At 66.4% G+C, this 53,742-nt stretch carries 64 protein-coding genes and 1 pseudogene (1 of these 65 only partly in view); 49 read left to right on the top strand and 16 right to left on the bottom strand.

Going from position 1 to position 53,742, the window contains the following annotated elements; all coding sequences use genetic code 11:
* On the bottom strand, nucleotides 1-485 hold the 5' portion of the coding sequence (locus BM175_RS15895) for a LysR substrate-binding domain-containing protein (RefSeq protein WP_090964710.1). Its footprint begins 328 nt before the window's first position; only the first 485 of its 813 coding nucleotides appear in the window; it begins with the start codon at nucleotides 483-485; the stop codon falls past the left edge of the window.
* A 308-nt stretch (nucleotides 486-793) separates the two neighbouring features.
* Here BM175_RS15895 and BM175_RS15890 point away from each other — a divergent pair, with 308 nt between their 5' ends.
* From BM175_RS15890 to BM175_RS15875, 4 genes and pseudogenes are all read left to right on the top strand, one after another.
* Nucleotides 794-2,692, top strand: a complete 1,899-nt coding sequence (locus BM175_RS15890) for a polysaccharide deacetylase family protein (RefSeq protein ID WP_139224668.1) — start codon at nucleotides 794-796, stop codon at nucleotides 2,690-2,692.
* A gap of 415 nt (nucleotides 2,693-3,107) precedes the next feature.
* Nucleotides 3,108-4,294, top strand: a pseudogene (locus tag BM175_RS15885) (IS3 family transposase).
* Nucleotides 4,295-4,659: 365 nt separating this feature from the next.
* Complete coding sequence (locus BM175_RS15880; RefSeq protein WP_139224667.1) at nucleotides 4,660-5,154, top strand: hypothetical protein; 495 nt, start codon at nucleotides 4,660-4,662, stop codon at nucleotides 5,152-5,154.
* On the top strand, nucleotides 5,151-5,924 hold the full coding sequence (locus BM175_RS15875) for a DUF1828 domain-containing protein (protein WP_090964704.1): 774 nt from the start codon (nucleotides 5,151-5,153) through the stop codon (nucleotides 5,922-5,924). The genes BM175_RS15880 and BM175_RS15875 overlap by 4 nt, the downstream gene beginning before the upstream one ends.
* On the opposite strand, the gene BM175_RS15870 is transcribed toward BM175_RS15875, so the two are convergent.
* The 14 genes from BM175_RS15870 to BM175_RS15805 all read right to left on the bottom strand — a co-directional run bounded on the left by BM175_RS15870 (nucleotide 5,921) and on the right by BM175_RS15805 (nucleotide 15,304).
* Nucleotides 5,921-7,567 (bottom strand): SNF2-related protein, encoded by a 1,647-nt coding sequence (locus BM175_RS15870; protein ID WP_175526880.1) that lies wholly within the window; start codon nucleotides 7,565-7,567, stop codon nucleotides 5,921-5,923. The two genes, BM175_RS15875 and BM175_RS15870, sit on opposite strands and share 4 nt — an antisense overlap.
* A 23-nt stretch (nucleotides 7,568-7,590) precedes the next feature.
* A complete protein-coding gene (locus BM175_RS22785; RefSeq protein WP_175526879.1) occupies nucleotides 7,591-7,959 on the bottom strand; it encodes a hypothetical protein in 369 nt (122 codons plus the stop codon).
* Complete coding sequence (locus tag BM175_RS15865; RefSeq protein ID WP_090964700.1) at nucleotides 7,959-9,071, bottom strand: phage Gp37/Gp68 family protein; 1,113 nt, start codon at nucleotides 9,069-9,071, stop codon at nucleotides 7,959-7,961. Before BM175_RS15865 ends, BM175_RS22785 begins: the two co-directional genes overlap by 1 nt.
* Nucleotides 9,071-9,433, bottom strand: a complete 363-nt coding sequence (locus tag BM175_RS15860; protein ID WP_090964698.1) for a hypothetical protein — start codon at nucleotides 9,431-9,433, stop codon at nucleotides 9,071-9,073. Before BM175_RS15860 ends, BM175_RS15865 begins: the two co-directional genes overlap by 1 nt.
* Nucleotides 9,430-9,804 carry a hypothetical protein gene (locus BM175_RS15855; protein ID WP_139224666.1) on the bottom strand — a complete coding sequence of 125 codons (375 nt, stop codon included), beginning with the start codon at nucleotides 9,802-9,804 and terminating at the stop codon, nucleotides 9,430-9,432. The genes BM175_RS15860 and BM175_RS15855 overlap by 4 nt, the downstream gene beginning before the upstream one ends.
* Before the next feature lie 29 nt (nucleotides 9,805-9,833).
* Complete coding sequence (locus tag BM175_RS15850; protein ID WP_090964694.1) at nucleotides 9,834-10,328, bottom strand: DUF1643 domain-containing protein; 495 nt, start codon at nucleotides 10,326-10,328, stop codon at nucleotides 9,834-9,836.
* A gap of 9 nt (nucleotides 10,329-10,337) precedes the next feature.
* Nucleotides 10,338-11,387, bottom strand: a complete 1,050-nt coding sequence (locus tag BM175_RS15845) for a YdbL family probable chaperone protein (RefSeq protein WP_090964692.1) — start codon at nucleotides 11,385-11,387, stop codon at nucleotides 10,338-10,340.
* A 106-nt stretch (nucleotides 11,388-11,493) separates the two neighbouring features.
* Entirely contained in the window at nucleotides 11,494-11,736 is a 243-nt protein-coding gene (locus BM175_RS15840) for a hypothetical protein (protein ID WP_090964690.1), read from the bottom strand.
* The gene (locus tag BM175_RS15835) at nucleotides 11,733-11,939 is read right to left on the bottom strand and encodes a hypothetical protein (RefSeq protein WP_139224665.1); all 207 of its coding nucleotides are present in this window, start codon (nucleotides 11,937-11,939) and stop codon (nucleotides 11,733-11,735) included. The genes BM175_RS15840 and BM175_RS15835 overlap by 4 nt, the downstream gene beginning before the upstream one ends.
* Before the next feature lie 232 nt (nucleotides 11,940-12,171).
* Entirely contained in the window at nucleotides 12,172-13,050 is an 879-nt protein-coding gene (locus tag BM175_RS15825) for a TAXI family TRAP transporter solute-binding subunit (protein WP_090964685.1), read from the bottom strand.
* Between the two features lie 41 nt (nucleotides 13,051-13,091).
* Nucleotides 13,092-13,523, bottom strand: coding sequence for a helix-turn-helix domain-containing protein (locus BM175_RS15820; RefSeq protein WP_090964683.1), 432 nt, complete (start codon nucleotides 13,521-13,523; stop codon nucleotides 13,092-13,094).
* Nucleotides 13,520-13,756 carry a hypothetical protein gene (locus tag BM175_RS15815; protein ID WP_090964681.1) on the bottom strand — a complete coding sequence of 79 codons (237 nt, stop codon included), beginning with the start codon at nucleotides 13,754-13,756 and terminating at the stop codon, nucleotides 13,520-13,522. Before BM175_RS15815 ends, BM175_RS15820 begins: the two co-directional genes overlap by 4 nt.
* A 3-nt stretch (nucleotides 13,757-13,759) precedes the next feature.
* Nucleotides 13,760-14,230, bottom strand: coding sequence for a hypothetical protein (locus tag BM175_RS15810; RefSeq protein ID WP_090964679.1), 471 nt, complete (start codon nucleotides 14,228-14,230; stop codon nucleotides 13,760-13,762).
* A 399-nt stretch (nucleotides 14,231-14,629) separates the two neighbouring features.
* Nucleotides 14,630-15,304: an XRE family transcriptional regulator gene (locus BM175_RS15805; protein WP_090964677.1), complete on the bottom strand. Its 675-nt coding sequence runs from the start codon at nucleotides 15,302-15,304 to the stop codon at nucleotides 14,630-14,632.
* Between the two features lie 84 nt (nucleotides 15,305-15,388).
* Here BM175_RS15805 and BM175_RS15800 point away from each other — a divergent pair, with 84 nt between their 5' ends.
* The 44 genes from BM175_RS15800 to BM175_RS15590 all read left to right on the top strand — a co-directional run bounded on the left by BM175_RS15800 (nucleotide 15,389) and on the right by BM175_RS15590 (nucleotide 53,025).
* Nucleotides 15,389-15,649: a transcriptional regulator gene (locus BM175_RS15800; RefSeq protein WP_342029279.1), complete on the top strand. Its 261-nt coding sequence runs from the start codon at nucleotides 15,389-15,391 to the stop codon at nucleotides 15,647-15,649.
* The gene (locus BM175_RS23360) at nucleotides 15,646-16,290 is read left to right on the top strand and encodes a helix-turn-helix transcriptional regulator (RefSeq protein WP_210185801.1); all 645 of its coding nucleotides are present in this window, start codon (nucleotides 15,646-15,648) and stop codon (nucleotides 16,288-16,290) included. The genes BM175_RS15800 and BM175_RS23360 overlap by 4 nt, the downstream gene beginning before the upstream one ends.
* Nucleotides 16,287-16,766 carry a hypothetical protein gene (locus BM175_RS15790; RefSeq protein ID WP_090964676.1) on the top strand — a complete coding sequence of 160 codons (480 nt, stop codon included), beginning with the start codon at nucleotides 16,287-16,289 and terminating at the stop codon, nucleotides 16,764-16,766. Before BM175_RS23360 ends, BM175_RS15790 begins: the two co-directional genes overlap by 4 nt.
* Nucleotides 16,763-16,978, top strand: a complete 216-nt coding sequence (locus BM175_RS15785) for a hypothetical protein (RefSeq protein ID WP_090964674.1) — start codon at nucleotides 16,763-16,765, stop codon at nucleotides 16,976-16,978. The genes BM175_RS15790 and BM175_RS15785 overlap by 4 nt, the downstream gene beginning before the upstream one ends.
* Before the next feature lie 161 nt (nucleotides 16,979-17,139).
* The gene (locus tag BM175_RS15780; RefSeq protein WP_090964672.1) at nucleotides 17,140-17,571 is read left to right on the top strand and encodes a TerB family tellurite resistance protein; all 432 of its coding nucleotides are present in this window, start codon (nucleotides 17,140-17,142) and stop codon (nucleotides 17,569-17,571) included.
* Between the two features lie 7 nt (nucleotides 17,572-17,578).
* Entirely contained in the window at nucleotides 17,579-17,731 is a 153-nt protein-coding gene (locus BM175_RS22780) for a hypothetical protein (RefSeq protein ID WP_175526878.1), read from the top strand.
* Between the two features lie 13 nt (nucleotides 17,732-17,744).
* On the top strand, nucleotides 17,745-18,086 hold the full coding sequence (locus BM175_RS15775) for a hypothetical protein (protein WP_090964670.1): 342 nt from the start codon (nucleotides 17,745-17,747) through the stop codon (nucleotides 18,084-18,086).
* A 9-nt stretch (nucleotides 18,087-18,095) separates the two neighbouring features.
* Nucleotides 18,096-18,488 (top strand): hypothetical protein, encoded by a 393-nt coding sequence (locus tag BM175_RS15770; RefSeq protein WP_090964668.1) that lies wholly within the window; start codon nucleotides 18,096-18,098, stop codon nucleotides 18,486-18,488.
* Nucleotides 18,485-21,013, top strand: a complete 2,529-nt coding sequence (locus BM175_RS15765; protein ID WP_090964666.1) for a DNA methyltransferase — start codon at nucleotides 18,485-18,487, stop codon at nucleotides 21,011-21,013. The genes BM175_RS15770 and BM175_RS15765 overlap by 4 nt, the downstream gene beginning before the upstream one ends.
* Nucleotides 21,013-21,174, top strand: coding sequence for a hypothetical protein (locus tag BM175_RS22775; protein WP_175526877.1), 162 nt, complete (start codon nucleotides 21,013-21,015; stop codon nucleotides 21,172-21,174). The genes BM175_RS15765 and BM175_RS22775 overlap by 1 nt, the downstream gene beginning before the upstream one ends.
* Entirely contained in the window at nucleotides 21,171-21,572 is a 402-nt protein-coding gene (locus tag BM175_RS15760; RefSeq protein WP_090964664.1) for a hypothetical protein, read from the top strand. Before BM175_RS22775 ends, BM175_RS15760 begins: the two co-directional genes overlap by 4 nt.
* Complete coding sequence (locus tag BM175_RS15755; RefSeq protein ID WP_090964662.1) at nucleotides 21,569-23,521, top strand: DNA cytosine methyltransferase; 1,953 nt, start codon at nucleotides 21,569-21,571, stop codon at nucleotides 23,519-23,521. Before BM175_RS15760 ends, BM175_RS15755 begins: the two co-directional genes overlap by 4 nt.
* Nucleotides 23,518-23,880 (top strand): hypothetical protein, encoded by a 363-nt coding sequence (locus BM175_RS15750; protein ID WP_090964660.1) that lies wholly within the window; start codon nucleotides 23,518-23,520, stop codon nucleotides 23,878-23,880. Before BM175_RS15755 ends, BM175_RS15750 begins: the two co-directional genes overlap by 4 nt.
* Entirely contained in the window at nucleotides 23,877-25,097 is a 1,221-nt protein-coding gene (locus tag BM175_RS15745) for a phosphoadenosine phosphosulfate reductase domain-containing protein (protein WP_090964658.1), read from the top strand. The genes BM175_RS15750 and BM175_RS15745 overlap by 4 nt, the downstream gene beginning before the upstream one ends.
* 257 nt (nucleotides 25,098-25,354) lie before the next feature.
* Entirely contained in the window at nucleotides 25,355-25,636 is a 282-nt protein-coding gene (locus BM175_RS23100; RefSeq protein WP_244546034.1) for a hypothetical protein, read from the top strand.
* On the top strand, nucleotides 25,633-26,628 hold the full coding sequence (locus BM175_RS15735; RefSeq protein WP_090964655.1) for a helix-turn-helix domain-containing protein: 996 nt from the start codon (nucleotides 25,633-25,635) through the stop codon (nucleotides 26,626-26,628). The genes BM175_RS23100 and BM175_RS15735 overlap by 4 nt, the downstream gene beginning before the upstream one ends.
* A gap of 133 nt (nucleotides 26,629-26,761) precedes the next feature.
* Entirely contained in the window at nucleotides 26,762-27,310 is a 549-nt protein-coding gene (locus BM175_RS15730; protein ID WP_139224664.1) for a hypothetical protein, read from the top strand.
* A 39-nt stretch (nucleotides 27,311-27,349) separates the two neighbouring features.
* Nucleotides 27,350-27,886: a hypothetical protein gene (locus tag BM175_RS15725; protein WP_090964651.1), complete on the top strand. Its 537-nt coding sequence runs from the start codon at nucleotides 27,350-27,352 to the stop codon at nucleotides 27,884-27,886.
* A gap of 139 nt (nucleotides 27,887-28,025) precedes the next feature.
* Entirely contained in the window at nucleotides 28,026-28,703 is a 678-nt protein-coding gene (locus BM175_RS15720; RefSeq protein WP_090964649.1) for a hypothetical protein, read from the top strand.
* Nucleotides 28,696-28,890, top strand: coding sequence for a hypothetical protein (locus BM175_RS15715; RefSeq protein WP_090964647.1), 195 nt, complete (start codon nucleotides 28,696-28,698; stop codon nucleotides 28,888-28,890). Before BM175_RS15720 ends, BM175_RS15715 begins: the two co-directional genes overlap by 8 nt.
* 530 nt (nucleotides 28,891-29,420) lie before the next feature.
* Nucleotides 29,421-29,720: a hypothetical protein gene (locus BM175_RS15710; protein ID WP_139224663.1), complete on the top strand. Its 300-nt coding sequence runs from the start codon at nucleotides 29,421-29,423 to the stop codon at nucleotides 29,718-29,720.
* On the top strand, nucleotides 29,717-30,049 hold the full coding sequence (locus BM175_RS15705; RefSeq protein WP_090964643.1) for an HNH endonuclease signature motif containing protein: 333 nt from the start codon (nucleotides 29,717-29,719) through the stop codon (nucleotides 30,047-30,049). The genes BM175_RS15710 and BM175_RS15705 overlap by 4 nt, the downstream gene beginning before the upstream one ends.
* On the top strand, nucleotides 30,046-30,303 hold the full coding sequence (locus BM175_RS15700) for a hypothetical protein (protein WP_090964815.1): 258 nt from the start codon (nucleotides 30,046-30,048) through the stop codon (nucleotides 30,301-30,303). Before BM175_RS15705 ends, BM175_RS15700 begins: the two co-directional genes overlap by 4 nt.
* A 126-nt stretch (nucleotides 30,304-30,429) precedes the next feature.
* On the top strand, nucleotides 30,430-30,861 hold the full coding sequence (locus BM175_RS15695; protein WP_090964641.1) for a P27 family phage terminase small subunit: 432 nt from the start codon (nucleotides 30,430-30,432) through the stop codon (nucleotides 30,859-30,861).
* Entirely contained in the window at nucleotides 30,833-32,659 is a 1,827-nt protein-coding gene (locus BM175_RS15690; protein WP_090964639.1) for a terminase large subunit, read from the top strand. The genes BM175_RS15695 and BM175_RS15690 overlap by 29 nt, the downstream gene beginning before the upstream one ends.
* A 101-nt stretch (nucleotides 32,660-32,760) precedes the next feature.
* Nucleotides 32,761-33,990 carry a phage portal protein gene (locus BM175_RS15685; protein ID WP_175526876.1) on the top strand — a complete coding sequence of 410 codons (1,230 nt, stop codon included), beginning with the start codon at nucleotides 32,761-32,763 and terminating at the stop codon, nucleotides 33,988-33,990.
* Nucleotides 33,987-34,694 carry an HK97 family phage prohead protease gene (locus BM175_RS15680; protein ID WP_090964635.1) on the top strand — a complete coding sequence of 236 codons (708 nt, stop codon included), beginning with the start codon at nucleotides 33,987-33,989 and terminating at the stop codon, nucleotides 34,692-34,694. The genes BM175_RS15685 and BM175_RS15680 overlap by 4 nt, the downstream gene beginning before the upstream one ends.
* A 13-nt stretch (nucleotides 34,695-34,707) precedes the next feature.
* Nucleotides 34,708-36,132, top strand: a complete 1,425-nt coding sequence (locus tag BM175_RS15675; RefSeq protein WP_244546033.1) for a phage major capsid protein — start codon at nucleotides 34,708-34,710, stop codon at nucleotides 36,130-36,132.
* A 77-nt stretch (nucleotides 36,133-36,209) separates the two neighbouring features.
* Nucleotides 36,210-36,728 (top strand): hypothetical protein, encoded by a 519-nt coding sequence (locus BM175_RS15670; RefSeq protein WP_090964633.1) that lies wholly within the window; start codon nucleotides 36,210-36,212, stop codon nucleotides 36,726-36,728.
* 12 nt (nucleotides 36,729-36,740) lie between these two features.
* Nucleotides 36,741-37,295 (top strand): hypothetical protein, encoded by a 555-nt coding sequence (locus BM175_RS15665; RefSeq protein WP_139224662.1) that lies wholly within the window; start codon nucleotides 36,741-36,743, stop codon nucleotides 37,293-37,295.
* Complete coding sequence (locus tag BM175_RS15660) at nucleotides 37,292-37,633, top strand: hypothetical protein (RefSeq protein ID WP_090964630.1); 342 nt, start codon at nucleotides 37,292-37,294, stop codon at nucleotides 37,631-37,633. Before BM175_RS15665 ends, BM175_RS15660 begins: the two co-directional genes overlap by 4 nt.
* Nucleotides 37,633-38,286: a hypothetical protein gene (locus tag BM175_RS15655; protein WP_090964628.1), complete on the top strand. Its 654-nt coding sequence runs from the start codon at nucleotides 37,633-37,635 to the stop codon at nucleotides 38,284-38,286. The genes BM175_RS15660 and BM175_RS15655 overlap by 1 nt, the downstream gene beginning before the upstream one ends.
* A complete protein-coding gene (locus tag BM175_RS15650; RefSeq protein WP_090964626.1) occupies nucleotides 38,286-38,681 on the top strand; it encodes a phage tail terminator-like protein in 396 nt (131 codons plus the stop codon). The genes BM175_RS15655 and BM175_RS15650 overlap by 1 nt, the downstream gene beginning before the upstream one ends.
* Nucleotides 38,682-38,690: 9 nt before the next feature.
* Nucleotides 38,691-38,927 (top strand): hypothetical protein, encoded by a 237-nt coding sequence (locus BM175_RS15645; RefSeq protein WP_090964624.1) that lies wholly within the window; start codon nucleotides 38,691-38,693, stop codon nucleotides 38,925-38,927.
* Between the two features lie 92 nt (nucleotides 38,928-39,019).
* Nucleotides 39,020-39,475, top strand: coding sequence for a hypothetical protein (locus BM175_RS15640; RefSeq protein ID WP_090964622.1), 456 nt, complete (start codon nucleotides 39,020-39,022; stop codon nucleotides 39,473-39,475).
* Between the two features lie 107 nt (nucleotides 39,476-39,582).
* Nucleotides 39,583-39,942, top strand: coding sequence for a hypothetical protein (locus BM175_RS15635; protein ID WP_090964620.1), 360 nt, complete (start codon nucleotides 39,583-39,585; stop codon nucleotides 39,940-39,942).
* A 723-nt stretch (nucleotides 39,943-40,665) separates the two neighbouring features.
* Nucleotides 40,666-46,824, top strand: coding sequence for a phage tail length tape measure family protein (locus BM175_RS15625; RefSeq protein WP_139224661.1), 6,159 nt, complete (start codon nucleotides 40,666-40,668; stop codon nucleotides 46,822-46,824).
* The gene (locus BM175_RS15620; protein WP_090964614.1) at nucleotides 46,821-48,359 is read left to right on the top strand and encodes a hypothetical protein; all 1,539 of its coding nucleotides are present in this window, start codon (nucleotides 46,821-46,823) and stop codon (nucleotides 48,357-48,359) included. The genes BM175_RS15625 and BM175_RS15620 overlap by 4 nt, the downstream gene beginning before the upstream one ends.
* Entirely contained in the window at nucleotides 48,356-49,246 is an 891-nt protein-coding gene (locus BM175_RS15615; RefSeq protein ID WP_090964612.1) for a hypothetical protein, read from the top strand. The genes BM175_RS15620 and BM175_RS15615 overlap by 4 nt, the downstream gene beginning before the upstream one ends.
* On the top strand, nucleotides 49,243-50,349 hold the full coding sequence (locus tag BM175_RS15610) for a hypothetical protein (RefSeq protein ID WP_090964610.1): 1,107 nt from the start codon (nucleotides 49,243-49,245) through the stop codon (nucleotides 50,347-50,349). Before BM175_RS15615 ends, BM175_RS15610 begins: the two co-directional genes overlap by 4 nt.
* Nucleotides 50,349-51,530 carry a hypothetical protein gene (locus BM175_RS15605; RefSeq protein ID WP_090964608.1) on the top strand — a complete coding sequence of 394 codons (1,182 nt, stop codon included), beginning with the start codon at nucleotides 50,349-50,351 and terminating at the stop codon, nucleotides 51,528-51,530. The genes BM175_RS15610 and BM175_RS15605 overlap by 1 nt, the downstream gene beginning before the upstream one ends.
* 2 nt (nucleotides 51,531-51,532) lie before the next feature.
* On the top strand, nucleotides 51,533-52,180 hold the full coding sequence (locus tag BM175_RS15600) for a DUF4376 domain-containing protein (protein ID WP_090964606.1): 648 nt from the start codon (nucleotides 51,533-51,535) through the stop codon (nucleotides 52,178-52,180).
* Nucleotides 52,181-52,183: 3 nt separating this feature from the next.
* The gene (locus BM175_RS15595) at nucleotides 52,184-52,675 is read left to right on the top strand and encodes a hypothetical protein (RefSeq protein ID WP_090964605.1); all 492 of its coding nucleotides are present in this window, start codon (nucleotides 52,184-52,186) and stop codon (nucleotides 52,673-52,675) included.
* On the top strand, nucleotides 52,675-53,025 hold the full coding sequence (locus BM175_RS15590) for a DUF1353 domain-containing protein (RefSeq protein ID WP_090964603.1): 351 nt from the start codon (nucleotides 52,675-52,677) through the stop codon (nucleotides 53,023-53,025). Before BM175_RS15595 ends, BM175_RS15590 begins: the two co-directional genes overlap by 1 nt.
* Before the next feature lie 3 nt (nucleotides 53,026-53,028).
* Here the strand turns inward: BM175_RS15590 and BM175_RS15585 are convergent, their stop codons facing one another.
* Entirely contained in the window at nucleotides 53,029-53,229 is a 201-nt protein-coding gene (locus tag BM175_RS15585; protein ID WP_090964601.1) for a hypothetical protein, read from the bottom strand.
* A gap of 75 nt (nucleotides 53,230-53,304) precedes the next feature.
* Here BM175_RS15585 and BM175_RS15580 point away from each other — a divergent pair.
* Nucleotides 53,305-53,742, top strand: a 438-nt coding sequence (locus tag BM175_RS15580) for a hypothetical protein (RefSeq protein WP_139224660.1), incomplete at its 3' end; no start/stop codon positions are given.

Below are 53,742 nucleotides of genomic sequence, written 5' to 3'. Positions count from 1 at the left end.
GTCTCCGTGACGTCGTCGGGCTCGTGCGCGCCGCCGCCGCGAAAGGCGCTCGACAGGATCTGCCGCATGGGCGATCCCTCCGGCAGCACGACCCAGGGCCAGCGCGAGAGCTCCACCCAACTTGCGCGTTCGCCGGTGAGGCGGAGCGGGTAATCGCGCCGGCAGCAGACCACGAGACCTTCGTCGACCGTCGCGTGGACCGCAAATGAGGACCCGGCGTCCGCATCGAGCACCCGGCCGAGGGCAAGGTCCAGCCGACCCTCGGCAAGGGCTGCCGTGAGGTGGTTGCTGGTCGCTACCTCGACGGAGATCCGCAGGCGCGGGTGGCGCCGCTTCAGGACGGCGATCGTCCGGGCGACCAGGATCGGTACGGCGCTCGGGATCGCGCCGACGCGCAGCGTGCCCGCATAGCCGGAGGCGAGGGCCGCGATCTCGCCGACGGTTCGCCCGAGTTCGGCCCGCACGGAACGGGCATGGCGGGTCATGGCTTCGCCGGACCCGCCGATCCGGCGGTGACGGCACGGGCGATGACGATCATGCGGACGGACGAGTACTGAGGTGGGTATGGATCATCGCCCCCATTTGATCACCTCGGTGCATGCAACTACAACCGCTGATAGGCCCCGTACGCTTCGATCCGAATTGCGCCGGCAAGCTGGCAGCCGCAAAGGTCGAAGACCGTGTCACACGCCCGCTGTGAGCCCACAAATCGCAGTCGATTGTCGGGCAGAGCCCCTTCGTCAAGGCCGCTGCTAGAGCGCGCCGTCCCATCACCCTTGGCGCGGGCGGCGGAGTGCTCGGCCCGCTGACGGCATCCCTCACCGCTGGTGCGACGTCCGGAACGCTGGTAGCTGCCATCATTGGCTTGGGAAGCGGCGAGACCATCGCCTCCGGGATGCCGAACGATGGGAGGCTTGCGTTGGACGTTACGCGACGCAATCTGCTGGTCGGTGCCAGCGCGGTCGCCGCCGGCACATTCGCGGCGACGCTCACGACCAGTGCCGGTCGCACTCTGGGAATGAGGCCGACCGTGAATGCGAGCGACCAGCCAGACCCCGCATCGATCCTGATCGAGAGCTTCGACAGCACCACGAACTGGTCCGCCGTCGCGGCTGGCTCCGGCTCGCAAACGATCGACACAGTTGGAAAGGATCAAGGGGCCGGACGTGCAGTCTTCACACCAGGCACCACAGGGGCTCCCCAAGTCACGAAGACGACGGGCTACCCGAACTACGACGCCTCCAAGCACAAAGTTTTCGCCTACCTCGTGGACAAGGGTAACGATCCCGAGCTCAGCAACGGCGCGGATCTGCGTCTCGGGCAGGCTGCGAACGGCGTGAACTATCCCGCCGGCGCGAATATCGGGAAATATCCCGATCTGAACGGCGCTCTCTTCGGCAATATGATTCCCGGCAAGCACGTCAGGTTCACGAGCGCAGCTGACATGGCAACTGCTGGCGTCAACCTTGTGGACGGTGCTCCGATGGGCGTGCGAGCTTTTGGTGGTTTCACCAGCCCTTTTGCCCCGAAGGTCGACGCACTGATCGCGACGGACGGCGGTCGCCCGACTGTAGTCCTCACGTTCGATGATGGGCGAGTTGGTCCGTGGACCAAGCGTCAGTATCTCGCAGACCGCCGCATTCCGGTAACGCTCTACATCCCGTGGGCTCTGGTCGGGCAGCTTAATCGACTGACGCTCTCGCAGCTTCAGGACATGAAGGCGCTTGGGCACGATATTCAGCTCGACGGCACCTGCGACGACGGGGCGATGATCGACCGGGCGAGCGCTGCTGCGGCTGTGACCGAACTTCTGGAAGGGAAGCAGTGGCTGGCCGACAACGGGCTCAATTCCGATGCTCGTCACTTTTGCTATCCCAACGGCCTGCATCGTTCGGCAGGTCCGCGCGTTGCGCTCCCGAATCCTGTCACGGACGGGTCGAACGTCATCACGGTCGGGTCGCACTCCAACTCTCAATCTGGACAGCCGATTTTTGGCGACAACGTACCCGCAGGTACGTGGATTACCGTCGTCATCAGCGCGACGCAGCTCCAGTTAAACCGGGCGGTCCCCGCAGGAGCGGCGAAGCTCTGGCGCGGCAACGTCTCGACGCTGACTGATACGAGTATGACGTCGGGTAGCCCTGTCCTCACTGTCACGTCTTCGGCTGATCTCATGGTCGGTGCGCGCGCCTTCTCGCAGGGTATTGGTATTCCTGACTACGCCACGATCCAGTCGATCGAGAATGCGACGCAGGTCACGCTGTCCGCCAGCGCCACGGCGACCAAGACGGGATCCGTCACGTTCATCGAGACCTCGCATCCGTTCCACACCGGCAAGCTGCCGGCGGCACTGAAGGCTGCGGGCTTCCTGACGGGCCGCACCACGATCGGCAACCCGATCTTCTCGAAGCACGGCATCTTCGATCAGGGCTTGGTGCTACCGTCCTACACGTTGTCGCAGGCTACCTTGTCCACCTATCAGACCGTCGTCGGGCACGCGAAGCGGACGGGCTCCACGGTGTTCATGTATGGCCATGACTTGGGCGGCGGTCTCATCAACCAGGAGACGGCCGACTTCCGTGCTGGCATGGACTTCCTCGCGGCCGAGCGTGACGCGGGCAACATCGACATCCTGACGGTCTCGCAGTGGTGGCTTCGCGATTGCGCCAACCCGCTGGCATTCCCCGCCTAATAAGCGTCGCCCGCAACTCATCTGGTAGGGGGGCGCAACCGAATAGGGGCGCTGGTCTCTATGTTCCAGCGCGCTTTCCGGCAGTCTCAACGCGTGCTCGACCGCCTCGCAGATGAACTTCGACCGACCGTGCTTGCCGACCACGGCGTCAACACGCGCAGACATATCGTTCGGCAGCTGCACGACAACGGCGCCCACATTCAGCGGAGGCCGGCCCATCGGCATGTCTCCTGGTAGCGCCCGGGTGATAGCGGAGGGTAGGGCTGTTTACTGACCGTGTAAAAGCGGCATCCATTGTTGCATCACCCTCGAAGGAGATCCTGGTCTGCCTCCTGAAAGGTGGCCCTCTTTGAAGTCGGCTCTCGAGCCGATGGAGGATGACAAGATAGGATAGAAGAAGCCGAGCCCGGAAGAGATCGTCGCCAAGTTGAGGCAGGTTGACGTTCTGCTTTCGCAGGGTCGCCCCGTGGCGGAAGCGATCCGCATGACCAACGTGACGCCGTTCACGTGACTTCGCTGGCGGAAAGAGTTCGGTGAGCTGAAGTCCGACCAAGTGAAGCGTCCGAAGGACCTCGAGAAGGAGAGCGAGCAGCTGCGCAAGGCCATGTCAGACTTGACCTTGGAGAAGCTGATCCTGAAAGAGGCCGCTATCTATTAAACTGGTGAGCCCCGCCCGGCGGCGGCGTTACATCGACCACACCCTGCGTAAGTCCGGTGTGTCGGAGCGGCTGGCATGCCGGGTTCTGGGGCAGCACCGATCGACGCAGCGCAAGGCGCCCAAGGGGCGAGCCGACGATGCGGCACTAACCGCCGACATCATCGAGCTGGCGACGCAGTATGGGCGCTACGGGTATCGCCGGATCACGGCCCTGCTGCGAGATGCCGGGTGGGTGGTCAACGTAAAGCGCGTCGAGCGCATCTGGCGCCAGGAAGGTCTGAAGGTACCGGCCAGGCAGCCCAAGCGCGGTCGGCTCTGGCTGAACGATGGGTCCTGCGTTCGGCTTCGGCTTGAGCATCCCAACCATGTCCGGTCCTATGGCTTCGTGGAGGGTCGAACCCATGACGGCCGTAAGTTCCGAATGCTCAGCGACAAACGCTACGCGTTTGCGCCGATGTGATCGACGAGTTCTCCCGCGAATGCTTGGCCATCCGGATCGATCGGGCGCTCAAATCCACCGACGTCCTGGATGTCCTCTTCATTCCGCACGGTGTGCCCGGCAACGTTCGTTGAGACAATGGCCCGGAGTCCATCGCCAAGGCGGTGCGCGATTGGATCGGAGCGGTCGGGGCCAGGACCGCGTTCATCGAACCCGGCAACCCATGGGAGAACGGCTATTGCGAGAGCTTCAACTCCAAGCTTCGGGACGAACTCCTGAACGGCGAGATCTTCTATAGCCTCGCCGAGGCCCGGATCGTGATCGAGAGCTGGCGGCAGCAATACAACAAACGGCGACTTGCTCGAGCCTTAGTTACCGTCCGCCGGCACCTGGCGCCGTGCCATGCCAAACTGCGCCACCCCGACCCACTTCGCCGGCCACCTCAGCCGTGGCCGACAAGCCCATAATGCATCGGATTCGAACCGGGCCCCCTGATGGGGGGTAGGCCACTGCCACGCAGTAAATCTGGCGGTCAATGGGAGATGAGATCTGGCGGAGGGAGGGGGATTCGGGAGGCGAGCGCTCCGAACCTTAAAATCCCTACGCCGCAGGCAATTGCGCTGACACGCCGAGCATCGCAGCCCCTCGCATTGTCGCACGGTTTGTCGCACGGAACAGGCGGTGAACTCGAACCATATGCGCACGCTTGACGCGATGACGCAATACGGTGCGAGCCCAAAGGCCCTCCGTAGTTGTTGTCGAGGCGGGCTCACCCGTCCCCGCTGTTGAGCAGAGACCACATCCACGGATTGAAATCGGCGCTCCTCTGCGAGCCGACTCATGCTAGCGTCCGGCGACAAAGAGGGCGTCATGGACCTGCGATCAATCATCTCGGCGCCCAAGGAGAGCATCAAGACTGGCGAGTGGCGTCGTGGCGAGATCCCACGTGTGCAGTGGCCGTCCAAGCGCGCTAAAGCGAAGGCCTACAAGTATGGCCCTCTCTACCAGTGGCGGATCGTCACGTTCGCCTGCTCCGGACATGACTGCCGTGTTCGCCTGCTTCTGAATGAGGACAAGCAGATATTCCGTGCGTCGCTTGGCGTGGTCGTCTCCGGCGAAACGATCTCGATCTGCGACTACGAGTGGCACGCATCAGAACCCGGCTGGCACTGTCACGCGAGATGCGACGAGTTCCGGCACCTGAGCGCGTCCTTTAATCGCTTTGGTGGGCAGAGGATCCCGAAAGCCAACTCACATCACCGACGGGTGGAGTTCCGTTTCAAACGGGACGTGCTATCTGCCGCGAATGCGTTCAATTGCGCGGTCGACATTTTCGGCCTGGATAAAGGGGGAGGCATCGTATGAAGGCCGAACTCTGCAAAGCGTTCTGTGACGACATCACCGTTACCGTTGTTCCAGCTGGCCTCGCGGTCAGCACGGCGTTCATCCGTGACGACGGGGACCGCATAGCATTCTACGTCGTCGACAGGAGCGACGGCCTCGTGCATCTCGAAGACGATGGCGCGACGATACCGATGTTGGAGCAAGCCGGCGTCGACTTTGGAACCGACACGCGTCAGCGAGCCCTAGACACGCTCCTCTCCGGTGTCGGCGCCTTCTTTGATCACGATGATGCAACCGTCAGGACGCTCCCCTTTCCGAAACTCGAACTGCCCAGCCGTGCGCTAGCCTTCATTGGCGTGATGATCAGGATGAACGACTTCCTACTCCTCACGCAGGAGAAGGCGGCATCGACGTTCCGTGAGGACGCCGCCGCCGCGATACGCGATGCGTTGGAGGGGAAAGCTGACATTCGCGAAAATGAGATCGTCGATCGGAAGCTAAAGGAGGTGAAGGCGGATATGGTCCTGGAAGCGAGGGGGCAGAAGCCTGTTGCCGTATTCTTCGGCAATACGCCCAATCGTATCCACGATGCCATCTTCCTGCATCAGGCTGCAGCCTACGAAGTGCATGTCCCGCTTTCAGTCGTCGCACTCCTTGAGCAGGACAACTCAGTTCCGGCTGACCTCCGCCGTCGAGCGAGCAATCGCCTTACAACGGTACCTGTCTTCCGCGACGACGAAGAGGCCGCAGTTGCCCGGATTGTGCGGGAAGTTACCGGCGCCGCCGCCTAATTCTGACGCTCATCCGCCTTCTCTAGGTATTGCGCCGCGAGCTTCTGCAGACGGCTGTCGTCGGTGTGAATGTGCTCGGCGCCCTTCATCGGATCGAGGATACCGCGCGACTGGCTGGATTTCAGACCGAGCGTCTCGATGATCAGCGGGTCGGAGCCGTCCTCGGACTGGAGGTAGATCGCCTCGACCGGCCGGCGTTGGCCCGGCCGGCGCACTCGGCCGACCACCTGCTTGTGGACCTGTGGTGACCAGTCGAACTCGCCGAAGACGACGGTCGCGCACCGATGCTGCAGACCGTCGAGGCCAGCGCCCGACCGCAGCGAGATAATCATCAGGTTCGTGCGCCCCTCCATGAACGTCGCCTTCGCCTTGTCCTTCTGGGACTGCGATTCCGTGCCCGTGTAGAGGACCGGCTTAAGGTCGGCGAGAACGTCCATCCAGATGTCGTAGACGTCGCGGTGCCAGCCGGCGAGGAGCACGGGCTCGCCGCTCTCGACGATCATGCGGACCATCGCAGCGACCGACCGAGCTTTCGACAGGCCGGTGATGCGGCGGGCGAACATGTCGAGCTCGCGGGCCGCCTGACCGCGCTGCATGAAATCGCCGGTGGTCACTCGCAGCGCCAGGGCGCGAGCCTCGGCGTGTGCGCTCTCGACGATCCGCTCGTCGGTGTCGACGCTGCGCAGGATCGTGCTGACCGGCGGCAGGTCCGTCTCGACGTCGTGTTCGGTGCGGCGGAGGGTCAGGCCGGTTTCTAGGAGGTAGGTCCCGAGGGCGTCAGGATTGTTGACGATCCAGTGCTTGCCGGTCCACCGGCACCACTCGCGGCAGAACTCGTCGAAGCTGCCGAGTTCGCCGGGCGCGATGAAGCGGAGGACATCGTAGATCTCCGAGCCGTAGTTGTAGATCGGGGTGGCGGTCAGCCCCATGGCCATGCCGGTGGAATCGGTGAAGACCTCGGCGGCGCGCCCCTTCTGCGTCTGGACACCCTTCCGCAGCTCCTGGACCTCGTCGTAGACGACCGAGGCGAAGGTGCCGCGCGCGGCGATATCGGTCCACCCGGCGATGTTCGAGTAGCGGAAGATGTAGATGTCGGCCGGCGGCAGGCTGTAGGGCTTGGTGCCCTTGATGATGTGCGCCGTCAGCGTCGTGAACTTCTCGACGTATTCCTTCGCCCACTGCGTCGCCAGATGCGCCTGGACGACGATCGCCGCCGGCAGGCGCCGTTTGTTGGCGACGGCCGCTAGTGCCGAGATCGTCTTGCCGAGGCCGACGTCGTCGAGGAGGAGGAGACGGCCGCGCTTGTGCGCGATCTCCGCCGCGCGCGCCTGGTAGGGATAGGGCGTGCGCCCCTCACGGAACGAGATCGGCCGCGTCGGCTGCCAGTCCGGCAGAAGGATCGCGTCGATCTGCGCCTGATCCTGAAAGAGCCGGGCGCGGCCGTGCTCCAGCGCTTCTCGGTCCTCCGGGCTGATCTGGAGCGGGTAGCGCTCCATGAACCACAGGAGGTCGGCCGCCAGATCGTCCGCGCCGTACAACGCGATCGGCGGCGTCGCCGTCGTCGCCACCTTCGGGAAGACGCGCTTCAGCTTCATGACGACGTGCGGCTCGGCGCGCTCCACGACCCACTGACGTTCGCCCAAGCGGGCGAGGGCTCCATAGGTTCTCACAGCCAGCCGGCTCCGACGGAAACATGGCGGAAGGGCTTGCCCCCGCAGGTGGAAATGCTCGACGGCACGGCGACGGTGCCGACCAGGACGAGTGCGGTGATGGACGGGAAGGCGGCGTAGCGCTCGAGCTGGCGCCAGACTGAGAGGCGGCCGCCGCCGATCTTCGCCTCGATGCCGATGCCATCGGCGAAGAAATCGATCCGGTTGCGCTGGTCGAGCCGATACTCGGCCGTGACGGGAATTCCCATATCGGCCAGGACGGCGCCGATCTCGGCTTGCAGGCGCGCTTCCGTGTCGACCGGCATGCGGCGCGAGCGCAGCGCGGCCGTGACCCGGTCGAGGTTGAGGTTGAGATCGGACGGCATCAGAACAAGATCTCTTCGGCCGGCGGATATCCGTCGTGCTGGACGCCATCCAGGAGGCGACCGGCGGCCTTCTTGCCGACGCGCTCCAAGACCGAGGCACCCCCGAAGAGGTCGATCTGACGGGGGTAATGGTCGATCTGCACGACCATCGGCGGGCAGGAGTCCGTGTAAGGGGGCGCCGTCGCGAGAGCCAAGTCGCCAGGCATGCCCGAAGGGCGCGGCGCGGCAAGACCCCACTCGCCCCACTGCTTGAACAGGAATGGCACCTCAGCCTTCGCGCACTGGTCGCGGATCGCCCGAGCCCAATCGGGATGCATTGGGCGGGCGCCGTGACCGCTCTCGCCGCCGACGACGATCCAGTCGATGCGCTCGAAGGCGCCGTCGCAGTCTTGGAGCGCGTTCCGATCGACGCGGAAAGTCTCCGGTCGATCCGGCTCGCCATCCTCACCGAGCACCACGCCCGCCTTCTCGCCGAGCGAGATGCTGGTGAAATCGATCGGCCCCAGCATCGGCTCGGCGCTGACCCAACGGACTGCCGCTGGCGTGTCGAGAAGCGCCGGGATACGCTCGTCGGCGCGGCGTTGATCTTCTGCCGAAACGCCGAGCCAGACATTCGGCAAAGGCCAGACGCGCAGGTCTAGAGCGGGAGTGTTCCAGCAGCCGGTGGCCGCCAGCGCAGCCGCAGCGTTCATGGACGGATGACGGCCGCGCTCGTCAACCCGGCGGCAGTAGTCGCGCATCCGATCCGGCCGCTTCGTCAGGACCTGGAACGTGTGCTGCGGGGCGAGCGCCATCACCGCGAAGACCTGATCGAGCATCTCATCCGTGACGCCCTCGGCGAAGAGGTCTCCGTGCGCGCAGACGAAGATCATGCGCGGCCGGTGCCAGCGCAGCGGCTGGTCGAGCCACTCGGCGTTGAAGCGAATTTCGCCGGTCCAGACCGGGCCCGCTTTCGTGTCGCGCGTCAGGCCGGTGCGCGACGGGATGTGCTTCAGTCGCGTGCCGGCGAGCTTCATCGCGTAGCAGTTCGTGCAGCCAGGCGAGACGACCGCGCAGCCTGTGATCGGGTTCCAGGTCGCGTCAGTCCATTCGATCTTCGTACCGTCGGCCATCAGAAGGGGCGCTCCTCGTCTTCGTCGCGATCGCCGATCGGGGCAGGAAGCGACATGCGGGAGGGCGCCACGTAAGGCGTATTCATCCGGAGCACCGACGCCTCGTCGGTGAAGGTGGCGGAGAAGATCGCGGCGCCGCCGTAGAAGTGCGTCGTCCAGGACGTGACGGTAACACTTGGAACCGGACGTTCATCACCTGGGAGATCGATGCGCTCGACCTTTGGGATGTCGATGCGTAGCATCTTCGCACCGAACCGCTCCTCCTCACGCACCCGGCCGGCGTGCCGACGATGACCGAATACCTCAATGATCATCCAGTCGGCGGCCGGCTCATCGCCGGCAGGGCTGGTTTGCTCGCTCATGCGGCGATCCTTTCTGAGAGTATGGGATCCTCGAGCCAGGGCCGCCACCGCGTGAGGCGGCCAACGAAATAGCGGGTGCGGTACTGCTGCTCGAACCAGTCGAGCATCTCGCGGTAGTCCGCGAACCCATCGGCGCGGGCGAACTCGTCCCGGTCCTCGAACTCGGGAGGCAGGGCGGCCAGATTGCCGAAGGTCACGTACTCGGGTCGCAGCGCGACGTACTGGACGAGTTCGCAGACGGGGTCAGGATCGACCAGCCTGCGGCATGCGGCCGTCCGCTGCCCGGTGTAGAGCTGGAGGCGGTCGCCGGGTTTGGCGCGCGCCGTCTGGCGGATCGTCTGACGCTTCGTCAGGTTCTCAATGAGGGGCACGAACCGGCCCTGAAAATTGAAGGCGACCATTAGCGTGTGAACCCCTCGCGCGGCATGGTGTAGGGGCGCGGCTGGAGGTCCTTGCGCAGGTACAGCGGGTGGCCCGGCTCGCCGCCGTTCGTTAGCCTGAGAGCGTGCGGCCGGCCGCCGGCCTCGGCGATGAGCTCGACGACACGCCGGTCGCGCTGGTGCAGACGGCCGTGCGCGCCCCAGCCGCAGACTACGATCGACGAGGCGACGGCGATCTCGGCGAGGTGCTGGTCGTTGTCGGGGCCGATCGGGTCGCAGACTTCGCGCAGCGCGAACGGACTAGTCGACCGGTAGGCGAAGATGTTGCCAAGCACGAGCGAGCCCATGCCCCAGGCCCTGGCGTAGCCGATGCAGCGGCGGATCGTCGGATCGTCGTTGGTCTCGTCGGCCGTGGACGGGTTGAGCAGGATGAAGGCGACGCGGGGCAGGGCAGCGTCCCAGACGCGCTCGAGGCGGTACCGCCACGTCCGGCAGGAGGAGAAGACGGCGGTCATCGTCGGTTGTCAGATGTGGCAATCGACGACGACGACGAACTGATCCAGCCGGACCATCGCAAGCATTTCTGTGAACTTGGCGTCCCAGTCGTCGGTCTCGCCGGACGATATGCCCCACCAGCCCATGCTGCCGCGCGCGTACCACTGGCCATCCTTGACGACGGCATAGGTGATGAGCGCGGCCGCCGCCTGGGCCCAGCTGTCAGCTGTCTGACCCTCAACCATTTTGGGAGGATCGTTCCAGGTGGCGCGGTGTACCTTCTTCAGATGCTCACCGGCTTCGCCGTAGAGCGAGACGAGCCATTCCCCATGAGCGTCCCCGCGTGGCTTCTCGCCAGGCAGTTCCATCCACGCTGCATGGGCCGCATCATTGAGGATGCAGGCCGCCACCACCTGCTCGGTCGTCAGACCGGTTTTCTGTGCGATCTCCGCGAGCTTGGCACGGCGCTGCGCCACTTCAGTCGACTTCATAGTCGACCAGTCGATGTCCTCCATGCGTCCGCCATCGAAGGTGCCGCATGGCGCGCCCGGCCGCATCAGGCCTGGTCCGCCGACCACGCCCGACGCCGCGCCGGGCTTCAAGCGGAACAAGCCTGACCAGCGCCCGCCGATCACCCACCAGTCCCATTTCCTGTTCGGGTTGGTCAGATAATAGAAGCGGTCGTCGCGTTCGATTATGCTGTCGCCATGTTCGTAGATCGCTGCATCGCGCATAGTTGCGTGGCCAAGCCCGTGCTGGCGTGCTTCGTCGGCCGCAAGCTCGACCTCCTCAGCGCCATCGGGCAACTCGAAGCCCGGCCTACTGAAGACGTCGTTGGGGTCTGTGGCGCTGGTGTAGAACTTCCGGTCGTACCGGCATGAGAACGTGCCGTCGGCCAGCTTGACCGCAGAAACACTGCTCTCAAAGGTCTCGCGCACGTCATCGGTGACGTCGACCTCGATTACATACTGATCCTTGATCCCCGTGCATTCGTATTCGTGCCAGGGCTGAAGGATCGGAGCGATCGTCTCATGGGTCGGTGGCTCGTCCATGACGACGAGAACGGTGAAATGCGACATGGCGCGCTCCAGGGTCAGACGTAGAGGGAAAGGAGGATGGCGAGACCGACGAGGATCAGGACGCTGCCGGTCGTGGCGAGCATGATCTGGGGGATGGTCAGGTCCTTCATCGAGCGGACCCTTCGGCTTCGCGCATGAGACCGGCGAGCACTTCCTCGATGGCTAGCGCGGCGCGCAGTCGGAGTTCGGCGGCATGCCGCTCCTTCCAAGCGCTGTCGGAATGCGAGGTCTTATTCGCGAGCGCCCAGGCGACGCCGTCGACTTCCTCACGCCGCTTGGCTTGAACCTTCTCGTTGTGGCGAACGCAGCTTTTCACCGCGGCGGCGTGGAGGTGCTCGAGCGTGATCACGACCTACCCTCCACAACCTCGGTGGCCACGGCGCCCTCGCGCTGATTGGCCATGGCGAGCGCGAGCTCCGCCTCAGCAGCGACCTTCCGCGCCAGATCCGGCGAGCCGTTCCCGAACTCGTAGGAGCGAAGGGCGTGCGCAGCGGACTTAAGGATCCTCCGCAGCGCCTGGTTCTCGGCGAGGATCACTTCTCGCTCACGCATGACAGGGTGTCCTTCGCGGCTCGGGTGAGGAGGGTCTGGTCGGCCGCGCGCTCGGACGGCGTGCCCCGGCTGGTGCCCCGCGCCCGATGCTGGGCGCAGTAGCTGCGTTCAAGAGGGATGGAGCGGCCACAGCAGCGCTTGTCGCCGAGCGGCACGTCCTCGCCCCAGAGAGGCCAGGCGCACTGGCCGGCGCGCCGATCGAGAAACCGGACGCCGGCCGGATCCGGCTCGCTCAATCGAGCCCGCGCGCCGCGCGCAGGTTCGCCGCGACCGGCAGGAAGGACGAGACGACGTCATCAAAGGCGTCGGGGTTCGCCGCGATCCAGGCGTCGGACACGTAGAAGAGGGCGGTCACCGACAGGGTATCGGTCGAGCCCCAGTGGCCGAAGCCCTCGTACTTCACGGCCGTCGGCTCGTAGAGCGGCTTGCCCTTGGCATCGAGCGTGTCGTTGAAGTCCTTGTCGACGACGTCCACGAAGTCGAGGACCGAACCCTTGCCGGCGACGCTTGCGATGCGCGCCACGAAGTCAGAGTTCTTCGCCGAGGTGAAGAACATGCAGCCGACATCGGAGCCGTCGACGATCTGGGTGAGTGCGAGCGCATCGCCCACCGGCTCGGTCGGGATGACTGAATACTCGTCGCCGCCCTCGACCTTGTCCGCGTGGACGAGGCCGTTCCACGAGACCCAGCTGCCCGAGCCGAACTTGCCGATCGCGACCTTCGGTTTCTTCGAGATCAGGTCGCCCAGATCGTCGATGCCGAGCGAAGCGTTGCAGACGAGGTTGAGCGTCTCCTTGAATACGGCGCCGACGCGCTGGACGGCGAGGCCGGCGCCGGCGTTGCTCGACCGATAGACCGTGTCGGCGTCGGACTGGATCACGGCTGCGTCGCAGTCGCCCTTTTTCAGAAGGTCGAGGTTCTTCCAGGAGCCTTCCGTCGCGATGGGCTCGACGACGACGGCTCCGTTGAGCGTGCGGCGCAGCTGCTCGGCGAAGGCGAAGTAGTTCCCGCTCTTGGAAGCGGTGCAGACGCGCAGAGGAGCGTCGGCGAGGGCGGGCGCCGCGGCGCCCATTAGGGTGGCCGCAGCGAAAGCGGCGAGGCGGATGGCCATGAGCCGTGTTCCTTGTGTCGGGGATGGGGGAGGCGTCGCGCTTAGTGCGCGTAGGAGAGGGCCGGGTGGCCGTCGCGGGCGACCTCGGCGAGGTCCGAGCGGTTGTTCGGGCTGTCGAGGATCGCCTCGACGATGCGGTCGATCGCGGTGCGCTGGCCGGCCGGCAGTCGATCAACGCGTTGAGCAAGCGCCAAAGCCCGAGCGGACGGCGCGCGAGGCCGGGCGTGCTCGCTCGTCTCGACCGCGGAGACGGCGGCTGCCACCAGCTCGTCGCCGTCGAAGCCGATGAACTCGGCGAGGCGCACGGCCGTCGCGAAGGCGACGCGGTTCGCGCCGCTCTCGTACTTCTGGACCTGCTGATAGGTCACGCCAACGCCCTTGCCGACATCGGCGAGGCTCAGGCGCGCGGCCAGGCGGCGCTTCCGCAGTTTCGCACCGACGGCAACGTCCATGGGATCACGTTCAGGTTTCATGCGGCATCTCCGAGGACGAGGTTGATCTCGCGATCGATGTCGTCTCCGGCGAGGAGGCGCTCGATCGCGGCGTTGCAGCGTCGCCACCAGGCGATGGCGACTTCGGTCTTGCCGTGCCGGCGGATCAGGAGGGCGCAGTCCTTCCGCGCCTGAACCCAGTGCTCCAGGGTCAGGTCCTCGTCGCGATCGGGAGTGACCGCGCGGCCGCGCCGCCTGAATGCTGGCTCGAGCATTGGTCAGGCCCGGTGGACGTGCTTCGCGGCGAGCGCGGCGCGATCCCTGGCGGAGCCGAAACGAGGATCGAGGTGGATGTTGCGGATGCGGCGGCGGGCCAGTTCCGCCGTGCCGGCGTCAGCGATCGCGCCGAAGACCTGCTCGACGATCTCCGCCGATGCGTCGTCCGGGACGACGTCCGAAATGATCTGGCCACCGGGGAAGCTGGCTTCCACGCGATACCCGCCCTCGACGGCCATGCAGCGAACCGACGAGGCGACCGGCCTCGCAACACCTACGTGGCCAGCGTTGCCATTGGTTAAGCGGGCCTGGGCGAGGAAGTCGGACGAGGTCTCGGCTTCCTCGAAGCTGCGGCGGATATCCTGATCGAAGGCGAGGTCGTCGAACTCCTCCGGCAGCGCCTGGGAGAAGTCCTCGTCCGGCTGGAAGGGCTGGGCGGTCGAGCGGTCGATGGTGCGGCGGGCGGATGCCATGGTGCTTCTCCACAACGCGAAGGCGATGCAGAAATAAAAGCACTGCTTTCATATTCGTGCAAGCGAAACTTTCATGTGAGAATCCATTGGCGATCTATCGACTCTGACGTGTGGAGAATCAACAATAGAACGAAGCATGAACGGATGGGCGTATGACGAGCGTAACGATGAAGGATGTCAGGTCTGTCGCCGTCGAGTGTGCTGATTGTGGGCGTGAGCGTTGGCTGCGCCTGATCGATCTACGCAGGCATGGGGTTCGAGATGACACTCCATTTCCCCGATTCGCTCAAAGCCTTCGCTGTCAGACCTGCAAGGCCGACGGTCAGCCAGGCGAGAACATTTCCGTTACGCCGAGGTATGTCGCAGAGGCCGGAGGTGTCGCGAATGACGTCAGGTGGCTCAGAAGCCGAGGAGCTCCTTGAAGGGGATGACGCGATGAATGGCCTTCACCTCCTTCATGGGGAAACGAAGCTCGATCGCAGGGTTGAACTGGCGAACGATCAGCTCCTTCGCCGTTCGCTGAACGAGGCGCTTCACATATCCGCGCCGGGATCCGCCAGGCTCACCCTGCAGCTCAATGACTACGTCGTCCCCCGGCACGGCATGCCGGCCACCGCAATAGGCGAGATCGCCAACTTCGAAGCGAGGAGACATGCTGTCTCCGAGAACATGGATCGCGAAGACGTTGCGGACCGCGGCTATGCCAGGCGGTCGGCGCGCATAGTCGATGACGTCGCCGATGAACTCGAAATCGGCTCCATCTCCACCGATGCCGACGCCTTCCACTGGAACATCGCGAGGGCCGAACGCGACGGGACCAGGATCGGTGACCTGTTCGACCTCGTTTAGATCCGGAGATTCCTCCAGATACCGCACCTCGCCGCGGTGGGCCGAGACCGGGTCGATCTTCAGGAAGCCGCAGACTGCCCGGAGGTTCTCCATCGTGAGAGCGTTATCGCTCCGCTCCCACTGACCGACCGCGGCAACAGAAACGCCGACGGCTTTTGCAACGTCCTTCTGGACCAGCCCGCGACGCTTCCGCGCCTCCTTGATCGCTTCACCTACAGTCGTCATCACAGAGTTGTGGGGCGAAAGCTCAACTTTCGTCCATAAAAGTCTCGCTTGTTCTGCAATGAAAGCTGTGCTTTTATCAGGTTCATGAGCGAACTCGACGACATGAGAGACGCGCTTCGACGCGCAATTCGCAAGGCCGGTGGCCCGAGCGTTATTGGTCTGGCCGCTGGCATTTCCCAGCAGGCCGTCGGCCAATGGGAAATCTGCCCGCCGCTGCGGGTCCTGATCGTCGAGCGTTGCAGCGGCGTCAGTCGCTACGAACTTCGGCCTGATCTCTACCCGCTGGAAGGCGCGCCCGGCGCTGCGGGTCACGAGATGCAGGCTCCGAACGGGGCTGCGGCATGATCGGCGCTGATCACTCTTGGCGCTCGCGCCTCATCACCATGCATGTCTCGCTCCTGCGCGGTCGGCGTGCCGCGAAGCTGACCCAGCAGCAGCTCGCGGACCGCCTCGGCGTCGATCGCCGCACCGTTCAGCGCTGGGAGGACGGCAGCTGCGATCCGTCGAGCCAGGATCTTATCCGCTGGGCCGACGCGCTTGGGTTCGCCCTGTTCGCCGCTCCTCTCTCGGAATGCGGCACATCTGCCGCTTTCGATCGAGAGGCATCCGCCGAGATCGAAGCGGTGGCCAAGCCTGAGCCGACCGCGCAGGCGGCAGCTCGCCGCCAGCTTCCATCCGCTCGCACCGCCCTCCTTCGCGGGAGCACTACCTTGTCCACGACCGAGCAGGCCCGTGCCTACCGCATGCTGGTAGTGGAAGGTCGCTCCCATGCCGCCGTCGCCGCTGCGCTGACCGCCGATCGCCCGCATGGTGCGGCCCGCGTCACCGAAGAGGACGTACGCGCGCTCTTTCGCGCCGAACGGTCCCTGCATTTTCGCGATGCGTTTCATGGTTCGCCTGACCTGCCTGTTGTTGGCGAGATTGCGGCGGGACGTCGCGGCGTTCACGTGAAATCGCCGGCCAGTCGTTCACGGGGTGCCCGATGAGCGCCGTCCGCCCGACCGAAGAGCCGCGCGAGCTGACGGCTGACGAGCGCGCGATGAAGCTGATGACGGCTGCGCTCGTCGATCAGTGCGGCGGCAACGGTGCCGCCGCGGCGGCGCTCGGCGTCTCGAAAGCCCTCGTCTCGAAATGGTGCCACCCGCGCATTCCGGACGGTGAGAAGTCGCCAGCCTTCATTCCGATGGCGGCGGTCCTCAAGCTCGAGCGGCTCTGCGGTGCGGCTGTCCTGACGCGCTGGATGACCGAGACGGCCGAGACCGATCCGACCACGGCGCTCGATCCTCTCTCCTACGAGCACGTCGCTGAAATGGCGCTTGAGCACTCTCAGGCCGCCGGCGCCCTAATCCGCGCCAAGGCGGACGGGAAGATCGACGCGGCCGACCGCGCCGAGCTGCGCAAGGAGTTCGTCGACGTCATCGCGCTGTTCACGCGGCTCGTGCGGAAGATCGACCTGTCATGAGCGCCGCGACCCCGCCCTTCGGCCGGCGCCGCTCGATGGAATCGGCCCTGCGGCGCGTGCAGCCCGCCGACCTCGTCGTCGAGCATACGAACCCGCGGCCGGCGCTGCCGAACGACCAGCCGGGCATCATCTTCACTGACCATCTCGATCGTGCGGCACAGCAGCACGTCGAGCACGCCACCCGACCGCGCGCCCGCGCGTCGCCTCGGTAGCTGCGCGCGGCGCCCTCCCGCCGCGTGACCGCCGGGCCGCCATCCTCCTCCCAGGCGGCCCGGCACCCCATCCCGGATGAAACCGGGCCTTTCGGCTCGCCCACCTCGCTCCGCACCCCGGCGCGTGAACGGCAGCCCCTTACCCGAAAACGGAGACTGCCATGCTGGCCAGTTTGAAACAGAAGCTCCTCGGCGGCGCCTCGCGCTTGTCCGGGCGTACCGATGCCCTCGAAGCCGTCTGCGCCGCTGCCGCGCTGGTGGCCGCTGCCGATGGCGACATCGCGGAGAAGGAGATCGCGGCGACGCTGAAGGCGATCAAGGCGAACGCGAGCCTCGCCGCCGCCTTCGACGCTCGCACGATCGAGACGGTCGCGCAGCGCATGCTGGATCGCGCCGAGGGCGGCCGGGTTGGGCGCATGGGTCTCTACAAGGAAATCGAGCAGGTCGCGGCCGATGCCGAGATCGCCGAGCTCGTTCTTCTCGCCGCTGTCGACGTCTCTGAAGCGGACGGCTCGATTCAGGATGCGGAGCGCAAGGTGCTCGAAGAGGTGGCCAAGCGGCTCGGCCTCAGCCTCGCGTCGGTCGGGCTCTGAGCCGCCGATGATCGGCTTTCTGAAAGCCAAGGCGCGGGCGGTGGTTCTCACCGCCGCCGGCGTCCTTCTCGCCCTCCAGATCATCCTCCCCACGACGCTCGACCTCCTGCTCGGCCTGATCCTGCTCGGCCTGGTCTGGGTCGCGACGCGGCTGACCTGAAAGGACAGGCCTCGTGACGCTGAACAATCACGCCCGCACGCCGCTGCATAAGCTGCCGACGGTCATCCTCGACCAGATCGAGACGATGAGCGCGACTGGCGAGACACCGGAGGCGGTGGCCGCCGCGCTCCTGCGCGATCACGGGATCAAGCGCCGGCCGGCGACGGTGCAGTTCTCATCGCCTTTTCAGGAGGGCCGGCGTCGGCTCGCCGAAGCGCAGGCGGTTCGCGAGGCCGCGGACGCCGCCGAGCACTCGGCGCGCACCGCCGCCTGGAAGGCGCGGCACTGGCGGCACCCGGAGCATCCGGGCGTCACCCTCCCGCGCCTCACCATCCTCGCTGGCGCACCGGCCTGAGAGCGGCGCATGACGATGATTCTCGTCCATCGCCTCGAGCTCGCCGAGCGGGTCGATCTCGCGCTCGACGGGGACATGCTCGACTGGCTGGCGGATCACGTCGGCATGGGCCGCAGCGACATTTGGCTGCGCCATGCGCGCGGCATGGTCGGCGATCTGAGCGGCGCCGAGCGTCTCGTCGATGACCTCTTTCCCGGCGCGTATTGGGCGGTCGGCAAGGCGAAGGATCGCAGCGATGCGGCCGAAGCGCACGCAGTCCTCATCCCGGTAGGCGCGGCTTCACCCATCGTTTCCAGCGCCCGCTGGCCAGCGAACGCCCTGATCGCGGCGACGGTGCGCGCCTACGCGGCCGGCGCACTCAGCGTGCCCTTCGCCGCCAACGACCGCGGGAGGGCCGCATGACTGCGCCCAGCTATGCCGACTTCCTCCGCTCGAAGACGAAGATCGCGCCTCGGCTCGGCTTCGACGTCTCGCACCGCGCCTTCCATCCCCGGCTGAAGGACCATCAGCGCGCCATCTGCCAGTGGGCGGTCCGCGGCGGCCGGCGCGCGATCTTCTCCCGATTCGGTCTCGGCAAGACGGGCATGCAGCTCGAGACCCTGCGCGAGACGCTGGAGCATCTCGACGAGACGGCCGTCGGCCTGATCGTGCTGCCCTACGGCGTCCGGCTGGAGTTCGTGAAGGAAGCGGCGCTGCTCGGCATCGAGGTCCGGTTCATCCGCTCGGCCGCAGAGATCGATCCGGCCGCCTGCCGGATCTATCTGACGAACTACGAGACCGTGCGCGACGGCCGGCTCGACCCCGCGCTGTTCCAGGTCGTCAGCCTCGACGAGGCGAGCGTCCTGCGCTCCTACGGCTCGAAGACCTATCAGACGTTCCTGCAGCTGTTCGATGCCGTGCCGCTGCGCTTCGTCGCGACCGCGACGCCCTCGCCGAACCGGCTGAAGGAGCTGATCCACTACGCCGGGTTCCTCGGGGTGATGGACACCGGTCAGGCGCTCACGCGCTTCTTCCAGCGCGACAGCGAGCGGGCCAACAACCTGACGCTCTACCCGCACAAGGAGCGGGAGTTCTGGCTGTGGGTGAACACCTGGGCGGTGTTCCTGCAGAAGCCGTCCGACCTCGGCTTCTCGGATGAGGGCTATGACCTTCCGCCGCTCGACGTGCGCTTCCACGAGATCGCGACCGAGATCTTCGACGGCAGCTTCGAACGGGACGGGCAGGGGCGCCTGCTGCGCGAGGAGGGCAACGACCTGCAAGCGGCCGCGCGCGAGAAGCGGTCGAGCCTCGCGGAGCGCATTGCGACCGCGGCCGCGATCGTCGCCGCCGCCCCGGCCGACCACTTCATCCTCTGGCACGATCTCGAGGATGAACGCCGCGCGATCGAGAAGGCGGTACCGGGCGTCCGGTCCGTGTTCGGCTCGCAGGACCTCGACGAGCGCGAAGGCATCGTCTCGGATTTCGCGGAAGGCCGGCTGCAGCACATCGCCGCCAAGCCGGTGATGCTCGGCTCGGGCGCCAACTTGCAGCACCACTGCCACCGCGCCGTGTTCACCGGCATCAGCCCGAAGTTCAACGACTGGTTCCAGGCGGTCCACCGGATCCTGCGCTTCGGCCAGACGTACGCCGTCCGCATCGACATCGTCCACACAGATCAGGAGCGCGGGACGATGCGCATCCTCATGGAGAAGTGGACCCAGCACGAGGAGATGATGGAGACAATGAGCGCGATCATCCGCGAGTTCGGCCTGGAGCAGCTGAACATGGCCAGCGAGATGCAGCGGGCCATCGGCATCGAGCGGCAGGAGGCGGCCGGCGACGGCTGGCGTGTCGCCAACAACGACTGCGTCGAGGAGACGCGGGCGATGCCAGACGCCTCGGTCGACCTGATCGTGACGTCGATCCCCTTTGCCAACCACTACGAATACACGCCGAGCTACAACGACTTCGGCCACACCGACGACAACGCGCACTTCTGGGCGCAGATGGACTTCCTGACGCCGGAGCTCTTCCGCGTCCTCGAACCGGGCCGCATCGCGGCCATCCACGTGAAGGACCGGATCCTGTTCGGCAACGTGACCGGCTACGGCCGGCCGTCGGTCTCGCCCTTCCACGCGGAAGCTCTCTTCCACTTCATCCGGCACGGTTTCGTCTTCTGCGGGATGATCACCGTCGACACCGACGTCGTGTTCGAGAACAACGGCACCTACCGGCTGTCCTACTCCGAGATGCTGAAGGACGGCTCGAAGATGGGCGTCGGCTCGCCCGAATACGTCCTCCTGTTCTTCAAGCCGCAGACGGACCGCTCGAAGGGCTACGCCGACGTGCGGATCGCCAAGGACCGTGAGGACTATCCGCTCGCCCGCTGGCAGATCGACGCGCACGCGCATTGGCGCTCCAGCGGCGACCGCTTCCTGACCGTCGAGGACCTGTCGCGCCTGCGAACCGACGTCCTGGCGCGTGTCTTCCCGAAGGAGACGCAGAAGCGGGTCTACGACTACCGCGAGCACGTCCAGGTCGCGCAAGCGCTCCAGGATCGCGACGCACTGCCGACAACCTTCATGGCGGTGGCGCCGGGCTCGACCGATCCGGACATTTGGCACGACGTCACCCGCATGCGCACGCTCAACGGCGAGCAGGCGGCCAAGGGGCGCGAGAAGCACATCTGCCCGCTGCAGTTCGATATCGTCGATCGCCTGATCGAGCGGTACTCGATGAAGGGCGAGACGGTCTTCGATCCCTTCGGCGGCCTGTTCACGGTGCCGAACCGCGCCATCCAGCTCGGCCGGCGCGGCGTCGCGGTGGAACTGAACGACGGCTACTACCGCGACGGCCTGCGTCTCCTGCGCGACCAGGAGCGGCGGCTTGCGGTGCCGACCCTGTTCCAGCTGCTGGACGCGGCCATGCCGGCCGAGGCCGCGGAGTGATGGCCGCGCTCCTGACCCTCGCGGCGGCGGCGATCCTCTTCGGCGGCGGATCGAGCCTTGCCTACGACGGCGAGCGTCTCAGCGAGCGCGGCGCCGGCGTCGCGATGATGCTGGCCGGCGCGCTCGCGTTCGCGCAGGCCTTCTGGCTGGCCGTGCAATGAGTGTCCGCGTCACCTCCCACGCGATCATCCGCTACCTGACGCGGGTCCGGCTTCTCGACGAGAGCGAGATCCGTCAGGCGGCCGGCGAGGGTGCTTCGGATCATGGCTTGGCGAAGGCCGGCTGCGCGATGCTCAACCAGACGCTCGCCGAGGTCGCTGCCGAGATCCTGCCGCGGCACCTCGAGGCGGCCGTCATCCTCGGTGCAAGCCGCATCCAGCGCGCCGGCTTCGCGCTCGCCTGCCGAGAGGGCTTCGTCACGACGGTTGTCGACGGGGCCAACCTTTGCCGGCCGGGCCACCACACCGCGCAGGGCTGGCACCCGCGCGCCCAGCGCCGCCGCGAGCGACGTCCCCGCTTCCTCCTTTCAGAACACATGGCCGAGGGCGAAACCCCATGAACGCGCATCCTTTCGACCTCACGCGCCCGATGATCGTCGACAGCTTCGCTGGCGGAGGCGGTGCTTCGACCGGCATCGAGATGGCGCTCGGCCGCTCGCCCGACGTCGCCATCAACCATTCGGCCGACGCGCTCGCCATGCACGCGGTCAACCATCCCGACACGGTCCACCTCGATTCGAACATCTGGGACGTCTCGCCCGTCGAGGTGACGAAGGGTCGCCCGCTCGGCCTGTTCTGGGCGTCGCCCGACTGCAAGCACTTCTCGAAGGCCAAGGGCGGCAAGCCCATGGACCGAAACATCCGCGACCTCGCCTGGGTCGTGGTCCGGTGGGCCGAGGAAGCGAAGCCCGACGTCATCATCCTCGAGAACGTCGAGGAGTTCCGCACCTGGGGCCCGCTCTACGAGGACGGCAAGCCGATCGTCGAGCTGCGCGGACACACCTTCGAGGAGTGGACGGGCCGGCTGAAGCGCGCGGGCTATAAGGTGCAGTGGCGCGAGCTGCGCGCCTGCGACTACGGCGCGCCGACGATCCGCAGGCGCTTCTTCATGATCGCCCGCCGCGACGGCATGCCGATCGTCTGGCCGAAGCGCACGCACGGCGATCCGAAGAAGGCCGAGGACGCGAAGCTGATCGCCAAGGGCAAGCTGAAGCCGTGGCGCACGGCCGCCGAGATCATTGACTGGTCGCTGCCGTGCCCGTCGATCTTCGACACCTCGGCCGAGATCATGGCGCGCTACGGCGTGCGCGCGGTGCGACCGCTTGCAGACGCCACCATGCGCCGGATCGCCCGCGGCGTCGTGCGCTACGTGCTCGAGGCGCCGAAGCCATTCGTCGTGAAGTATCAGACCGGATCGACCGGTCATGCGATCGACGAGCCGCTCGCGACGGTGACGGCCAACAGCTACGTGAAGCGCCCCGGCGGCGCTGCGCCGCTGGGCGTCGTCGTGCCGTCTATCGTCGGGCTGGCGCATGGCGATGGCGCTGGGGGCGTCCGACGCGAGTATCCGGTCGACGAGCCAACGCGGACGATTCATGCCGGCGGCGGCAATTTGGCCCTGCTCGCCCCGGTCATCACCGCCGCGCAGCAGGGCGGGTCCGTCCGCTCGGCCGACGCTCCGATCCACACCATCACCGCCAGCCCGAAGGATCAGAACGCCGTCATCGCTGCGACCATGGTGCAGACCGGGTACGGTGAGCGCGATGGGCAGGCGGCGCGCTGCCTCGACCTCGAGGCCCCGATCGGGACGCAGGTCGGCGGTGCGGCAAAGCATGCGGTCGTCGCCGCCAGCCTGTCGCGCTTCACTCAGAACGGCGTTGGCTCGGCGATGGACGAGCCTGTCGACACGGTCATGGCCGGCGCGCCGAAGTTCGGCGTCGTCTCGGCATTCCTCGCCCAGCACAACAACGACAGCCGCCGGATCGGCGGGGTGAACCCCGGACGCGAGGCTAGCGAGCCGCTGGCGACCGTCACCGCGACGGGCGCGCAGCAGACGGTGATTGCCGCACACATGATGCGCCAGTTCGGGACGAGCATCGGCCACGAATTGGACGAGCCGACGCACACAGACACCGCGACGGTCAACAAATCCGCCCTGATCTCGGGCTTTCTGACGAAGTACTACGGTACCGGCGACGGCGCGGCCGTGGACGTCCCGCTTCACACCGACACGACGAAGGATCGCTTCGGCCTCGTCACCGTAGACATCGACGGCGAGCCTCACGCAATCGCCGACATCGGCATGCGCATGCTGACGCCCCGCGAACGCTTCCGCGCGCAGGGCTTCCCCGACAGCTACATCATCGATCGCCGACCGGACGGCTCGCCCATCACCGCGACCGTACAGGGCTCGTGTTGCGGAAACTCCGTCTGCCCGCCGCTCGCTGCGGCGCTGGTGGCGGCGAACTGCGGGCACCTCGCCAATCAAGTGCTTGAGGCCGCGGAATGACCCTCGATCGTGCTCTCGAAATCGTCAAAGCGATCAACCAGCGTTCCTTCCTGCCGATGGGTCTCATAGAGCCGAAGGATGTCGGCTCGCTGGCCGGCGTCTCGCTCGCCGAGATGCTCGAGGCGGTGGCTTGCTGCCAGCAGGAGACCGAACGGCGGCGGGAACACGCGCGCGAGCACGGCGGTAGCTACGGGGTCATCGCCGTTCCGGCAGACCGCTTGATCGCCGCCGCCTACGCCTTGGAAAACTACGAGCCCGACGGCGATGCGATCGTCGCCAGCCCGCTCGGCGGCTGGCGGGGGGGTATCCGCGTGCTCGGTATTGTGGGCCAGAAGCTGGGCAGCGAGGCAGACGAATGAGCGCCCGCACCCAGCCCTCCCTCTTCGACGGCTCAAAGCGGCTCGTCTACGACGAAGCGGTCGAGCTGACGATCGCCTCGCTGCAGGCCTACGGACAAGCACACGATCACTGGTGCATCGCGTGGTCGGGCGGGAAGGACAGCTCCGCTCTCCTGACGCTCGTTGTCCACCTGATCGACGCGGGCAGGATCGCCGCCCCGCGCTCGCTCACTGTCTTCTACGCCGACACCCGGCAGGAGCTGCCGCCGCTCCAGGCGTCGGCCAAGGCGATCATGGCGCAGCTCGCCGCCCGCGGCATCCGCTGCGAGGTGGTGATGGCGCCGTTGGACAAACGCTTCCTCGTCTACATGCTCGGGCGCGGCGTGCCGCCGCCAAACAACAACACGTTCCGTTGGTGCACCCGGCAGATCAAGGTCGACCCAATGGCGGCGGCCGTCGAAGCGCGCCTCAACGAGCTCGACGGCAAGATCCTGATGCTCACCGGCGTGCGCCAGGGCGAGAGCGCGGTGCGCGACCAGCGCATCGTCATGTCCTGCGGCAAGGACGGCGCCGAGTGCGGGCAGGGCTGGTTTAAGGAGGTCCTGCCGAACGCGAAGGGCGTGCGCGGCCGGATCGCGACCCTCGCCCCCCTTCTGCACTGGCGCGTCTGCAACGTCTGGGACTGGCTCCGCATCTACGCGCCCATGCCGGCCTATGGCGGCTGGGCGACGGCCGCGATCGCTGACGCATATGGGGGCGACGAGGCAGCCGAGATTGCCGCGCGCACAGGCTGCATCGGCTGCCCGCTGGCCAGCCAGGAGCTGGCGCTGGAAACGATCCTGCGCTCGCCGGGCTGGGAGCACCTCGCGCCGCTGCGCGGGCTCAAGCCGCTCTACCGCGAGCTGCGCGAGCCGCGCCACCGGCTGAAGAAGACCGGGTTCGGCGGAGCCGGTGAACTGGCGACGGGCAAGAACAAGCAGCGCATGGGGCCACTCACCTTCGAGGCTCGCCGCATGGCGCTGGCGCGCATCGAGACGATCCAGGCGATGTGCAACGACGCAGCGGATCGGCGCGGCCGGCCGGGCGTGGACATCCTCAGCATCGAGGAGGCCACGCGCATCCGCGAACTGATCTCCGCCGGCACTTGGCCGAACGGCTGGGACGGCGACGAGCCGACAGCCGACACCCCGCTCGATAGCGTTTTCAGGGACGGCTCGGTGCAGCCGCTGATGCTGTGATGCTGCATTTCGGTTCGGTCCCCGTTCCCTTCACCGCATCGTGGACGAGCGAGGCCGCGATGTTCATCGCGCCTTGCCGCTTTGCCCGCGGCCATGAGGCGGTGTGCCAACCATCGTCGGCCGGCGAGGGAAAGCCGCTGTTCGGCAAGCCGCACATGGTCCGCCAGCGGCAGGCGATGGAGCAAGGTCTATGCGATACGTGCGGCCGGCTCCTTCGCGGGCGGACGCGGGTCTCTCTATCCCATGCCAGCCTGCGCATGAACGCGGCCGAAGGGCCAGCTATCCTGCAGGTCGAGCCGCTGATGCACCGGGAGTGCGCAGCGCTGTCCGTTCGTCATTGCCCTTCGCTGAAGCGAGACATCGCGGACGGCAAGATCGAAATCCGTCGCGTAGCTCGCACGCGCCTTCAGTTCGCGCAACTGACCGGCGATGCCACCATGGAGTTCTGCGGCATCAGGCGGCCGGGCGTCGTCGGACACGCCAAGATCGAACTCCTTGCGTGGGTCGACAAGACGCTCTCCTGGCTGGAGGGAGCATGAGCGAGTGGGGCAAGGTTCCTCGCGAGGTCTTCCTCGACGATCGCCTGACACGCCGCGACCTGCGTGTCCTGGGTATCCTGTGCACGCATGCAGACGGCCGGACGGGCATTTGCACCCGGAAGCAGGAGGCCATCGCCGAGGAAATTGGCTCGGATCGGAGTGGCGTGAACCGCTCGATCGCCAAGCTCGTGCAGCTGGGCTATGTCGACACACATCAGCGCGCCGGTATGAAACGGAGCCTTCAGTACCGCGTCCTCGTGCGCGAAGCGTCGGCTGGTCAGATGAGCCTGTTCGACGCGCGTGAAGCACCAAGGCAGGCCAAGCCGCGCGTCGCGAAACGTGCCGAAAAGAGCACATCTGTTGTGCTGTCAGAGGGCACATCTGTTGTGCCGACTAGCGGCACATCTAATAAACAGACCCCCGATAACAGAAGCTATGCTGCCTCGCGCGCCGCGCCGGCGAACGACCAGCCGAAGATCGATCCCCAGCCGGATGCCGTTCCGGTTGCGAAGGCGCCGGGTGCCGTCCCGACCTCGCAGATCGACGTCGACGCGCTAGAGGATCGTCTCATCCAGGCGGCCGGCGCTGCGCTCGACCCCATGGCAGCGCGCCTTGGACTGAGGATCCTGACCGAACCGCTCGGCTGGCTGGACGCCGGGTGCGACCTGCACTTCGACGTCTTGCCGACCATCGCCGGCATGTGCGCTCGGCCCGGCGTCACCGGGATCAAGTCGTGGCGGTATTTCGCGGAAGCCGTTCGGCAGGCGAGGGACCGACGCCTTGCCGCGGCGCTCCCGGCACCGCTCGACGCATCGGCCGGCCGGCCCGTGCCCGCCGTTGCGGTTCCTCGACCCAAGCGCCGCAGCATGGGCGACCGCGTCTTCGACCGCATCCAGGAGCGCTTCGGGCACGGCGACGAGCCGCAGGCGGAAGCTGATCCAGACCCCCAAACCACAGGAGACGTCATCGATGTCGCGTTCTGTCGTCGCTAGATCGCCCAACGCCGCCGATATCGCCCGAGCTCGAAGCATGGGTGCGCAGTCCGATCCGGCCGCTGAGGTTTCACGCCTCGCCCTGATCTTGGCGCCCGCAACCGAGGACGACGCCGTCGCAGCGGTGGCCTACATGTTCCGCATCCTGCCGATGGGCATGAGCGCAGACGGCATGACGGACGATCAACTGCGAGAGGCCGAGGACGTCTTCATCGAGAGCTACCGCCTTGCGCTGCGGGGCTTCCCCAAGTGGGCAGTGCTCGAAACGCGAGATGCCTTCATCGGCGGCCGGGTGGCCGAGCACAGCGGACCTTTTTCGCCCAACAGCGCCGTCTTCGGCCGAGAGTGCGCGCGCCGGGTCGATGCCGATCGCGCGCGGCTCGGGCGAGCCCAGCGGCAGCTCGACGAGCGTCGATCGTTTCGCAGCGACGAACCCGGTCCGCTCAGTGAGGAGGCGCGCGAGCGCGGCCGGCGCCGGGTGGAAGAGCTGCGGGCGAGCGCTGAAGCCAAGCGCAGGCTTCTAGGACAGGGATCGCGTGCGGCTCAAGAGAAGGTCTACGTCGACACGACGCCCATCACTCCCGAAGCGCTCGATGCGGCCGGCGTGCCGGACGCTCCGGCTCGAGATGGTTCTATGCGTCCGTTGGCGGCTACCTTCCAGCCCCTGAAACGTAGCGCCTGACCCGTTGCCTGACTCGCTCGGCGTGTGCTCTGTCGTGCCATGCAGACCCGCCAGACCCATAAGCCAGCCTATCCCCTTCGCCTGCGCTGGGTGAAGCGACAGGAAGAGCGCGGCCAGACGATCTGGCGCGCCTTCGATGGGCCTTGGGCTATCGGCTATGTCGCGGACCTGTCGGGCACGTTTCCAGCTGGCACCCGAACCTTCACGTGGCAGATCCAGATGCTGTCGTCGCACCAGTTCCGCGGCAGCATCCAAGGGCGGGAATGGACGAGCCGCGAGGCCGCCGAGAATCTCGAGGAGACGTTCTTCCGTCTGCTGCCCGAAGCGCACAGCTTTGAAGGCCGCCTAGAGGACGCGATCGCCTATGCCGAGTGGCTCGGCGTCCCCATTCCCGTCGCGACCGACTGGATGCGCCGCCAGCATATCCTCGGCGAGAACCCGCTGCCGGTGAAGCCGCTGAAGGCCGCGTTGACCATTTGGGGCGCGGAAGAGCGCCGGCGCGGACGGACTGGATCGCTCTCACCCAGCTTGATGGCTGAAACCTACGGTGCGGATTGGCGCGCAAAGTTCTGCTGAGCGAAACTCTGCTCGGCCCTCTCGGGAGTGGCTTCGGACGAGATCGAACCGTGAACGGATTTGCGCAAAAGCGTTCGGTCGGGCATATCTGACGCGCAACATACAACGGCCGGCTCCAGTGCCGAGGAGCAAGGCCAGCATGCCCGACTTTTCCCACCCTTCGACCGGGGATCAGACCGCCGCTCCTGAGCAGGAGACGGCGATCTCGCGCTTGACCGGCGCTGGCGTTCGCATCGCCACGGGCAGCTTTGCCAAGTCACCCATCACCCACTACAGGCCGCGCTTGGCGCAGCCCGTCCAGTTCACCAACCTTGGTGTCGACGTCCGCATGGCGGAGGTCGACAATCCCTACTACTCCCGCGCGCACAAGGATGAGGCGGAAGATCCGACCAACCCACGGAAGATCGCGGCAGCCCGGAACTCGAACGAGAGCCCGCTTGTCCGCCTCGAGATGATCGGTTCTCTGGACCCGCGACAAGCGCGAGCCGGGCATCTGTTCCGGCAGGTCTATGAGCGGATGATGGCTGGTCAGGCTTCCCCATCGTTCATTCAGGAGCGCGTCGATGGAGGATCGGCGCCAGATGCCTTCACCGAAGGTCGGGCCCGTGCCTCGCGGCAGCTGCGCATTATTTCAGAGGCCATGACGGAAGCGGACTATAACGTCGTGCGCTTCGTGTGTGGAGAAGGACGCTCACTGCGTGAGCTCGATCGCGTGCTCGAAGTTCGGAAGGGGACGTCCAAGGGCCGACTGCTCGCGGCGCTCGATAGGCTGGCCGATGTCCTCGGCCTCGGAAAGCCGAAGCAGCGCGATGGCTGAACCGACCGCTCCCTTTCGCCGTCAAGCCGACACCCTCGACGACCTGGCGCGCCGGGTCGATCGCCTGAGCGTCTCGCGACATGATCCTGAGGCGTTCTTCGAAGAGCGGTCCGAGATCGTTGCGGCCCTCCGGAAAGAGGCGGGGAAACTGCGGACGAGCGATCGAAAAGAAGCGCGAACTGGCTAGAATCGCCTCGCGCAGATGCCGAGTTGACATCGGGGGTCGCTAAGGGCATAGATTGTCCACGGTCGGAAGCTGCGTCGAGAACGCGCCTTCGGCCTTTTTCGTATCCGTTTGATGGTTTGCGGCGCGCCGACGCGTCGCCTTCGAGCTTGCCGCAGGGATGGTCCCGCGGCGAGACGCCCGGCCGGTGCATGTTGCAGCGGGAGAGGCGAACCCGGCACGGTTCTGCCTCTCCCAACATGCGACCGGATATGAGGCGTCAACGCGCGACGCGCATTTCAGTTTCCCCCGCCCGGTTCCGCCGGGCTAGTTCCCCAGGCACTTTCCGGTTCCTCCTGGGTGGCGAACGCGAGGAGCCGGCGCGCACGCCGCGCCTACAGGCGGGTAGAAGCGCGACAATCGGCCCTGCAACGCCGGCGTGGTGGCAGGGGACGCGCCGGAAGCTCGGGAGAGCGGTCAGTCCTTGCCCTCGCGGTCCAAGGAGGCACGGGGACACGCGGGCGGAGGGACAGCCGGCATTGATGGAGCGCAGCATGAGACCCTCGTGGCGTCGACGCATCGAGACGCCCTTGGCGCGTGTGCGTCGCATCATCTCCGAACGCGCTGCCTCACTCGCAGCTGCGGCCCTCTTAGCGCGCATCGAGGTCGCTGACGGCGACATCCTGACCCTGACGATGGGTAGTAGCCTGAGGCGAGTGGACGAGATCCGTATGCAGCTCGCGCTGCGCAAGCGTCTCGACGACCGCGGCTTCTACCGCGCGTCGGTCGTGCTGCTCGACGCGGACATGGTTCTGCGCGTCGAGCGGATCGGGTTGAGGCCGAGCGCGGAATGACGGTACGGGACCGCCGCGGCTCGTCCGCCGAGCGTGGCTATGGCTCGCGCTGGCAGAAGGCACGAGCACTCTTCCTGGTCGAGCACCCACTTTGCTGCCGATGCCACGAACGTGGTGTCGTCGAGCCTGCGACAGTGGTCGATCACATCGAGCCCCACAAGGGCGATCAGAAGCTGTTCTGGGATCGCGGGAATTGGCAGCCGCTGTGCAAGCCGCACCACGACCAGGACAAGCAGGCGGAGGAGCGTCGAGGCTATCGCGCCGGCAGCGACGTGGACGGACGCCCGCTCGATCCGAACCATCCATGGCGCCGCGGAGCCCCGACATGATCTCGAAGCGCATCGAAGGCGAGACGCGCTGCATCGGGCGGAGCCAAGGCTACCTCGGCCTGTCGATCCGTGACGTGACGATCGACTGTGCCGTCAACGGGCCCGAGACGCCCGCGATGATCACCGCTTGGGAGCCGACGCCGGCCGAGCTGGCGCGCCTTAACGCGGGAGCCTCGGTCCACCTGAGGATCCTGGGCACGGGCCATCCGCCCGTAATGCTCGAGGTCGGGCCGACGCCCGACGAGGCCGCCTGACCCCCGCAGGGGGAGGGGTGGGTCGGATCTCTGGGGCCTTGGGGGGCTAGACCCGTGGGGCAGCTTCCTTCGCACTGAGCAAGATTTTTGGAAGGGGGGTTTCGCCATCCCCGTAGGGGATGACCCATGAACTTCACGCCGATCGCCGGCGGTGAGGGCGTGCCGCCCGAGCCGGACTGGCAGCAACTCTACGTCGACGTCCTCGATATCGCCCTGGCAAGCGAGCAGTGGGGCAAGGTGCTGCGAGAGTTGCAGGACATGGGCACGCTCTCGATGGCGAACGGTCACATGATCGAGCGCCTCGTCCTCTACCGCGTCCAGTTCGAGCGCGCGTCGCGCCAGGTCGCCGAGGACGGCCCGATCGTGAAGGCGAAGCGCACTGGCGTTCCCCAGATCCATCCGTGCTGGACGGTGATGCGGCAGGCCGGCGAAGAGATCCGCATCCTCGAGGTCGAGCTTGGCATTCCGCCGACGCGCCGCGGCAAGACGACGAAGGTCGTGAAGCACAAGAAGGTCGAACGGGCGCGCGATGCCTTCCTCAAGCCGGTGGCCCAATGACCCGACGTCGGCTTGGGCGCAGGATGTCGTCGATGGAGAGATCGTCGCCGGCGAACTCGTCCGACTAGCAGCCGAGCGACACCTCCGAGACATCCGCGACGGCGCCGCGCGCGGCCTGCACTGGCGACCGGAGAAAGCGGCGCGAGCGCTGGCGTTCTTTCCGGCTGTGCTCTCCATCACCGAGGGCGCGAAGGCCGGCAAGCCCTTTCACCCGCTGCCTTGGCACACCTTCGCGATAGGCTCGCTCTTCGGCTGGCGCACCGCGTCGGACCGCATGCGTTGGCGCTCAGCCTGGATGGAGACCGGCAAGGGGCAGGCGAAGTCGCCGCTGATGGCAGGCGTCGGCCTCTACATGATGGGCTGGTACGGCGTGCCGCGGGCGAAGATCTTCGCCATCGGGCAGGACCGGAACACGGCCAACGTCCTCTTCAAGGATGCGGCTGCCATGTGCCGCGCTCCGATCCCGGTTGAGGAGGGCGAGGAAGTCGACGACGGCGACACGCTGGAAGCCAACGGCGACGTCATCATCCGCGGCGAGGGCGATAACGCCTGGAAGATTGAGCACCCGGAGACGGGCTCGCTGTTCCAGGCACTGGCGAACGGCGACGCGCCGTCGGGCCCGAAGCCGACGCTGGTCTGCGCCGACGAAATCCATGAGTTCAAGTCGAACACGAGCCTGGAGATCTGGCGCGCGGCCATCGCGAAGATGCCGGGCGACGCGCTGATGATGCTCGGCACGAACACGCCGGCGTCCACCCAGTTCGTCGGCACCGACTACAGCGAGCTCTACCAGAAAGTGGCCCGCGGCGAGATCCGCGACGACGAGGCGTTCTCCTTCATCGCCCGCGTCGACAAGGCCGACCGCGAGACGGTCTTCGACAACGAAGCGTGCTGGCAGAAGGCGCTGCCAGCGCTGGGCATCACGTTCCCGATCGAGAATATCCGCGGTCAGGTCAACACGGCCCGGCAGATGCTCTCGACGGCGCTCTTCGTGAAGCGCCTCTATTTCGGCATCCCGATCGGTGCGTCCGAGTTTTGGATCGCCGAGGAGGCGTGGAACGCGGTCCAGGGCGAGGTCGACCCGGAGACGTTGAAGGGCTGCAAGTGCTGGCTCTCGCTCGACCTGTCGCAGAAGAATGACCTGACCGCGCTCACGGCCGTCTGGCTGGGACCGGACGGCCGGCTCTACGTGAAGACCTGGTACTGGACGACGAAGGACGGCTTGGCTGACCGGGTGCGGAAGGATCAGGCGCCCTACGATCTGTGGGTCGAGCAGAAGTACCTGACGGCCGTCGACGGTGCGGTGATCGACAAGACGTTCGTCGCCGCCGAGGTCGCGCGCATCTGCGCCGAACATGACGTCGAGTTCATGGCCTTCGATTCTGCCGGGATGGCGGATTTCGAGGCCGCCTGTGAGCACATCGGCTTCGAGACCTGGCGCTTCAAAGGACCGGATGAGCCTCAGGGCGCCGGTCTGAAGCTGGTCGCACATGGGCAGGGGACGCGCGTCATTTTCGAGGACAAGGCGTTGTCGATGCCGCGCTCGATCGAGCGGCTCGAGGACCGCATCCTGAAGAAGTCGATCGTGATCGATCGCTCGCCGGTGACCTACTCGTGCGCCGCCAACGCGCACGTCATCTCGGACGGCATGAAGAACCGGGCCTTCGACAAGAAGCGCTCACGGGGCCGCATCGACGGCATGGTGACTGTCGCCATGGGGGTCGGAGCGGCTCTGAACGAAATGGGTGGAGGGTCGATCGACTTCGACGATCTGATCAGGAACGCGGTGGTGGCTTGATGGCGACATTTCGGCTGAGCGAGTGGTTCGGGAGCTTCTGGCGCCCGGTCCGCCGCAGCGAAGGTGCGCCGTTGGATGGCCCGCGCGAGGGTCAGCGCCCGGTGACCATCGATTCGGCGCTCCAGCTCGGCACGGTCTGGGCTTGCGCTCGACTGCTGTCCGAGACGATCGGCACGCTGCCGCTGCTGCTCTATCGGAAGGACAAGAAGGGCGGGCGGGACGTCGATGCGACGCACCCGCTCTATGCGATTCTGCACGACAGTCCGAACGCCGACATGACAGCGGCGGAGTTCTGGGAATCCATCGTCGCCTCGCTCTGCCTCTGGGGCAATGCCTACGCCGAGATCAAGCGAAACGGTGTGGGCCAGATCGTCGCCCTCAACTTCCTCGTCCCGGACAAGGTGAAGGTCGAGCGAAACGAAGCCGGCGAGCGTGTCTACACCGTCGTCGACAAGACGAAGCGCCGGACGGTGCCCGAAGCCCGCATGTTCCACGTGCGGGGCTTCGGCATTGGAGGAGACGTCGGTCTGTCGCCGATCGGATACGCCCGGCGCACGCTGGCGTTGGCGATCGATACAGACGACGCCGCCTCGGCGGCGATGCGCAACGGCGCGCGACCGGGCGGCTTCCTCGTCGTGCCGGGCAAGCCCACGAAGGAGCAGAAGAAGGACCTCCGCGAGACGTTCATCGACCCCATCACTGGGCCGAACGCGACTGCGAAGGCGGGCATCCTCGAGCAGGGGATGGACTGGAAGGAGACCAAGGGCATGCCGCCCGAGGATCTTCAGCTCCTCCAGTGCCGCTCATTCGCGGTCGAGGAGCTTTGCAGGTGGTTCCGCATACCGCCCTTCATGATCGGGCACACCGAGAAGACGTCGAGCTGGGGCACTGGCATTGAACAGCAGATGATCGGGTTCCTGACCTTCTCGCTGCGTCCGTACCTCTCGCGCATCGAGCAGGCGGTCAAGAAGCAGCTGTTGGGACCGGTCGACCGCGCCGATCTCTATGCCGAGTTCATCCTGGACGGTCTGATGCGCGCCGACAGCGCGGGCCGCGCCGCGATCTGGAATGTCATGGCGCAGAACGGCATCCGGACGCGCAACGAGATCCGGCAGAAGGAAAACCTTCCGCCGCTGCCGGGAGGCGACGTCCTCACGGTGCAATCCAACCTCGTCCCGCTGGATCAGCTGGGGGCGAATATGGCCGGCGGCGACCAGCAGGCGCGCTCGGCCTTCCTCAACTGGCTCGGCATCGGTGACGTCCTCGCGGAAGCGGTCAAAGGCGCACTCGCCGGACACAAGGGCGACCAGCCCCCGGAGAACGATCCATGAAGACGAAGCAGGGCGCTACGAAGCAGGGCGCGATGAAGGTCCGCGACTTCGACCTGTCGGTGAAGGCTGTCGGCGAAGACGGAAAGTTCTCGGGCTACGGTTCGGTCTTCGGCGTCGAGGACAGCTACGGTGAGATCGTCGCCCCCGGCGCCTTCGCTGAGAGCCTGGCTGAGATCAAGGCAAAGGGCCGGCCGGTGCCCGTCCTTTGGCAGCACCGCTCCGGCCAGCCGATCGGCGTCTGGGATGAACTCGTCGAGGACGAACGTGGGCTGCGCGGTGAGGGCCGGCTCCTGGTGGAAAAGATCGCGCTGGCCTCCGAAGCCCATGCGCTCCTCAGCGCCGGCGCCGTCACCGGCTTGTCGATCGGCTACTGGGTGCGCGGTTCGACCTACGATGAGGTGACGCGCATCCGCACGCTGACGAAGCTCGACCTCGTCGAGATCTCGCTCGTCACGTTCCCCGCGAACGACGAGGCGCGTGTCGACGCCATCAAGATGAAGCTCGCTCACGGCCAGCTTCCTTCCATTTCAGAATTCGAGCGGCTCCTGCGCGAGGCAGGCTTTTCGAAGACGCAGGCCGCGGTGGTCGCCAACCGTGGACTGCCACACCTGCTCCGGAGCGAGTCCGAGGGCGCCGGCGAACAGAAGGCCGAGATCGAGCGCTTGAACACCATGCTCGACGGCTTCTCCCTCCCCAGTCTTTAACCGGAGCATTTCCATGCGAAACCTTTTCCCCGCGCTCGCCATGATGGCGATCGCGCTGGTCGCGCTCGGCCTTACGAACGTCGACCCTGCCGCTGCCGCGTCCTTCCTGCCGGCGCTGACCCATCCCGCTGGCGTCTCGGACGTCCTCATGGCCAGCGTCTTCGCGCTCGGCGCCGTTTCCGATCCGCTCGCGTTCGAGCGTGGCCGCAAGAACGCCGCTGGCGGCACGGGCGGCGAGGGCGATCTTGCTTCCATCAGCCAGAAGCTCGGCCTCGTCACCGACAAGGTCCGCGAGTTCGCCGAGGACGTGAAGGGCAAGCTGGAGAAGGGCGAGCAGCTCTCGACCAGTATGAAGGAGCAGATCGACGAGGCTCTCTCGGGCATGAACGAGATGAAGAGCCGCGTCGCCGAGCTCGAGCAGAAGGGCGCCCGCGAGCCCGGTGATGGCGACGTCGAGCGCAAGTCGCTCGGACAGCTCGTCATCGATGACGAGGCGTTCAAGACCGGCGGCATGACCAGCTCGTCCCGCAAGTCGCTCCGCGTCCAGATGAGCCGGAAGGACATCACCAGCGGCAACGGCACCGTCGGCACCGGCCGCAGCCCCGGCAATTCGCTGGTGCCGGGCGATCGCCAGGCGACGATCATCGCCCCGCCTCAGCGCGCCATGACGATCCGCGACCTCGTCATGCCGGGCGAAACCTCCGCCGCGTCGATCGAGTATCCGCAGGAAACGGGCTTTGTGAACAACGCGGCCATGGTGGCCGAAGGTGCCACGAAGCCCAAGTCGGACCTGACGTTCGACCTGAAGACCGCGAACGTTCGCACGCTCGCGCACATCTTCAAGGCGTCGCGCCAGATCATGGACGACGCGCCGGCGCTGCGCACCTACATCGACGGCCGTGCGACCTACGGCCTGCAGTTCAAGGAGGAAGCGCAGCTTCTGAGCGGTGACGGGACCGGGCAGAACATTCTCGGCCTGATCCCCCAGGCAACGCCCTTCGCGGTGCCCTCCGGCATGGCGGCCGTCGCTTCGATGACCGCCATCGATCGTCTGCGCATCGCGATCCTGCAGGTGATCATCGCCGAGTACCCGGCGTCGGCGTTCGTCCTGAACGCGATCGACTGGGCAAGCATCGAGCTCACGAAGGATGCCGGCGGCAACTACATCATCGGGAACCCGCAGGACGGCACGCAGCCGCGTCTGTGGAACCTGCCGGTGGTCGCCACCCAGGCAATGCCGCAGAACCGGTTCCTGACCGGTGCCTTCAACATGGCGGCGCAGATCTTCGATCGTCTCGAGATCGAGGTCCTGCTCTCCACCGAGAATGCCGACGACTTCGAGCGGAACATGATGACGATCCGTGCCGAGGAGCGGCTCGCCTTCGCCGTCTATCGTCCCGAGGCGTTCGTCCAGGGCCTAGTCACTCCGACCCCCTGATCGGCGACGCGCGAACGGGCGCCAGAGACGACACGGGCCGCCTCATGGCGGCCCACCTTCCCACAGGAGACGAACAGATGACCGACAAGGTGACCGTGAAGGCTCTTCGCCCGTTCGACAACGGCGATGCGCTGAAGGACGAACTCAGCGAGCCCTTCGAGGTGACGCGGCAGCGCTACGCCGACTTGAAGGCAAACGGTCTGGTGGAAGCCGTCGGCGGTTTTTCGCGTGACGAGCACTCCGACGTCGAGGCGGCGATCTCCGCTGCTAACCAGCGCGTCTCCGCGGCGAATGAGGCTGCAGACAGGGCTGTCGCCGAGCACGAAGCGCGCGCGTTCGCAGCTGGCGAGGCTGCCGACAGGGCTATCTCCGAACACGGGACCCGCGTCACGTCCGCCGGCGCGGCTGCCGACGACGCCATCCTCGAGCACGAGGCCCGCGTCACATCCGCCAAGGCGGCGGCCGATGAGGCGATCGCTGCTCATGAGCGCCGCGTGAGCGAGGCTGCCGAAAAGGCCAGTCAGATCCCGGACCACAAGAACGGTTCCGAGCCGCCGAATAAGGCGGCCCCGAAGCCGTCCGACAAGGCGAAGTAAGCCATGACTGTCGTGGTCATCGACGAGCCGGCGCTCATCGCGACGCCGGCTGACATGCCGGGCGCTCACGCTGCGAACGACCCGCTGATGACGTTGATGATCGCGGCCGCACAAGCGCATATCGACGGCCCACCAGGCTGGCTCGGGCGGTGCTTGGGCGTGCAGACGCTCGAATGGTCTGGCTGCGACTGGCCGTGGCCGGTCGTGCTCCCGTACCCGCCGCTCATCGAGGTGCTTTCGGTGCACTTCATCAATCCGGCCGGTGTCGAGCAGACGCTTCCCGTCGCGGACCTGACCGAACTCGTCGATCTCCCAGATGTGCGCGGTCGCATGGGCGACGTTAGGATCCGGTACCGCGCGGGCTACGAAGAGCCACCCGCCAGCGCGAAGGCTGCGGTCATCCTGATGGCCATGGGTCTCGCTTCCACGACCGAGGCCAACGGCGGCCTCCGCGCCTTCACCGTCGACGGCGCCTTTTCCCGCCAGTTCAACAGCCCCGAGGTCGTCGCTCGAGTTCGCACGCAAGCAGTCGAGAACCTCCTTCAGCCGCTAAGGGTCTACGCGTGAGCGTCGCGGCCGAATATGCCGCCCTGTTCGATGTCGCCGGCCGGCGCGTCACGCTCGAACGCTACGTGGATGGCGCACCCGTGCGGGTTCCGAATGTGCGAGCCCGCGTTCAGGGTGGGAGCACCGATCCGATCGAGGTCTCGGCCGGCAACACTTCCGCCGAGCGCAAAGTTCTGATCCTCGCCGCGGACGTGCCGGAGACGTTCCGGCCGTTGCGACAGAGCGACGATGTGCTGATGGACAACCTTCGGCTGACGTTCATAGCTCGGCCCGATGATCAGACGCATCGCGACGGCGCCGTCCTGCTGGCCTACGACGGCGTGGCGGTGGGAAGCTGATGAAGCTCGCGGCGTTCAATCGGCAGGTCGCGGTCTTCACAAGCGACCTGAAGTCGCCGGCCGCGCGCTCGGCGCGCCTCGCCCAGGTGGCCGAGGAAGGGATTGCCGACATCCGCCAGTCGAACCGCGCGCTGACCGGCGCCGACCCGATGCCGCGCGTCTATGTCGATGGGCGCGAGGGCGCGCCCCTGACAAGCGTCCGGCCGGACGGCGTGATCGTCGCGAACTTCGACCCGGTGCGCGGCGCTCTGGAATGGATCGGTGAGCAGCTCGTTCTGGAAAGCCCGCGGCTCACCGGGAAGTATCAGCGCAGCCACGTCTTGGAGATCGACGGCGTCGCCTGGGACGCGATCGGTCCGATGCCGGACGGCGAGCGATACGTGTTTCGCAACACGCAGCCTTACGCCCGCAAAATCGAACCGCGCGAACGCACGATCGCGGAGCGGGCGTTCTTCGGTGATCGGCGCAAGTTCCGGAAGCACAAGAAGACCGACGTCGGCCAGTCCTACCAAGCACCGGATGGCGTCTATGCCGCCGTCGCCGCCGTGGCACAGACCCGCTTCGGCGAGGTCGCAAAGATCCTCTACACCCTGAACAACTACGACGCCGTGACGGGGTATTCCCATCCGGCCATCATCGTCTGGCCCTACTGATGGCGCACCCCGACGTCGTTACTGCTGTCACGGCTCGTCTGCGAGGCGGCTTCGACCACTGCCCGATCGTGACCGAGAACGCTTCCGCCAGCACGCCGGAAGACGGCGGTCCGTGGCTCCTTCTCGATTTCCCGTGGTCGCGCTCGCAGTGGCAGAGCGATGACGAGTTCTTGGAAGAGGGCGGCTTCCGCCTGCGGCTGCACGTCAAGGCCGGCCGCAGCACCGAAGACGCCCGCGCTTGGCTCGCGGATCTAGCGACGCTGTTCCGCGGGACGGCCTTCGGCGGCGTGCAATGCTACGCGCCGCAGTCGCCCGCCAGCGACGACCGGAACGACGCGGCCGGCTACTTCCGCCTCGAGATAACCGTTCCCTACCAGACCATCATCATCGGATAGGAGACCATCATGGTCCAGGTCGCCAACATCTCGCACATCGTCCAGCGTCTGACGGACAAGGCCGGCGAGGTCCACGAGATCCAGCCAGGCGAACACGCCAACGTCGACGTCGACCGCGACAATCCTCACGTCGAGGCAAAGGTGACCGCCCGGCTGATCGAACTGGGCGGCAATGAGCGCCAGGCGGCGAAGGCCGCGCGTGAGAAATCGCCGGTCACGGCCGGCGCCGAGAAGCCCGCCGAATAGCGGCTCGCCGCTCCCGCATCTCGCATCCCGCGAGACCCATGGCCGCCCTCTGAGGCGGCTTTTTCTTTGCCATCGTCAGAAGGAACAAGGTCATGGCGAACAACCCCTTGCCGGTCGCGCGCACGCGCATCTCGATCGGCGGCCCGACGGCCGACTACACGCAGACGGCGCTCGCGGCGGACACCTACAAGAAGATCGGAGGCGTGCGCTCGGTGCCGGGCACCGGCGACACCTACCAGTCGATCACCGTCGAAGAGGTCGAGGACGCCCGTGCGCGCTTCGCCAAGGGTACGGCCAGCGCCCAGGCGATGGACATCGTCTGCTCGCGCCGTGCGACCGACGTCGGCCAGATCGCCTGCCAGGCGGCCGCCGACAGCCTCGCGTCCTTCAATTTCAAGATCGAGGAGCCGAACGCCGACGGCACCTTCTCGGTCACGTACATCTCGGCCCTCGTGATGGGCAAGCCGCGTGGCCGCGGCGGTCCGAACGACACGCAGACGGTGACCTTCACCCTGCAGCCGAACGAGGCCCCGATCGAGGTCGTCTGATCGACCTCCTGAACTCTCTCGCGAGAGACGGGCGGGCGGCGTTGTCGGGGCGCCGTCCGTCCACCCCCGATCCCCGGCACCATCAATGAACCCGACAGGATCCTCCGATGTCCAAGCAGACCCTCTCCGCCGGTGTCGCCATCACGCTCGGCGATGAAGAATACGAGCTCAAGGCTTCGCTGAAGGCAGCGACAGCCGTTTCCAACCGCTTCGGCGGTTTCGCCAACGCTCTTGCGGCCGTCGCCGGCTCCGATCTCGCCGCCATACAGTTCGTGGTGCGTCAGGGCGTGCCGCTCCGCGATATTTCCAGCAAGGACCTCGACGAGGTAGTCTGGCTGGCCGGCACGCGCCATCTGATGGGCGACGTCATGAGCTACGTGACCCGCCTCGCCAACGGCGGCCGCGATCCGGACCTCGAAGGCGAGGAAGCCGAGAAGGCCGAAGAGGGCGCCGAGGGAAACGGCTAATCACGCCTGAAGAGGCGCTGGAATCGACCTACCGGGCGGCGATCTTCGCGCTGCCCGGCTGGTCCGACGACGCCATCGTGGATTGCGACCTTCTCAGGCTTCATGCCGCGATCAAGTCGGCGAACGACAGAATCGCGTCCGACTGGCGCCAGCGGGCCCGGATCGCTGGGCATGACGTCCCGGAGCCGGAAGACGAGACGGAACCGCAGACGGACGAGGAGTTCAATGCGCAGTTCCGGCAGACGCTGGCACGCTTCAGGCGCGCTGCCCCTGCGCCGTGAGGGACGAAGCTGTCGAGGATCTGCTTGTCGTCTAGCTCTCAGCACCCTTTGAGGCGGCCATCGACACCGTAGGCTGTTGGGTCACGAAACCCGCTTGCCTCCTTAAGGCGAACATTCGCCAAGCGCTGTTCGCACTCTTCGATGTACGCGCGAGCTGCTCTTTCCACGGCAGCTTTGGCATCTGCTGGCGCTCGGGCGGCGCGATCGAAACGGTCCATCAACACGAAGTACGCCGCCGCTCCAATTAGCACGACGCACGTCACCCCTATCAGGAAGCTTCGAGGGCTGGGCCTTTCCTGGCCTTCGCTTCGTTGCGCATGATTGGGATCGTACATCATCACCTCCAGCGTGTGGCGTTCTATCCGCCACGGCAATCGCTTGGTGTCCATAGTTCAGAATGCAGCGAGACGCTCGAAAGAGCGCCTTTTTCTTTTGGGGCCTCATGAGCAACCAGACCATCACGACTGCGACCTTCCGAGCCGAAGAGCAGGGGGTCGAGCAGACCGCTGCCGCGCTGGGAAAGCTGCAGGGTGCGGCTGGGGGCGCCGCGAAGGCGACGGACGATTTCACTCGATCGACCGATACGTCCGCGAAGAAGATCGGCACCATTGAACGTGAGGTCGATCGCCTCCAGCGTCAGCTCGCCGGCGCACCGGCCGCCTGGACGGCCTATGAGCGCGGAATGCGTGCAGCTTCGAGTGGTCTGGAAGCCGGCAAGCTCACGGTCGCGGAGTATCAGCGTTCCATCCAGCAGCTACAGCAGCAGCTTCAGCGTGTCGTTGCGCCGCAGTTGCGCATGGATGTCGATACCTCCGGCCTGGCCGAGATGCTTGGCGCCACGCAGAAGGTGTCTGCGGCCACGCGTCAGGCGACAAACGATCTCCTTCGCACCGCCCAGGCCAAGCAGCTCGCGGATGCGGAGCTGGCTCGTGGACAGGAGGCGCTTGCCCGAGAGACGGCGCGCTACTCCGCCGAGATCGAAAACCTCCGCGCCGCCTACGATCCCGCCTACGCCTCGGCCCAGAAGCTGAACAGCGAGCTGGAAGGCTTGGCTCGGCTGGAGCGGGAAGGCATCCAGATCACAGGCGGTTATGCCGCTGCGCTGGATCGGCTTGTCGATAAGTACGATGAGACCGGCCGGGCCGCACGACAGGCGCTTCAGGCGCAGGACGACTTCGTCCGCCAGGCTCGCGAAGCGCAGATGCAGGCGAACGCGGCGATGGACGCCCGCCGGTCGGCCGAGGAGGGGCAGTCTCGATACACGGCACCCGCGTCGTTAGGGGTTGCGGGGAAAGGGAGCAGCTGGCTTGCGAGCCAGCCGGACGGGCTTTCTCGATCAGCCAAGGAAATCGCGTCTGTCTTCGAGGAGGAAGCGCGCGCCGTCGCCCAGTTGCGTGCCGAGATCAACCCGCTCGGCGCCGCCTTCGAGAAGATGACGGCCCAGATTGCGACCTACGAGGACATGGCTCGTCGGCAGGTGATCACGTCCGACGAACTCGCGCTGGCGACCGGCCAAGCTCGGAAGGCTTTCGACGATACGGCAAAGGGGCTGCCTGACCTCAACGGCAAGGTGAAGCTCACCACCGAGCAGATGCGGAACCTCGGCTACCAGACCAACGATGTGGTGACGATGTATCTGAGCGGCTCCAGCCCGTTCCAGATCATGGCGACGCAAGCCGGTCAGGTCATTCAGGCTCTGCAGGATGGCCCGGGGCTGCGCGGATCGTTGACCGCTATCGGCGACATGGCGAAGGGTGCCCTCAGCTTCATCGGGCCGGGCGGTTGGGTTGTGGCCGGTCTGACGGCCGCTGCAGCTGCCGCGACCTTGTTCGGAACGCGCGCCGAAGACCGCATGGAGCGCGTGAACAAGGCTGCCGAGGGCTTCGGGAGGACGCTCGCGGACATCCGAGATAGCAATGCCGGTCTCGCGGACACCATCGAGCAGATCGCTGCATCGGCTTCTAAGCTGACGCCCGGTGACGCCGCGAACAAAATGGCCGCCGACATCAAGGCACAGCAGCGTGCCATCGAAGAAGCCCGTCAGGGTGCTGCTCAAGCCGCCCTGAGTACTGGTGGCGGCATGCGCGAACTCTTCGGCCTTGGGGGAAACCTCATGGGTCGCGACGACCTAACACAGGTCGGTTTGGCAAGTTTGACAGACGGATTTCTCCGTGGATCGAAGACCGCGAAAACGCTTCGCTCCGAACTGCTCGCCCTGCAGGCTGCGGGGAGGGTGCCGAACTACCTCAAGGAAGCGGTCGACGGCGTACTCGCCTTTGCGAACGCGGCGGTCGAGGCCGGCGGCAACATCGAAGGGTTCGAGAAGGCCCTCCGCCGCATGAAGGTCGAGGCGTCCCAGTTGCGGATGGACAAGGCCTTCGACGGTCTGGGAGCGATGCTGCCAGACGTCAGCGAAGTGCAGAGGGTCGAGCGCGCCTATCTCGCAGCGCTGGCGAGCATTAACCAGTCCATCGGTTCTGATAAGGCCCTTGATCGCGACGGCTTGCGGGAGACCGCGCGGCGTCAGCGTGACCAGGCGCTGGCCGAACTGTCCCGGCCCGCGAAGGAATCGCTCAAGGCGGTCCAAGACAGCCTGAGCAATCTCGATCTTTCGCCGCTCCAGCGGCAGATCGCCGAGACGACGCAGGAGTACGATCGTCGGATCGAAGCCTACAAGCGTTCGACGAACGACGCTGCCGGACTGGCGGACCTCCTGAAGGAGAAGGAGGCGGCGCTCGGCATCGTCCGCACTGAAGCCAGTCGTGCGGAAGAAGCTCGTCAGGCCGCCTACAAGCTCCAGCTTGCTTCGATCAACGACGTGACGGCTGCGCAGCGCGCGGCGACCGCTGGCCAGCAGGCTTACAACGAGGCGGTCGCAGCAGGGCAGACAGAAGCCTATGCTCGCGACCGGCAAGCCGAAGCCGCCACTCTGTCCATGGCCGAGGCGCGCCAGCAGCTTTCCGAGGCCGGTCGCCAGCAGACCGAAGCAACGCAGCGGCAGATCGAACAGGCGCAGCTGGAATACGACCTTGTCGGCAGGTCCGCAGGCGAGGTCGCGCGTCTGCGCACCGAGTTCGACCTCCTCGCCCAGGCGAAAGATGCCGCTCGCGCAGCTGGCTTCGATGAGGCGCAGGTCCAGCTGACGGACGAGATGCGCCGTCAGGCGGCCGAGGTCGGCCGCCTGACGGAGGCAACGCAGCGTTTGAACTTTGAGCGCGATCTCCTGTTCGATCGTCAGCAGGCCACGCGCTCGCCCGAAGATCAGCAGATCGCCGAGCAGCTCCGCGCGATCGGCGTGGATTTCGAAAGTGCGCAGGGACGGGCTGACGCGGCGCAACTGCGCCTGAACAAGCGTCTGCATGAGACGAACGACGCGCTCTACGAGATGCGCGACGCTGGCAAGGCTGCCATCCTCGAACTCATCGATTCCATCGGCTCGGGCGAAGACGCGCTCGGCGCCTTCGCGAACGCCTTTGCCGGTCTCGGCCGGCAGATGGCTGCCTCCGGCCTCGACAAGATCATGGACGCGCTTCTCGGCGGTTCGACCGCCGGCGGGCGGACGGCTGCAAACGACAACCGGTCCGGAGGCGGGATCGTCGGAGCCATTGTCGCGGCAGTGACCGGCAACGTCCCTATTCCGACGTCACGCCCTTCCAACTCGAACATCCCGGTTCCGACCCCGAGCCCCGGCTACCAATCGCCGTCCTACCCCTATGCCGACAAGTATTCGGTGCCGGCACTCACCAAGGCGACGGCGAGCCTGGATGCGGCGGCCAAGGCGATCCGGACGATCGAGAGCGGATCGGCCGCGGGAAACTACAGTGCGCTGGGACCCATCACCCGGACCGGTGACCGCGCCTACGGCGCCTATCAGGTGATGGGCGCGAACATCCCGCAGTGGTCGAAGCAGGCCATCGGCCGTGTCGTCTCCAACGTCGAGTTCCTCGGCAGCAAGGAAATTCAGGACGCGGTGTTCAAGAGCCGCTTCGGGGACAACTACGCTGCCAAGTACGGCCTGGTCGGCGCTTCGCAGGCGTGGTTCGCCGGTGAAGGCGGGATGCGGAACCTCGGCGCAAAGGACGTCGTCGGGACCTCCGTCAGTGCCTACGGGTCGAAGTTCAGCTCGCTGCTGGATAAGCACAGCGGCACGGACACCAACGATCAGAAGATCGTCGCCAAGGGCGTGAGCCAGGGCTTGGAGGACTACCAACGCAAGCTGGGCCCGGAGAGCTATGCCGCCGGCCGTTTCGATCCCGGTGGAGCGTCTTCCGCGACGGGTGGCCTTTTCGGTCCCCGCGGGCAGGCGGGCATGCAGGTGCTGGGCGCAGGGCTCGGCGCTTTTGGCGCGGGCTACCAGTCCGGCTCGCCCGTCTCTGGCGGCATCACGGGCGCGCTCGGAGGCTACCAGGCAGGCGGCGCAATCTCGACCGCTCTCAACATCGGCCCGATGGCAGGCGGCGTCCTCGGGGTCGTCGGCGGTGCCGCGCTCGGCATCCTCGGTGGCATTCTTGGCGCCCGCAAGCAGCGCGAGCAGGCACATCGGGACAAGGCTGCCAAGTGGGAAGAGCTGCGGCCGCAGTACGAGGCGTTCGACAAGTCGCTGTCCGGGGATGGCAACGGCCAGTTGCGGCAGTGGATCACTGCTCAAGAGGGGCAGTTCGCCGAGTTCCGAAAGGTCGGGGGCGACGCTTGGAAGTACGGGCAGGGTAACTCGTCGGCGCAGTTCGCTTCGACCGGGACCAAGATGTGGACCCGGTTCATGGAGATGCAGAAGGAATACCGCGAGGGCGTTCCCGACCTCATGGAGGATCTGACCTCCGGGGAGGGTTACGAGGGCGCCTTTGCAAAGGGCCGTGCGGCCACGAAGGAGCTAAAACAGCGCATCAAGGACATGATCGACGACGTGTCGATCGCGTTCGGATCCGACGACATCGGCGTCGGTGTGAATGGTGCTTGGACCGAGGCGTCCAAGGCCATGGAGGAAACGCGGAACAAGGCGATAGCTGAGGCGAAGACGGCCGCCGGCGAATACGCCCTGTCGCTGCTCTACACCGCCTCGACCACTTCCGATGTCGAGAAGAGCTTGGACGGATTCCGTGGCACGGCCGCCGGGCTTCAGAAGGTGCTCACCGATCTCGGCTGGACGGCCGAGGCGGCAGCGACCGACATCGACGACCGGCTGAAGCAGGCGATCGCCAAGATGGGCGAGACATTCACGGACGGCTTCCAGGCTCAGATCAACGATCTGTCGGGCCTCAGCTACCTCAACGACGCGAAGGACCTCCTGAAAGCCCGCGACACCGCGATGAACGACGCCAAGCTGCTCGGCGTCGATCCGGAGATCGTGTCCCGCTGGTTCAAGCTGGCAAGCCAGGATCTCGTCGACGGCTCTGAGCTCGTAGGCTCGGCCTTCGACGACCTGATCAAGGCCTTCCCGGAACTCTCCGGCGTCGTCCACGCCTTCACCGGTGCCACGCGCACGCAAGCTGAAGCTGCTCGCGCTGCCCAGCAGGCGTACTCGACCGCCTACGAGGCTGCGCGATCGCAGATCCAGAGCGTCTACCAGACCGTCCTCAGCTTCCGTGACGGCCTGCGATCCTACCAGGACCAGCTGAAGGTCAGCGACAGCTCGACCCTCAGTCAGGCGGATCAGGTGCGCGAGGCGCAGCGGATCTACGACGAGACGCTTGCAAAGGCGAACGCCGGCGATAAGGAGGCCATGAACGGGCTCACCGGCGCCGCCGGCGACCTCCTGTCAAAGGCGAAGGACTATTTCAAGTCGAGCCCGAAATACGTCGCCATCTTCGAGAGCGTCAGCGCGTCGCTGAAGGCGGCCGAGGGCAAGGCGACCGGTCAGTTGTCGGCCATGGAGCGCTCGGCGTCCTGGCTCAAGGACATCGCCGGCTCGAACCTCGACATCGCCAAGGCGGTCGCCGACCTCGGCGCATCGCTGAAGAACCTCAACGGCAGCCGCCAGTGGGGCGCGATGGCCGACCAGAACAAGGCGATCTGGAAGGACCTGCAGTCGCAGGGCATCGACTACACCGGCAACTTCGGCGGCGGGCAGTTCCTCGACTGGGTGAAGACGCAGCTGCCATCGCAGCAGGCGGTCATCAACGCGATCATCGCCAAGTGGAGCACCGTCTACGCGCCGAAGGCTGCCATGCGCTTCGGCGGGATCGTCGGCGCCTACGCGGGCGGCGGTGTCGTCGGCAACGGCATCTGGGACCGCGACAGCGTGCTCGCGCGCTATGCCGGCGGCGGCGAAATCGCCTTGGCTGGCGGCGAGGGCGTCATCAACGCCCCGGCGATGAACAAGCCGGGCGTCGCCTCGATGGTGGCGCGTCTCAACCGCGGCGTCCCGGATCCCTATCCGCGCACCGAGATGCTGCGCCGGCAGGCGGCCAACGTGAACGCCGAAGGGTCGTTCGCGTCTCGAGGTGACATGCGCGAGGTGACGGCACGCCTTGACCGGATCGTCGACACGCTGTCGGAAGGCTTCGGCGGCTCGATCGAGGCGACCAACCGGCTGTCGAGCAACGCGCAGCAGTCGGCCTATGCCGCCCGCCGCGCGGCGATCAAGGCAGGGAAGGCCGCATGATCATCCTCGTCGAGATCGACGCCGTCGACGAGGTGTCGGGCGAGGCGATGACGCTGCGCTTCGGATCGAAGCCCTACGTCACCAAGCCGACCGACACGCCGGCCAATGCGGTGTTCCGCTCGCGGCTTAAGGATCCGGGCAACTACGAGCGTCACCTGTTCGGCGAAGGCCGGACCTATGGCGCCAGCGAAGTGGGCGTCGGTGAGGTAGTCCTCACCAACGCCGACGGCCGCCTCGACGTCTTCGACCGCCTCGCACTCGACGGCCGCGAGATCCGCATCTGGTCGGTGAAGCGGTCGAACAGCCCGTGGGCCTCGCGCGAGACGGTGCTGATCGGCACGATGGATCAGGCGAGCTTTACCGGCCGCGAGGTTCAGGTGCGGCTGATGGACCGGCTTGAGCTCCTCCGCGAGGCGATCCAGCCGCTCGCTTACCTCGGCACCACGACCAGCGGCGGGATGATGGTCGCCGAAGGCAACGTCGACCTGAAGGACGTGAAGAAGCCGATGCTGTTCGGCCGGGCGTTGTCGATCTCGCCCGTTCTCGTCGACCAGTTCGACAACGTCTACCAGGTCGCGAGCAACGCGTTGGCCGTGATCGAGAACGTGCGCGACGGCGGCGTGAAGCTGCAGTTCAAGCAGGACTATCCGACGCTTGCCGCGTTGAAGGCCGCGAGCATGGTCGGCGGCCAGTACGCGACCTGCCTTGCGCTCGGTCTTCTGCGCACCTACTCGCGCCCCGACGGCACGCTGACGGTGGATGCGGCCGAGGGCGCAACGATCGCCGATCGCTCGGCCGCCAGAATCGCCCGGCGCATGCTCGGCACACTGGCGCCGGTGAACCCTGCGACCTTCGACGCGCTTCACACAGCGAACCCGGCCGAGTGCGGCCTGTGGATCGCGCAGGGCGAGACGACGGTGCTTGCGGCCGCGACGACGATCCTTGGCTCGGTCGGCGGCTGGCTGCTGCCGGACCGCTTCGGTAAGTTCTCGACCGGGCGCCTGGAACTGCCGGCCGGCACGCCGACGGCGGCTCTGACGCGGAATCGGATCATCGATCGGGGCGAGGGCTTCGCGCGTCTGCCGACCAACGATCCGGGCGAAGGGATGGCGGCGAAGAGCCTGACCGTCCGCTACGGCCGTGCCTACACGACGTTCTCGGAAAGCGACCTGAAGGAGGTCGCGAGCGATGACGCGTTCCGCACTTTCGCGAAGGAGGAGTGGCGGCAAGTCAAGGTCGAGGCCTCGGAGACGGCCGCGCTGCACCCCCGCGCGATCGAGATGCTGTTCGAGACGTGCCTCGTTTCGGAGACCGACGCGCGCGCCGAGGCGAACCGGCTGCTCGCGATCTACCGCGCAACGCGCCGCCGCTTTCAGATCGTCCAGGCCAGCCCGACCGTCGCCGGCGTCGAGCCCGGCGACTGCGTGACGCTTCAGGTCAACCGCTACGGCCTTAACGACGGTCGCCTGATGCGCGTCCTCGGCATCGCTCCGACCTACGGCACCAACCTCACCACGCTGGACGTCTGGGCATGAACGATCCCCGCATCCTGAAGCTGTTCTACGACAATAAGTCGGACCCGGCCTATGCCGGTCGATTCGGCCAGATCCCCGGCGCCACCCTGTCGGGCGGGTCATGGGTCATCCCGCTCGCCAACCTGCAGGATCCCGAGCTCGGCCTGATCGCTCGCACCGCCTCGGCTGACGCGGACGACGCGCGCTTCACGATCGCCTTCACGAGCCTCGCGAAGCTGTCCGCCTTCTTCCTCTGCAACACCAACCTCAGCGTGAACGCCCGGATCCGGCTGGTCGGCTACTACGACGCAGCCCGGACGGAGCTGTCCTTCGATCTGACCTTCGACGCCTATCCTGGCATCGGCTTCACCGAGGAGCTGGAATGGGAGGACGAAAACTCCTGGGACGGCAAGCCGCTCAGCAAGGACCTTGAGGGCCTGACACAGAACGCCTGGACGGTGTTCCCGGACGACGTTCGTGCGTCGGTGCTCGACGTCCAGATCCTCGACGAGAGCAACCCGGACGGTTTCATCGATCTCGGACGTCTTCTGTGCATGTCGGGCTGGCAGCCGGCGCGCAACCCGCTGCTCGGCAGCTCGCTCGGGATCGAGACCGACACGACAGCCGAAAAGTCCATGTCCGGCGCCGAGAGCTTCGATCGTCGCGAGCCGTTCCGGGTCTACCAGCTGAACTATGGCTACCTGCCCGAACAGGAGACGCTGGATCGCGGCCTCGAGATGGCCCGCCGCATCGGTATCGATGGCGAGGTCTTCGTCGTCAACGACAGCCGATCGGTGAACCTGCACCGCCTCAGCTTCCTCGCTCGCCTCCGCCAGCCGCCGGCGTGGGAGCGCTCCGCGCCCCGCATGGCGAACATCGCATTCCAGTTGAAGGAACGTCTTCCATGAGCCTCACCACCGACCAGGAAGACGCGGCCGGGCGGCTCGATCTCGTCAACGACAGCCCGTTCGACGAGATCAACAACCCCTACGGCCTCTCGCGTGGCGGCAACAGCCGCGGCGTCTTCGTGCGAGCGCTCCGGGACTTCGTGACGCTCGTCCGCGCGGCAGTCGGCTTCGCGGACACCGCGACGACGCAGGCTTCGAGCGCCAGTGCCAGCGCGAACGCTGCGGCCGGCAGCGCCACGCAGGCGGCGGCCAGCGCGGAGCGGTTCCAGGGGACGTCAACCTCCAACGTGACGCCGGGGCTCGGCAGCCGCACCTTCTTCACGCAGACGAACAAGGCCTTCACGATCGGCACCAACCTGCTGATCCAGTCGCGCGGGCAGATCGCCTCTTGGATGTTCGGCAAGGCCACCGCCTACAATTCGGCGACCGGCTCGCTGACGGTCTCGGTCGAGGCGGTCGGCGCGGCGACGGCGCGCACCGACTGGGACATCCTCGTCACGGGTGCCCGCGGCATCGTCGGGCCTGACAGTTGGGCGTCGCCGGTCGCTTGGGATACCGGGGTGACCTACTCAGCCGTGCCGCCGCGGTCGACCGTCACCTACGACGGCGAGACCTACGTCGCGACGGTGACGCACACGTCGGGGGCGACCTTCAACGCGGCGAACTGGATCAAGATCGCGGCGCGGGGCACCCAGCTGACGAAGGCGACAGGCACCGATCTGCGCGCGCTGACGGACGATGCCGTCTACCTGACGCCGAAGGTCATGGCCGACGCCATGAAATTCTTCAACACGGGCGCCGGCACGACGATTACCCCGGACTTCGGCGAGGCCTTCAACCGGGTCTACGTGATGTCGCTGAACGGAACGCTCGGGCAGCCCCTCAACATGAAGGACGGCGAGCCGATCGTCCTCTACTTCCTGCAGGATGCGACCGGCGGCCGGACGCTCTCGTTCAACGCGACCTACCACAAGTTCGCTGGCGGCATCGTGCCGACGCTCTCGACGGCGCCGAGCGCCGTCGACCGCCTGTCGGGCATCTGCCGTCAGCGTGGCGGCGGGCTCGTCGTCGAATGGGGCTCGCTCGAGCGGGACCTGAAGTAATGCTGCCGTTCTCCAACCTACTCGGGACGATCCCGATCAACACGGCCGACGGCGGCCACATCGTCTACGAGACGCCCGGCACGTACCAGTGGATATGTCCGGCGGGCGTCTTCACGGTCGCACTGCTGGCCGTGGCCGGTGGCGCCGCGTACCTCGCTTCGCAGAGCGGCGGGGGCGGCGGCGAGCTTCGCTGGAAGAACCGCGTCCGCGTCGAGCCGGGGCAGGCCTATGATGTCGTCGTCGGCGCGGCTGGCGGCGTCACCAGCTTCTCATTCGCCGGACAGACGTTGCTCCTGGCTAATCCGGGCGTTGGGACCGTCGGCGGATCGGGCGGTATCGGCGACGGCGGGGGCAACGGCGGCACAGGCGGGCCGACCAACGCAGGCGGTCAGGGTGGCGGCGGCGCTGGTGGTTACAGCGGGCCGGGTGGCAACGGCGGCAGCACGAGCGTGGCGGCTACTGCCGGTCAAGGCGGCGGCGGTGGTGGCGCCGGCGGGGCATCCGGTTCCGGTTCGTCTGGCGGCGGCGGTGTCGGCAAATGGGGTGAGGGGCCAAGCGGGGCGGCCGGACCAAGCGGAACGGCAGGCAATCCTGGTATCGGCGGTTCCTACGGACAGAGCGGTCAGCAGCTTTCGACAGGTGGAAGCACGACAGACCAGGGCGGTTTCTACGGCGGCGGCGGTGCGCGTCATGGTCGCGGCGGCAAGGGCGTACTTCGCATCGTCTGGGGCAAGGGGCAGGACAACGGCGGGCGCGCGTTTCCGTCGAGCCTCGTCGACAGCGCCGAGGGCCATCAGGGCAACGCGACCGCGCTCTATTCGCTCTCCGACGCAAGCGGCAACACGGGCACGTCGGAATCCAACATCCCCGCGCTCTACGACGGCGACCGGTCGCAGACAGGAACGCCTGCACTCGTCTCGACGGCTGCGCTTCCGGTCGTCCGCATCCGCTTCCCGGAAGGCGAACGCGCCTTCTTCGGCTTCGTCTTTCAGAGCAACGTGCAGACGACCTGGAGCTATCGCATCCGCAAGGATGGCGTCTGGGGTAGCTGGCTGGGAACGGTCAATACGAGCGGCGACACCATTCGGAGCAACGCCTTCAAAGGCGATGCGATCGAGTTCCGACGCGACAACTACAGTGCCTTCAACATGTACGAATTCGCGCCGTTCTACAGGGATTGACCATGGCACAGGCTCAGAAGATCGACGGCGAATGGCGCAGCGTCTCGGGAGGCCCGGTTCGCTCGAGCGTCGATGGCGAGGAGGTCGTCGCCTCGTTCGAGACCATCATGCTGTGGTCCGAGGACGAGCGGGAGGCGTTCGGCGTATTCCCGGTGGGCGACGGCGATCCGGTGCCGGCGGGCAAACGGGTCGTGTCCTCGCGCATCGTCGACCGGAACGGCCGTCCGGTCTGGCTCAGCTTGTTCGAGGACGAGCCGGCCGAGGACGTCGGCGCCGCGATCGAGGCGGAGAAGGTGCGCCGGATCGAGGCGGGGTTCCCGTTCCTCGGCAAGGTCATCCAGAGCCGCGCGGAGGACCGCGAGAACATCGCCGGCGCAAAGTCTGCTGCGCAGGACGCCAAGCTCCTCGGCGCCGAGACAGGCGAGCTCTCTTGGCAAAAGCGGCTCGACGCTACGAAGGGCGCGGAGGTCTTCGCGTGGATCACGCTCGACAACTCCCTGCTGCCGCTCGATGCCGACGCGATGATCGCAATGGGCTACGCAGCCATGTTGCACAAGCAGCGGCTGATCTTCGTCGCGAAAAGCATCAAGGATCGCATCGCCGCGGGGGAGGCAATCGCCGACGTCACGGCCGACGCGCTCTGGGGGTGAGCCATGGCGGGCGAGCGATACAAGCGCATCGCGCAGCCCGGCGACTGCAAGCCGGGCCTGCAAACGGGCGACCATGACGGCTGGCTGCTGCTCGACGGGCGCACCATCACCCGGAAGGCCTATCCGCAGTTCTTCGCCAAGCTGAAGATCGTCGGCGACGAGGCGGCGCTGCCGGACTCTCGCGATCGGCTCCTGATGGGCGCCGGCGGCAAGCTCAAGGTCGGTGAGCGGAGCGGCTCATCAACGCTGACGCTGACGGCCGACCAGCTGCCGGCGCACAAGCATGCGATCGACAAGGTGGCGACGGCCGCCACAGCGTCGCAGAAGGCGATCCTGACGGGCGTCGGCCTTGGAGACGTGACAAAGCCGCCGACGACGTCCGTCGTCGCTGGCGAGGCTCAGACGGGCGCGACAGGGGCGGGGAAAGCGATCGATCTTCCGACCCCGCCGCACCTGGCGCTTGCCCTCTTCGTCTTCACCGGCCAAGGCGGCTGATGGGCGCCTACACCGACGCGCCGATTGTCTTCGAGCGGCTGGATGGCATCCGGTATCGCCAGCACGGCCGCACGAGCTGGGAGCTCGGACACAAGGGATCCGATCACTGGGAGTATGTCGAGGACGGCACGGTCTTCGACGTCTCGATTCCGTGGGCGCTGCGCTGGATCTTCGACCCGCACGAACCGCGATACCTGAAGGCGGCAGCGCTCCACGACGAGCTGCTGCGCCGAGGCTTTGACCGCGTGACAGCGGCCGGGGCGTTCAACGAGGCGCTGAAGGCGGACGGCGTGTCGCGTGCCCGCCGCTTCGCAATGACCGCGGCGACCGCCTTCTACCGGTGGGCCTGACGCTCACATGTCGTCGAGCGCTTCGCGCAGGTCCGCCAGTTCTTGCAGCACGCCTGTCGGCAGATTGCGCTGACGGGCGAGCGCCTCCGCCTTCTGGAGCTTCGCCATGACTTCGTAGCGGTTCGGCATTTCGGCGATCAGAACGGAGATGACGAGGCGCAGCCCATCGATCCGCTCACCGAGTTCGTCGATCTCTTCCTGCATCGTCCGATCCTCCTGATCGGCAGCTTATCCCAACGTTCCCGGCGCCCGTGAGGCGCCTTTTTCATGAGGTGGACTATGGCGAACTTCACGCGCCGCGATGCCGGCCGGCGGGCTTCTGACAACGGACGGTACAACGGCCCTATGACGGCGGCCTACATCGGGAAGGGGATTGTCACCCCTGGCGCGGGTGGCGGGGTGGTGCCGGTAGCTTTCTTCGTCACCAGGACGAAGGACGGATCGATTGGTCAGACCTACAGTGCTGATCCGGGGCCTGGTGGGTCCATCCAGTGGGCTCGCCGTACGCTCGGTTCGACCGGTACAACCACCGACATCGTCGGCGCCACCGGAAACTCCTACGTGGCAACGCAGGCCGACTACTTCTGCACGATCGTTGCCAAGAGGATCGTCGGTGGCGTTGTGGTCGGCACCGCTGCGGCCGATACGATCGTCCTCAAGGCTCCCACTTCCTACGAGAACTTCGACAGCGCTACGGGCTTCGCTGCCGGCGGTGCG

The sequence above is a fragment of the Aureimonas phyllosphaerae genome (genome assembly GCF_900113065.1).
Classification (GTDB): Bacteria; Pseudomonadota; Alphaproteobacteria; order Rhizobiales; family Rhizobiaceae; genus Aureimonas; species Aureimonas phyllosphaerae.
Note: the sequence above shows the minus strand (reverse complement) of the source record. Positions and strands in the feature narration are given on the sequence as shown.

What these genes read in the sequence shown, in the direction of transcription:
- BM175_RS15880 (WP_139224667.1), top strand. Translation starts at nt 4,660, where the DNA reads ATGGACCTGCGATCAATCATCTCGGCGCCCAAGGAGAGCATCAAGACT.
- BM175_RS15875 (WP_090964704.1), top strand. Translation starts at nt 5,151, where the DNA reads ATGAAGGCCGAACTCTGCAAAGCGTTCTGTGACGACATCACCGTTACC.
- BM175_RS22785 (WP_175526879.1), bottom strand. Translation starts at nt 7,959, where the DNA reads ATGCCGTCCGATCTCAACCTCAACCTCGACCGGGTCACGGCCGCGCTG.
- BM175_RS15865 (WP_090964700.1), bottom strand. Translation starts at nt 9,071, where the DNA reads ATGGCCGACGGTACGAAGATCGAATGGACTGACGCGACCTGGAACCCG.
- BM175_RS15860 (WP_090964698.1), bottom strand. Translation starts at nt 9,433, where the DNA reads ATGAGCGAGCAAACCAGCCCTGCCGGCGATGAGCCGGCCGCCGACTGG.
- BM175_RS15850 (WP_090964694.1), bottom strand. Translation starts at nt 10,328, where the DNA reads ATGACCGCCGTCTTCTCCTCCTGCCGGACGTGGCGGTACCGCCTCGAG.
- BM175_RS15845 (WP_090964692.1), bottom strand. Translation starts at nt 11,387, where the DNA reads ATGTCGCATTTCACCGTTCTCGTCGTCATGGACGAGCCACCGACCCAT.
- BM175_RS15835 (WP_139224665.1), bottom strand. Translation starts at nt 11,939, where the DNA reads ATGCGTGAGCGAGAAGTGATCCTCGCCGAGAACCAGGCGCTGCGGAGG.
- BM175_RS15825 (WP_090964685.1), bottom strand. Translation starts at nt 13,050, where the DNA reads ATGGCCATCCGCCTCGCCGCTTTCGCTGCGGCCACCCTAATGGGCGCC.
- BM175_RS15820 (WP_090964683.1), bottom strand. Translation starts at nt 13,523, where the DNA reads ATGAAACCTGAACGTGATCCCATGGACGTTGCCGTCGGTGCGAAACTG.
- BM175_RS15815 (WP_090964681.1), bottom strand. Translation starts at nt 13,756, where the DNA reads ATGCTCGAGCCAGCATTCAGGCGGCGCGGCCGCGCGGTCACTCCCGAT.
- BM175_RS15810 (WP_090964679.1), bottom strand. Translation starts at nt 14,230, where the DNA reads ATGGCATCCGCCCGCCGCACCATCGACCGCTCGACCGCCCAGCCCTTC.
- BM175_RS15805 (WP_090964677.1), bottom strand. Translation starts at nt 15,304, where the DNA reads ATGACGACTGTAGGTGAAGCGATCAAGGAGGCGCGGAAGCGTCGCGGG.
- BM175_RS15800 (WP_342029279.1), top strand. Translation starts at nt 15,389, where the DNA reads ATGAGCGAACTCGACGACATGAGAGACGCGCTTCGACGCGCAATTCGC.
- BM175_RS23360 (WP_210185801.1), top strand. Translation starts at nt 15,646, where the DNA reads ATGATCGGCGCTGATCACTCTTGGCGCTCGCGCCTCATCACCATGCAT.
- BM175_RS15790 (WP_090964676.1), top strand. Translation starts at nt 16,287, where the DNA reads ATGAGCGCCGTCCGCCCGACCGAAGAGCCGCGCGAGCTGACGGCTGAC.
- BM175_RS15785 (WP_090964674.1), top strand. Translation starts at nt 16,763, where the DNA reads ATGAGCGCCGCGACCCCGCCCTTCGGCCGGCGCCGCTCGATGGAATCG.
- BM175_RS15780 (WP_090964672.1), top strand. Translation starts at nt 17,140, where the DNA reads ATGCTGGCCAGTTTGAAACAGAAGCTCCTCGGCGGCGCCTCGCGCTTG.
- BM175_RS22780 (WP_175526878.1), top strand. Translation starts at nt 17,579, where the DNA reads ATGATCGGCTTTCTGAAAGCCAAGGCGCGGGCGGTGGTTCTCACCGCC.
- BM175_RS15770 (WP_090964668.1), top strand. Translation starts at nt 18,096, where the DNA reads ATGACGATGATTCTCGTCCATCGCCTCGAGCTCGCCGAGCGGGTCGAT.
- BM175_RS15765 (WP_090964666.1), top strand. Translation starts at nt 18,485, where the DNA reads ATGACTGCGCCCAGCTATGCCGACTTCCTCCGCTCGAAGACGAAGATC.
- BM175_RS22775 (WP_175526877.1), top strand. Translation starts at nt 21,013, where the DNA reads ATGGCCGCGCTCCTGACCCTCGCGGCGGCGGCGATCCTCTTCGGCGGC.
- BM175_RS15760 (WP_090964664.1), top strand. Translation starts at nt 21,171, where the DNA reads ATGAGTGTCCGCGTCACCTCCCACGCGATCATCCGCTACCTGACGCGG.
- BM175_RS15755 (WP_090964662.1), top strand. Translation starts at nt 21,569, where the DNA reads ATGAACGCGCATCCTTTCGACCTCACGCGCCCGATGATCGTCGACAGC.
- BM175_RS15750 (WP_090964660.1), top strand. Translation starts at nt 23,518, where the DNA reads ATGACCCTCGATCGTGCTCTCGAAATCGTCAAAGCGATCAACCAGCGT.
- BM175_RS15745 (WP_090964658.1), top strand. Translation starts at nt 23,877, where the DNA reads ATGAGCGCCCGCACCCAGCCCTCCCTCTTCGACGGCTCAAAGCGGCTC.
- BM175_RS23100 (WP_244546034.1), top strand. Translation starts at nt 25,355, where the DNA reads ATGAACGCGGCCGAAGGGCCAGCTATCCTGCAGGTCGAGCCGCTGATG.
- BM175_RS15735 (WP_090964655.1), top strand. Translation starts at nt 25,633, where the DNA reads ATGAGCGAGTGGGGCAAGGTTCCTCGCGAGGTCTTCCTCGACGATCGC.
- BM175_RS15730 (WP_139224664.1), top strand. Translation starts at nt 26,762, where the DNA reads ATGTTCCGCATCCTGCCGATGGGCATGAGCGCAGACGGCATGACGGAC.
- BM175_RS15725 (WP_090964651.1), top strand. Translation starts at nt 27,350, where the DNA reads ATGCAGACCCGCCAGACCCATAAGCCAGCCTATCCCCTTCGCCTGCGC.
- BM175_RS15720 (WP_090964649.1), top strand. Translation starts at nt 28,026, where the DNA reads ATGCCCGACTTTTCCCACCCTTCGACCGGGGATCAGACCGCCGCTCCT.
- BM175_RS15715 (WP_090964647.1), top strand. Translation starts at nt 28,696, where the DNA reads ATGGCTGAACCGACCGCTCCCTTTCGCCGTCAAGCCGACACCCTCGAC.
- BM175_RS15710 (WP_139224663.1), top strand. Translation starts at nt 29,421, where the DNA reads ATGAGACCCTCGTGGCGTCGACGCATCGAGACGCCCTTGGCGCGTGTG.
- BM175_RS15705 (WP_090964643.1), top strand. Translation starts at nt 29,717, where the DNA reads ATGACGGTACGGGACCGCCGCGGCTCGTCCGCCGAGCGTGGCTATGGC.
- BM175_RS15700 (WP_090964815.1), top strand. Translation starts at nt 30,046, where the DNA reads ATGATCTCGAAGCGCATCGAAGGCGAGACGCGCTGCATCGGGCGGAGC.
- BM175_RS15695 (WP_090964641.1), top strand. Translation starts at nt 30,430, where the DNA reads ATGAACTTCACGCCGATCGCCGGCGGTGAGGGCGTGCCGCCCGAGCCG.
- BM175_RS15690 (WP_090964639.1), top strand. Translation starts at nt 30,833, where the DNA reads ATGCCTTCCTCAAGCCGGTGGCCCAATGACCCGACGTCGGCTTGGGCG.
- BM175_RS15680 (WP_090964635.1), top strand. Translation starts at nt 33,987, where the DNA reads ATGAAGACGAAGCAGGGCGCTACGAAGCAGGGCGCGATGAAGGTCCGC.
- BM175_RS15675 (WP_244546033.1), top strand. Translation starts at nt 34,708, where the DNA reads ATGCGAAACCTTTTCCCCGCGCTCGCCATGATGGCGATCGCGCTGGTC.
- BM175_RS15670 (WP_090964633.1), top strand. Translation starts at nt 36,210, where the DNA reads ATGACCGACAAGGTGACCGTGAAGGCTCTTCGCCCGTTCGACAACGGC.
- BM175_RS15655 (WP_090964628.1), top strand. Translation starts at nt 37,633, where the DNA reads ATGAAGCTCGCGGCGTTCAATCGGCAGGTCGCGGTCTTCACAAGCGAC.
- BM175_RS15650 (WP_090964626.1), top strand. Translation starts at nt 38,286, where the DNA reads ATGGCGCACCCCGACGTCGTTACTGCTGTCACGGCTCGTCTGCGAGGC.
- BM175_RS15645 (WP_090964624.1), top strand. Translation starts at nt 38,691, where the DNA reads ATGGTCCAGGTCGCCAACATCTCGCACATCGTCCAGCGTCTGACGGAC.
- BM175_RS15640 (WP_090964622.1), top strand. Translation starts at nt 39,020, where the DNA reads ATGGCGAACAACCCCTTGCCGGTCGCGCGCACGCGCATCTCGATCGGC.
- BM175_RS15635 (WP_090964620.1), top strand. Translation starts at nt 39,583, where the DNA reads ATGTCCAAGCAGACCCTCTCCGCCGGTGTCGCCATCACGCTCGGCGAT.
- BM175_RS15625 (WP_139224661.1), top strand. Translation starts at nt 40,666, where the DNA reads ATGAGCAACCAGACCATCACGACTGCGACCTTCCGAGCCGAAGAGCAG.
- BM175_RS15620 (WP_090964614.1), top strand. Translation starts at nt 46,821, where the DNA reads ATGATCATCCTCGTCGAGATCGACGCCGTCGACGAGGTGTCGGGCGAG.
- BM175_RS15615 (WP_090964612.1), top strand. Translation starts at nt 48,356, where the DNA reads ATGAACGATCCCCGCATCCTGAAGCTGTTCTACGACAATAAGTCGGAC.
- BM175_RS15610 (WP_090964610.1), top strand. Translation starts at nt 49,243, where the DNA reads ATGAGCCTCACCACCGACCAGGAAGACGCGGCCGGGCGGCTCGATCTC.
- BM175_RS15605 (WP_090964608.1), top strand. Translation starts at nt 50,349, where the DNA reads ATGCTGCCGTTCTCCAACCTACTCGGGACGATCCCGATCAACACGGCC.
- BM175_RS15600 (WP_090964606.1), top strand. Translation starts at nt 51,533, where the DNA reads ATGGCACAGGCTCAGAAGATCGACGGCGAATGGCGCAGCGTCTCGGGA.
- BM175_RS15595 (WP_090964605.1), top strand. Translation starts at nt 52,184, where the DNA reads ATGGCGGGCGAGCGATACAAGCGCATCGCGCAGCCCGGCGACTGCAAG.
- BM175_RS15590 (WP_090964603.1), top strand. Translation starts at nt 52,675, where the DNA reads ATGGGCGCCTACACCGACGCGCCGATTGTCTTCGAGCGGCTGGATGGC.
- BM175_RS15585 (WP_090964601.1), bottom strand. Translation starts at nt 53,229, where the DNA reads ATGCAGGAAGAGATCGACGAACTCGGTGAGCGGATCGATGGGCTGCGC.